Here is a 57,671-nt window from a genome sequence, read left to right as displayed (position 1 = left end):
TGGCAATTGGGTAGCATCCTACGACAATCCTAACTATTACAAATGGGCCATTTGTCTCAAAGATAATCCAGACTATGTCATTGGAGATATTAGTCTGGTCAGTGTGGATGAAGAAAAGTCTAGCTGTGAGATGGGATATATCTTAGGGATGGACTACTGGGGACGAGGACTCATGACAGAAGCCTTGAAGGCAGTTTTATCATACTGTCTAGATGAAATTGGATTTGAAGAGGTTGATGCTTGCTATGCAAGTTTAAATCCTGCCTCTGGTCGTGTGATGGAAAAGGCGGGTATGACTTTTTGGAAGACGATTCCTAATGCAGTTGAACGAAAAGGTTATATAGCTGATAAAATTTATTATCAAACCAAAAAATAAGATGGAAAAGAATAACTTTTCCATCTTATTTCTTATAATTTACTTTTTAATCAAAATAAAGCAAGTCTTTGCTGGTGCTTGTAAACAGATCGAAACCATCTTTGGTAACAACACCGCAGTCCTCGATACGAACACCGACTTTACCAGGGATGTAGATACCAGGCTCAACTGAGAAGCACATGCCTTCTTCGATAACCATGTCGTTTCCTTCCATGATGGATGGGAATTCGTGGACATCCATACCGATCCCATGACCGAGACGGTGGTTGAAGTACTCACCGTAACCAGCTTTTTCAATCACTTCACGAGCTGCGCGGTCTACTTCATGAGCTGTCACACCAGGTTTGATAAAGTCAAGGGCAGCTTGTTGGGCTTCCAGGGTCAAGTTGTAGATATCTTTCTTGAATTGGTCTGGTTTACCAACAGCGACTGTACGAGTCATATCTGATGCATAACCATTCACCATCACACCGAGGTCAAAGAGGAGAAGGGCATTGTTTTCGACCTTGTTGGCTCCAGGAATACCATGTGGATTCGCAGCATTATCACCAGTCAAAACCATGGTGTCGAAGCTCATTTCATAGCCTTCACGTTTCATAGCAAAATCGATTTGCGCAATGATATCAGTTTCCGTATTATCAAGAGAGATATTGTCAAAACCAACTTTAACAGACTTGTCGGCGTAAACACCTGCAACCATCATCTTTTGCACTTCGTCAGCTGATTTGATCAAGCGCATGCGTTGGATCAATGGAGTCAAGTTATCAAACTCAGCACTTTCAAAGACAGTTTTCAAACCGTGGTATTTAGTCAAGATGAGATTGTCAAACTCAACTGCTACACGTTTGAAATCAAGCTGTGACAAGGAGTTTTGGATTTTCTTCCAAGGGTTTTCAGAGTCCACGTAGCCAACTACTGGGAAAGAGACAGTGCTAGTCGCACGTTCAACCTCAAGTGCTGGAACGAAGAGAAGTGGTTCTTGGTTTCCAAGGACAAAAAGGAACATTTGACGTTCGTGTGGATCACTGTAAAAGCCAGTGAGGTAATTAATTGTGACGGGGTCAGATACGACAGCGACGTCTAGCTTTTCTGATTCAAGATAAGTTAAGATTTGTTGTAATTTAGACATATGCTACCTTCTTTCTACCCCTCTATTTTTGCAAAAATTAGTAGAAAATGCAAGGGAGAAGGGGAAAAGAACCTAAAAAAATTCCAACAGCTAATAGCATGTTGGAATCTAAATATTAATTGAAGTCTGCCTTGCTTTTCACATCGCTGTATTCTTCAGCGACTTCTTGGCTAAGGATATCCTCATAAGCTGGAAGGACAATGTCCTGACCATATTTTTTCTTAAGAGCAGTAGTGACCAAGCGATAGGCTAGGTTGGCGTTACGAGATAAGATAGGCCCGTGGAAATAAGAACCGAAAACATTTTTATAGTGAACACCTTCACCGACTTTTTCTTCGTTGTTTCCATTTCCGTAAACAACCTGCCCCAATGGTTTTTGGTCAACTGAGAGGAAGGTACGGCCTTGGTGATTTTCAAAACCATAGTAGGTTTCATCGAATTCTTCGTTATGAATTTTAATGTCACCAATGAATCGGTTATTGGTTTGGTTGAGTGTATAGTGTCCCATGACACCCAAGCCTTCAATGCGTCTTCCAGAAGCTTCAATATAGTATTGGCCTAATAGCTGGAAGCCACCACAGATAGCAAGAACGACACCATCATTTTGGATAAAGTTGTCGATACTATCTTTTTTATCGGGTAGATCACCAGCAATGATACTCTGTTCAAAGTCTTGACCACCGCCGAAAAAGGCGATGTCGTAGTGATTTTCATCGAAATTATCATGAAGCGAAACGATATCAACTGTTACATGAGCACCTAGCTTTTCAGCTACGTACTTGAGCATGAGGATGTTTCCATTATCTCCATAGGTGTTCATGAGATTCCCATAGAGGTGGGCGATATTTAGTTGGTAAGGATAGTTGCCGTCTTTTGAGGAAAGTGAAGTATAAACCATTAGTTCATCTCCTTTCTAACAAGCTGACGATTGGCTAGTAATTCTCGGAATTCTAGCATAGCCGTATAAGTCGCAAGGATATAGGCATGCTTGCAGTCTTGAGCTTCGATTGTTTTGAGAACTTGTTCCAGGCTACTTGTTTCAGTGATCTTGTCAGCTGGATAGCCAGTAACACGTAAACGACGAGCAATTTCAGAATGACGAACTCCACCCGCGTTGATTTCAGGAATGTCCATATCCGTAATTTGCTCAAAGTCAGCATCCCAAATCCAGCTGGTATCAATCCCGTCCGCATAATTTGCATTGAGGAGAACAGAAAGACTAAATGGGTAAGGAGCTAGTTTGATCATTTCGATAGCCTGGGTAGCACCAACAGGATTCTTGATGAGGACCAGTGTACATTCCTTGTCACCGATATGGAAGGTTTCTTGTCGTCCAAAGACAGCACGACTCTTGTCAAATCCTTGTTTAATCAGTTGAGAATCAGCGCCTAGGTAACGGGCGATAGCAACTGCAGCCAGAGCATTGTAGATATTATAAAGCCCACCGATTTGGATACCGTATTCTTGGTCGTCGATAACAAAGCGAGAACGATTGTTGGTCAACTCAACCAATTCTGTCAGACGGTAGTCCAAGTCAGGACGTTTACATCCACAATTTCCACAGATATAAGCTCCCAAGTTAGCATATGTATTTAGCTCATATTTTAAAATACTTTGACATTCAGGGCAGAGAATACCTTCAGTATTGTAGTGAGCAAGTTGCGCTGGACCTTTTTCTAGATCAAAACCAAAATACTGAACAGGATTTGAAATTGCAGGCTTGTAGAAAAGCGGACTATCACCGTTTAGCAGAACAGTAGCAGTAGGAACTTTTCGAATAGCGTCCAAAATCATGTTGTAGGTCGTATAAATTTCACCGTAGCGGTCCATTTGATCGCGAAAAATATTGGTGATAACGAAAAGACTAGGCTGGATGTAGTCACAGATATGTGAGAGACTAGCTTCGTCGATTTCAAGAACTGCAATATTTTTTCCAGTTTTTGAAGATTTTGCAGTCAAGAAAGTAGTCGTAATCCCTGTGATCATGTTGGCACCACTTGGATTGGTTAACACTTGACCGTAAATTTCCTTTAGGATACCGACAGTGAGAGCGGTTGTCAAGGTTTTTCCATTGGTACCAGTTATCACAACAATCTCGTAGTTCTTCGCTAAATTTTGTAGAATATCTTTATCAAATTGAAGGGCAAGTTTTCCAGGCAGCGTACTTCCACGTCCAAGACGACTCAAAATAAAATGAGAAGAACGCCCAGCAAGAAGGCCCAAAGTAGTTTTTAATTTCATGTTTCTATTATATCATAAATGCTGGAAAAGACAGATTTGAGATTTTAGAAAAAGAAAAACAGCCCGCTATCGGACTGCTTTCTATAATTAAATCGCAAACAAGTCATTCAAGTTTTCAGCCAATGTTGGGTGAGTGAAGATTTGTTTTGTGAAGTAAGTGTATGGGATATTGTTGTCCATAGCAACAGTAATAATGTTGATGATTTCTTGTGATCCTTCAGAGAAGATAGTTGCACCGAGAATTTCTTTAGTTTCAGTGTTGACAACAGCTTTGAAGGCTCCACGAAGGTCACCATTTACATGACCACGAGGCATAGCAGCAACAGGGATTTCCTTAACAGCGTGTGGAATTTTCAAATCAGCTGCTTGACTTTCAGTCAAACCAACTTGTGAAAGTGCTGGTGTGATGAACATGGTGTTTGGAACATTGAGACGGTCTTCAAGTGTGTAGCTGCCATCACCAGCAAGGTAGCTGTAAACAACACGGAAGTCATCTAGTGAAATGTAGGTAAATTGAAGTCCACCGTTGACATCTCCAACTGCAAAGACACCAGGAACGTTTGTTTGACAATGTTTGTCTACCTTAATCGCACCACGTTCAGTTAGTTCAATATCTGTATTTTCAAGTTGAAGTGGTTCTACATTTGGTTTACGTCCAGTTGCGTAGAGAAGGGCATCAAAACGGTAGGTTTCATTCTCTGTCACGACAAGAACTTGGTCACCATCGTTTTTGATTTCAGTAGTATGGATATTTTGAAGGAGTTCAATGCCGTCTTCTTCCATGTATTGTTTAGCAAGAGCAGCAATAGAAGGTTCTGCGCGAGGTAGGAAAGTATCTAGAGCATCTAGGACTGTTACCTTGCTTCCGAGTTTATTGTAGAGACCAGCAAACTCAAGACCGATATTTCCACCACCAAGGATTCCGAGTTTTTCTGGTAATTGTTCCAAGTTTTGGATACCAGTTGAATCAAAGACATTCTTGCTAGTAGATAGTCCTGGAATAGGCAAAACGTTTGAAACAGCACCAGTGTTGATAACGATTGTTTCAGCAGTTAGTTCTTGTTTTTCATCACCAGCTTGAATTTCGATGACTTTATTAGAAACAAAGTGGGCTTCGGCATCAATGATATCAACTCCAGTACCAGCGATAGTAGCATAGTTTTTACCATTGAGGCGGCTCGTAATTGTATTTTTTGTTGCCATAACCTCGTCAAATGACAAGTCCTTTTCTGCAGCAACTAACAAGGTTTTAGTTGGAATACAACCGATGTTGATACAAGTTCCACCGTACATTGCTTTGTTGCGTTCGATAAGGGCAACTTTTTTACCAGCTGAAGCTAGTTTGGCAGCAAGAGTTTTACCTGCCTTACCAAATCCAATAACAATTAAATCGTATGTTAACATTTTTAAATCCTCCTGTTTGATTTCATTCTAGCATAAGAAAAAATTTTTTTCACAATTCTGCTACGGAAAAAAATATTGGACTAAATTAGTCTCACGAAAGCTTTTGAGAATCAAGTTCAAAAAATAGAAAAATCGTTTACATGATTTAATCAAGTGGTTAGACTATCTTTTGACCCTCTCTTGTGTTATACTAGATAAGTTGCAAAGAAAGCAGTACTTTTCTTTAGTGGAAAAGAAGCAACACGATCTTTCATATAAAGATATGAAAAACCGTCATGAAAAGAAAAGTATAAACTAAGCGCTATAGGATGGCTTCGCACCATCTTTAGAAAGAAGAAAAACGTGAAATTTAATGAATTTAACTTATCTGCCGACCTTTTAGCAGAAGTTGAAAAAGCAGGATTTGTAGAAGCAAGTCCTATCCAAGAGCAAACCATTCCTTTGGCTCTTGAAGGAAAAGATGTTATCGGTCAAGCACAGACTGGTACAGGGAAAACAGCAGCTTTTGGCTTGCCAACCCTTGAAAAAATTCGAACAGAAGAAGCAACTATCCAAGCTTTGGTGATTGCCCCAACTCGTGAACTGGCTGTTCAAAGTCAAGAAGAGCTTTTCCGCTTTGGTCGTAGTAAAGGTGTGAAAGTCCGTTCAGTATACGGTGGTTCAAGTATTGAAAAACAAATCAAGGCTCTGAAATCAGGTGCTCACATCGTTGTAGGAACACCGGGACGTTTACTTGACTTGATTAAACGTAAGGCTCTGAAATTACATGATATTGAAACCTTGATCTTAGACGAAGCAGATGAAATGCTGAACATGGGATTCCTTGAAGATATAGAAGCCATCATCTCTCGTGTCCCAGAAAATCGTCAAACCTTGCTCTTTTCAGCAACTATGCCAGATGCTATCAAACGTATTGGTGTTCAGTTCATGAAAGAACCTGAGCATGTGAAGATTGCTGCTAAAGAATTAACTACAGAACTGGTAGACCAGTATTATATCCGCGTTAAGGAACAAGAAAAATTTGACACCATGACTCGTCTCATGGATGTTGATCAACCTGAGTTGTCTATTGTCTTCGGTCGTACCAAACGTCGTGTGGATGAATTGACTCGTGGGCTTAAAATCCGTGGTTTCCGTGCAGAAGGGATTCATGGAGATTTGGACCAAAATAAACGTCTTCGTGTCCTTCGTGATTTTAAAAATGGCAACCTTGATGTCTTAGTTGCAACAGACGTGGCTGCTCGTGGTTTGGATATTTCAGGTGTGACTCATGTCTACAACTACGATATCCCACAAGATCCTGAGAGTTATGTTCACCGTATTGGTCGTACAGGACGTGCAGGTAAGTCAGGTCAGTCTATTACCTTCGTTTCACCTAATGAAATGGGTTATCTCCAAATCATTGAGAACTTGACTAAGAAACGTATGAAAGGTCTCAAACCTGCAAGTGCAGAAGAAGCCTTCCAAGCTAAGAAGCAAGTAGCTCTTAAGAAAATTGAACGTGATTTTGCGAATGAGGAGATTCGTAGTAACTTTGAGAAGTTTGGCAAGGATGCTCGTCAATTGGCCTCAGAATTCAGCCCAGAAGAATTGGCCATGTATATCCTCAGCTTAACAGTTCAAGACCCAGATAGTCTTCCTGAGGTTGAGATTGCACGTGAAAAACCCTTACCATTTAAACCATCTGGTGGTGGCTTCGGTGGCAAAGGCAAGGGTGGTCGAGGAGGCCGTCGTGGAGATGACCGTCGAGACCGTGATCGCCGTGGCAATGGACGTCGTGATGACTATCGTAAAGGTGGACGTTCAAAGGATCGCTTTGATAAAGAAAAGCGTTACCGCAAGGATACTAAAAAACCACGCAATACTTCAAGCGAGAAGAAAACAGGCTTTGTTATTCGTAACAAAGGAGATAAATAACAAAAAAAGCGGTTCACTGAGGTGGATCGCTTTTATATATAAGGAGACCGAGAGTCATATGAAAAAGTAATACGAGAAGTTTGTATTTATATATTTGTTATCTTGTAATATTATTCTATCAAAAAATCAGGAAGCTGTCAATAAGAAAATTATAAAAAATAGGAAAAATTTTCGAATACACTTGAATTGCAATTCAATAAACAATTTTCAGATAATTGTTGAAAAAGTCAGAATTTTATGATATAATGAAAGCGATTATATGCGAGGTAAAAAATGGCACATTTATTAGAAAAAACAAGAAAAATCACATCAATGTTAAAACGTTCGGAGGAGCAATTACAAGATGAGCTTCCTTATAATGCCATTACACGTCAATTAGCAGATATTATTGACTGTAACGCTTGTATTGTGAATAGCAAGGGTCGTTTGTTGGGCTACTTTATGCGCTACAAAACTAATAATGACCGAGTAGAGCAATTCTTCCAATCAAAGACTTTCCCAGAAGATTATGTGCAAGGTGCGAACATGATCTACGATACGGAGGCCAATCTTCCAGTAGAGCATGATTTGACAATTTTCCCAACTGAGAGTCGTTCTGATTTCCCAGATGGTTTGACAACGATTGCTCCAATCCATGTCTCTGGTATTCGCTTGGGTTCATTGATTATTTGGCGCAATGATAAGAAGTTTGAAGAAGATGATTTGATTCTGGTTGAGATTGCCAGTACAGTAGTAGGAATTCAACTCTTGAACTTCCAACGTGAAGAAGATGAGAAAAATATTCGTCGTCGTACGGCTGTAACTATGGCGGTTAATACTCTTTCATACTCTGAGCTTAGAGCAGTATCGGCTATTCTAGCTGAATTAAATGGTAATGAAGGTCAATTAACAGCTTCAGTCATTGCTGACCGTATCGGTATCACTCGTTCTGTAATTGTTAATGCCCTTCGTAAACTTGAATCCGCAGGGATTATTGAGAGTCGTTCTCTTGGTATGAAAGGAACTTATCTCAAAGTTCTCATTCCAGATATTTTTGAAGAAGTGAAAAAGAGGGACTATTAATGGCTAAGGCTTTAATTTCTATTGACTATACAGAAGATTTTGTAGCGGATCATGGGAAACTGACTGCGGGAGCTCCAGCTCAAGCAATATCTGATGATATATATGGGGTGACTCAAAAGGCTTTTGAACGTGGAGATTATATCTTTTTTACCATCGATGCTCATGAAGAAAATGATGTTTTTCATCCTGAAAGTAAGCTGTTCCCGCCTCATAATATTATTGGGACTAGTGGACGAAACTTGTATGGCAAGTTAGCAGACTTTTATCATGAGCATGCTGATGATAGTCGTGTTTTCTGGATGGATAAACGTCACTATTCGGCCTTTTCTGGAACAGATTTGGATATCCGTCTCAGAGAGCGTAGGGTAGATACTGTCATTTTGACGGGAGTTCTTACAGATATCTGTGTCTTGCATACGGCCATTGATGCTTATAATCTTGGTTACCAGATAGAAGTTGTCAAACCAGCAGTTGCATCCATTTGGTCTGAAAATCATGCCTTTGCACTTGGACATTTCAAGAATACACTTGGTGCGAAATTGCTTGATGAAAATTTGCTTGAAATTACAGAATAATACATTTCAAGATGAAAAAATCTGAAAAAAGTCTTGACAATTTTTTTCAAAGTTGATATACTAGTAAAGTAATCGACGCGGGGATGGCGGAATTGGCAGACGCGCAGGACTAAGGATCCTGTGACCGCTTTAGGTCGTGAGGGTTCAAGTCCCTCTCTCCGCATAGTAGTGAGCTAGCTTTGGCTAGCTTTTTATTTTTCATCAAAAAGAGCAAAAATATTTTTGCTCTTTTTTTGGTATTTCATAAACATTTCATATTTGAATATTATAATGGTTTTACAAATATGGAGGTGCTATATGAATCCCACTCAAAGAGCTTGGGCTTACGTCAGTAGAAAACGACTGAGAAGTCTCATATTATTCCTGATTCTATTTGTCTTATTGGCTGGAATATCGGCTTGTTTGACGCTCATGAAGTCCAACAAAACAGTAGAAAATAATCTCTATCGCTCATTGAACACGTCTTTTTCGATTAAAAGAATAGAAGCAGATCAGACCTTTCAACTGTCTCAACTAGATGACCTAAAAAAAATAAAAGGTCTTGAGGAGATTTCACCAGAGCTTGAGACAATAGCTAAATTGACTGATAAAGAAGTCGTTACTGGAGAACAAAGTATTCAAAGGGATGATTTGACAGAGGCTGAAAAAAATCTCATCAGTTTAATTGCTTTAGAAGACTCTTCCAAGGATGTTTCTTTTACAAGTTCCGCCTTTAGTCTTAAAGAAGGAAGACATCTACAAAAAGGAGATAACCAGAAAATATTAGTCCACGAAGATTTAGCCAAGAAAAACAATCTAAAGCTAGGAGATAAGATTAACTTAAATTCTGGACCAGTAGAAGATAGTAGTGGACAAAGGCTAGACTATGAAATCGTAGGTATTTTCTCAGGTAAGAAGCAAGAGAAATTCACTGGTCTTTCGTCAGATTTTAGTGAAAATACGGTCTATACAGACTTCGAAAGTAGCCAAACTCTTCTTGGAAATAAGGAAGCTCAAGTTAGCGCCGCTCGTTTTTATTTAGAAAATCCAAAAGATATGGATAGGATCATTCAAGAGGTTGAAAAGTTATCTCTGGAAACTAAAGGATATCAAGTCGAAAAGGAAAATAAGGCTTTTGAACAAATCAAGGATTCAGTTTCGACCTTCCAAACCTTCCTACAGATTTTCCTCTATGGCATTATGATCGCTGGTGTAGGAGCACTGGTTTTGGTCTTGTCCCTTTGGTTACGAGAACGAGTCTACGAGGTTGGTATTTTATTGGCACTAGGTAAGGGAAAAGGAGCAATCTTTAGTCAATTCTGCCTGGAAGTCATCCTAGTTTCATTGGCAGCTATTCTGCCGGCATTTGTGGCTGGGAATGCCATTACTTCCTATCTCTTGAAGACTGTACTAGCAAGCGGCGACCAAGCTGCCCTACAAGATACGCTAGCAAAAGCAACGAGTCTTTCAACAAGTCTTCTATCATTTGGAGAATCTTATATCTTCCTACTTATCATCAGCTGCTTGTCAGTTGCACTTTGTTTCCTATTTTTATTTAGAAAATCACCGAAAGAAATTTTATCATCCATCAGTTAATAAAGGAGAAATTATGACTTTACTACAATTACAAGATCTTACTTATCGTTACAAGAACACTGCAGAAGCTGTATTATATAAAATCAATTACGATTTTGAACCTGGTAAGTTTTATAGTATTATCGGAGAATCAGGAGCTGGGAAGTCAACACTCTTATCTCTATTAGCAGGACTTGATAGCCCAGTCGAAGGAGCTATCTTATTCGAAGGCAAGGATATTCGTGAACAAGGTTATTCTTATCATCGCATGCACCATATCTCGCTAGTTTTCCAAAACTATAACTTGATTGATTATCTTTCTCCATTGGAAAATATCCGCTTGGTTAATAAAAAAGCTAGTAAGGATACCCTTCTTGAACTTGGTTTAGATGAAAGTCAAATCAAGCGGAATGTTCTCCAATTATCAGGTGGACAGCAACAACGGGTTGCCATTGCTCGTAGTTTGGTATCTGAGGCACCAGTGATTTTAGCAGATGAACCAACAGGAAACTTGGATCCTAAGACTGCTGGAGATATTATCGATTTGCTCAAATCTCTTGCTGAGAAAACAGGCAAGTGTGTGATCGTTGTGACCCACAGTAAGGAAGTAGCACAAGCATCAGATATTACACTGGAATTGAAGAATAAGAAACTGACTGAAATAAGAACAAACAGTAACTAAAACTTTTAAACATATTAAAAACTGAAGTAAATCTAGAAAGGAATCTTATGTTACACAACGCATTTGCCTATGTCACAAGAAAATTTTTCAAGTCTATTGTGATCTTTCTTATCATTCTCTTGATGGCCAGTTTGAGTTTGGTCGGCTTGTCTATCAAGGGAGCGACAGCCAAGGCTTCTCAAGAAACCTTTAAAAATATCACCAATAGTTTCTCCATGCAAATCAACCGTAGGGTCAATCAAGGAACTCCACGTGGTGCAGGGAATATCAAGGGTGAAGATATCAAAAAGATTACCGAGAATAAAGCTATTGAATCCTACATCAAACGGATTAATGCTATCGGTGATTTGACAGGCTATGAACTGATTGAAACGCCTGAAACCAAGAAAAATCTAACTGGAGATCGAGCTCAACGTTTTGGAAGTAGCTTGATGATAACAGGTGTCAATGACTCTTCTAAAGAAGACAAGTTTGTGTCAGGCTCTTACAAACTAGTCGAAGGAGAACATTTAACAAACGATGACAAATACCAGATTCTCATGCACAAAGACTTGGCTGCTAAACATGGCTGGAAGGTAGGGGACAAGGTCAAACTGAACTCCAATATCTACGATGCAGATAATGAAAAAGGAGCCAAGGAAACAGTAGAAGTAACGATCAAAGGACTTTTTGATGGGCACAACAAATCTGCTGTAACCTATTCACAAGAACTCTATGAGAATACAGCTATCACAGATATTCACACAGCAGCCCAACTCTATGGTTATACAGAAGATACAGCTATTTATGGAGATGCTACCTTCTTTGTGGCTGGAGATAAGAACCTAGATACTGTCATGCAAGAATTAGGGTCTATCAACGGCATCAACTGGAAGATGTATAGCTTGATTAAGAGTTCATCTAACTATCCTGCCCTCGAACAATCTATCTCAGGCATGTACAAGATGGCTAATCTTCTCTTCTGGGGTAGCTTGAGCTTCTCAGTTCTTCTACTCGCTCTCTTACTCACCCTATGGATTAACGCTCGTCGTAAAGAGGTTGGAATTCTCCTTTCAATTGGTCTAAAACAAGCAAGTATTCTAGGACAATTTATCACAGAAGCAGTTATGATTGCAATTCCAGCACTAATTTCAGCTTACTTCTTGGCTAACTATACTGCTCGTGCCATTGGAAATACAGTTCTTGCAAATGTCACATCAGATGTGGCTAAGCAAGCTAGTAAGGCAGCCCAGGCCTCTAATCTTGGTGGTGGTGCAGAAGTTGATGGCTTTAGCAAGACTCTTTCAAGTTTGGATATTTCCATTCAACCTTCTGACTTTGCTATCATCTTTGTACTTGGCTTGGTTCTAGTAGTACTAGTTATGGCACTTGCTTCAAGTAATCTCCTCTTTAAACAACCAAAAGAACTTTTGATAGATAGTGAATAAAAAACATGCTACCTATTCTCATTCAAATGAGATATAATATAGGTAGCATTTTTGATAGAAAAGGATTTATATGAAAATTCTAATTGTAGAAGATGAAGACATGATCCGTGAGGGAATTAGTGATTATTTGACGGATTGTGGCTATGAAACCATTCAGGCAGCAGATGGCCTTGAGGCTTTAAAACAATTTTCCAATCACCAAGTTGCCTTGGTTCTCTTAGATATTCAAATGCCGAAACTCAATGGTTTAGAGGTTTTGTCAGAAATCCGTAAAAGCAGTCAAGTTCCGGTCTTGATGTTGACAGCCTTTCAGGACGAAGAATATAAGATGAGTGCCTTTGCTGCATTAGCAGATGGATATTTGGAAAAGCCTTTTTCCCTATCTTTATTAAAGGTACGAGTGGATGCCATCTTTAAGCGTTATTATGATACTGGTCGTATTTTTACCTATAGGGACACCCAGGTAGACTTTGACAGTTATAGCGCTAAAGTAGCAGGTCAAGAAGTTGCAGTGAATGCAAAAGAACTAGAAATTTTAGACTATCTGGTTAAAAATGAAGGTCGAGCCTTAACACGGTCGCAGATTATCGATGCTGTATGGAAGATGACAGATGAGGTTCCTTTTGACAGAGTGATCGATGTCTATATCAAGGAACTACGGAAAAAATTGGATTTAGACTGTATTCTTACCGTGCGCAATGTTGGTTATAAATTGGAGAGAAAATGAGACGTTCAGGTTTATTTAAAAAAATTTTTATCTATACCTTCTCGGTATTTTCTACCTTGGTCATTTGTTTGCATTTGGCCATCTATTTCCTCTTTCCTCCGACCTATCTCAGTCACCGTCAGGAGAGCATAGGGCAAAAGGCTACAGAAATTGCCCAGTCTCTCCAAGGCAAAGATAGTCAAGCTATTCAGGAAGTCCTTGAACTTTATTCTAAAAGCAGTGATATTAAGGGAGCTGTTAAGGGAGAGATGACTCAGGATAAGTTGGAAGTCAATGATAATCTTCCCATTGATAAACAACGACAGACGGCCTCCTTAGTTATTGAGGAAAGAGAAGTTCAAACTAAGGATGGTCAGACGATGACCTTGCAGTTTTTAGCTTCTATGGATTTGCAGAAAGAAGCAGAAGACATCAGTCTTCAATTTCTACCTTATACTTTATTAGCGTCTTTCATCATTTCGCTCCTCATCGCCTTTATCTATGCTAGAACCATTGTTGCTCCTATTTTGGAAATCAAACGAGTGACTCGACGGATGATGGATTTGGATGCAGAAGTGAGGTTGCGCGTGGATTCTAAGGATGAAATTGGAGATCTTAAAGAACAAATCAACAGCCTTTATCAGCATCTCTTGACTGTGATTGCAGATTTGCATGAGAAAAACGAGGCCATTCTCCAGCTGGAAAAGATGAAGGTTGAGTTTTTACGAGGAGCTTCCCACGAACTGAAAACGCCTCTAGCTAGTCTAAAGATTCTTCTGGAGAATATGAAAGCCAATATTGGACGCTATAAAGATCGGGACCATTATCTGGGAGTTTCTTTGGGGATTGTGGATGATTTGAGTCACCATGTCCAGCAAATCTTATCCCTTTCTTCAGTGCAAGAATTGCGAGATAAGAAAGAAGAAATCAACCTTTTTGAAATGACAGATTTTCTCTTAAAGGATTATGATTTATTAGCTAAAGAGAGGGAAATATCAGTTGTGAATCAACTGACTGACCAACAAACTTATCTAAATCCTTCGGTACTCAAGCTGATTCTTTCCAATCTTATCAGTAATGCTGTGAAACACTCTGTTCAAGGTGGTTATTTAAAAATTGGGACAGAAGATGGCTGGGTTTTCATTGAGAACGCCTGTACACCTGAGGAGCAAGATAAGTTTGAACAATCCTTTACAGTATCTAGTCGACAAAGTAAGGGAGCTGGTTTGGGACTATTTGTAGTTAAAAGTTTATTGGAAAACGAAGAAATTGACTATCGATTTGAACGCTATGAAGACCACTTAGCCTTTTATATGAACCTACCCAAAGACCTGTAAGATTAGGACTTTGAGGAGAGTTCCATATTTTTAGATAGAAGAAATTCAATCTAAACTACAGGAAAAACTAGATTTTTTTGTCAAAAAGTGATAAAATGAACAATGTAAATGGGATATCCCATAAAAATATACAGGAGGCCTGATAAAATGGCAATCGTTTCAGCAGAAAAATTTGTCCAAGCAGCTCGTGACAACGGTTATGCAGTTGGTGGATTTAACACAAACAACCTTGAGTGGACTCAAGCTATCTTGCGCGCAGCAGAAGCTAAAAAAGCTCCAGTTTTGATCCAAACTTCAATGGGTGCTGCTAAATACATGGGTGGTTACAAAGTTGCTCGCAACTTGATCGCTAACCTTGTAGAATCAATGGGTATCACTGTACCAGTAGCTATCCACCTTGACCACGGTCACTACGAAGATGCACTTGAGTGTATCGAAGTTGGTTACACTTCAATCATGTTTGACGGTTCACACCTTCCAGTTGAAGAAAACCTTAAATTGGCTAAAGACGTAGTTGAAAAAGCACACGCTAAAGGTATCTCAGTAGAAGCTGAAGTTGGTACTATCGGTGGTGAAGAAGACGGAATCATCGGTAAAGGTGAATTGGCTCCAATCGAAGACGCTAAAGCAATGGTTGCAACTGGTATTGACTTCTTAGCAGCTGGTATCGGTAACATCCACGGTCCTTACCCTTCAAACTGGGAAGGTCTTGACCTTGACCACTTGCAAAAATTGACAGAAGCTCTTCCAGGCTTCCCAATCGTATTGCACGGTGGATCAGGTATTCCTGATGACCAAATCCAAGCAGCTATCAAACTTGGTGTTGCTAAAGTTAACGTTAACACTGAATGCCAAATCGCATTCGCTAACGCAACTCGTAAATTTGCTCGTGACTACGAAGCAAACGAAGCAGAATACGACAAGAAGAAACTCTTCGACCCACGTAAATTCTTGGCTGACGGTGTAAAAGCTATCCAAGCATCAGTTGAAGAACGTATCGACGTATTCGGTTCAGAAGGTAAAGCTTAATCTAGCTGAACTATACAAAATGAAACTCGCCTGTGAAGGTGGGTTTTTTGTGTTTACAGAAAACTTCTTTTATCGCACATAAAAAAGCAAAAACAACTAGAAGTTTTTTGCTTTTTGTTTTAAGAACTAAATATTATTTCTTGTCATTTGAGTTCATTAAGGCTGCAACAACTGTTGCCCCAATAATTGGTGCAAGAGAACCAATTATTCTAGAAGCATTTTTAACAGTAGAAGTGGTTGCAATTAATGAAGATGCTTCACTAATTTGTTCAAAATCTACTGATTTATTCTCAGACACCGCATATTTTTCTGATTCATCAAAAAAATTTAGCAACAACTCTGCTCTATCAGCTCTGTCTTGATCAGTAGTTTTTAAATTTTCAATTTCAAAATCTATTACGGTACGTAATGCAATATAGTGGAGTTTTGTTAATCTACTTTTTTGAGTTTCAAGATTACTGATGGTTTGTTTAGTAACTCCTATAAGATTGCTGAGATCTGAACTTGTCCAATTCAAAATTTCTCGAATAGCTTTTAAGTTATTTTGTAGAATTGCTCTTGTATCTTCTGTTGATGGATATTTTTCTTTTAACATATCTTTTACCTATAATTTTCTACTTCTATTATAACAAAAATAAAATAAAATTTAAATAGTTGACTACTCAAAAATATTTTATTTGATAAAAAATAAAATATTTGTTAAAAATACTTGACAAGTATAATATTCTATATTATACTGTATCTAATAAAAGTAGAAGGGATTTAAATTATAAGATTGGTTATTACAAAGTATAAAATAAAGAGGAATTTATAATATTGTCTTCTTTATGATTAACAGTAAAACTATTTATAAAAAATAAAGAGGAGTTTTTTTATGGATATTCAATTGGCGTTTATCTTATTGTTAATTTCTTTGTGTTTCTTTCTATTGGTTAGAAAGAACATAATTACTAAAAAGTTTACGGAATTTTTGATAAAAAATAGATGTCCAGAACTGGACTTCTTAGAGTCTAGTGAATTCAGTGTTTTAGAATGTGCAAAAATATTGAACAAAAAATATAAAATTGGTTTGATTAATTCATATATTGTGGTTAATTCAATAAAAGTAGGTTAATATAAAATAAATGGGTAGTTATAATGGATGAACTTGTAAAAAAAATAGCAGCTTTTGGTTTACCTGGCGTAGTATTAATGATAGCAATGAGTGCGACAGGATTAGCAGGTGGGGCAGCATTGACAACAGCCTTAGCTGCACTTGGACCTTTTGGAATGATAGGAGGAATAGTTCTTTTAGCAACTATTGGTTTATTAGCCGATAAAATAGCGGAGTTAGGTTATGAAGAAGTTACAAAGCTTGTTCTTAAAGAACATCTTAAAACATCTTCTAAGGAAGAAGCTATTGAATTGGTTAAAAAATATCCTATTACAAAATCTATGAAATTAAAAATAATTGACTACATTGAAAATTTTAATGAAAATTAAAAAGAGGTAATATTATGGCAAAACTATACGAATGTAGAGAGTGCTTACAACAGTTTACAAAAAAGGAAATTGATTGGGAAGCTAGTGATGAAAGATATGAAGATTACTACTGTCATGACTGTTCAAGGTTTCTAGAACAATGTGGTATTGATGCGATGGATCCTGATGGATTTGGATACGATGATTATGGTAATTGGGATCAAGAACGTTTAGGTTTTTAGATTTTTTACTTACTACAATAGATATGTTTTTATCTTATTTAACAAACTAACCCGCCTGTGAAGGTGGGTTTTTTGGTTGCTTTTATAGAGAATATACTTAAGACTACTATATACTAAGTTGCTAAAAGAGTCTAATTTGTGTACAATAATGCTATGAAAATACTGAAAAAATGGTTTCTTGGCTTCCTTAGTCTTATGCTTTTGTTTTTAGGCGCTACATTTTTCTATCACAGAATCAGTTTACAAAAGGAAAATAAATTTTTAACACCTATGGGGCAAACAGTTCTTGTTAATGGGCACAAAATCAATGTTTACGTTGAGGGGGATGGTCCAGAGACAATAGTAGTTCTATCAGGTGCTGGTATTGCTTCACCTATATTAGACTTTAAGAATCTAACAGATTCCCTATCAAAAAAATATAAGGTAGTCATCGTGGAGCGGGCTGGCTATGGTTATAGCGAGGATAGCAATTATTCCAGAGATGTGATGGAAGTTTTGTCTGAGACACGTCAAGCTCTATCACAAGCAAATATATCAGGTCCTTTTATTATTCTGTCTCATTCAATGGCTAGTCTTGAAAGTCTGGCTTGGCAGGAGAAGTATCCTAATGAAGTGAAAGCCTTGGTTGGTCTGGATTGGGCCTTACCAGCTAGTTATGAGGATTTAAAGGATAATCAAGCCTTGCTTACTGTGGCTTATTGGAGCAGTAAGATTGGCTTATTACGCTATTTCCCTGAGTCCTTTTATATAAAAAATCCAACTCTGACTGAAACTGAACGACAACAATATAAATTACTAGCATATAAGCAATTGATGTCACAAGCCATGCTTCATGAATCCCGTTTGGTAAAGGAAAATGCCAAAAAAGTTCCCTCTAGCATCAATCCGAAAATTCCAGCCATACTCCTTGTTTCTAACGGTGAAGGCACGACCTTTAGCCAATCCGAATGGCAGCATTATGCAGAGAAATTTTCTAGTGACCAGTCTAATGTTCAAGTCATCTATATGGATGCGCCTCACGAACTTTATCATTATCAAAGTCATGAAATAGTTTCTCGAATTGAAGAATTTTTAGAGAATAATTGAGGGCTTAAAAATCCATTGAGACTGATGATAATAATTGAAAGGAATGACTTATGAATAATTCTTATATTTTACTTAGACATGCTCATTCAAGATTTTCAAGTGATGATTTTAATAGAACTTTGTCAGAAAAAGGATTTTCATCTCTTGAACAGTTGGAGTTTTTAAATGCTTGTAAAATAGATTACTTTATTTCAAGCCCTTATAAGCGAGCTTTTGAGACAGTAAATAGTTCTCCCGTTCAATTTGATAAGATAGTACTTGATAATCGTTTACGTGAAAGAAAATTATCCTCAAGATTTATTGAAGATACTGAGTTTGAAAAAACAATTCAATATTTATGGCAAAACCCAGATAAATCTCTCATTGGAGGCGAGTCCAATCGAGAAGCATTAAATAGAATTTTAGATTTATTTGCGGACTTGGAAGAAAGGTATTCAGATAAAACCATTTTACTGAGTTCTCATGGAAATTTGCTAGGAATCTTAATCAATCATTTTGATTCCAGTTTTGATTATGAAAAATGGGAGCAGATGACCTTTCCAGATTGTTTTCTAATTGATAGAAATGGGATTGTGAAAAGAATTATGAAAGATTAGTTCTTTGATTAAATAGTGATTCTTATTGATCAAAATAGTTTGCCTTTTTACAATTCGTAGCCTGCCCCTAATGGCAGGTTTTTTGGTGTTTAAAGGAAACTAATAAACCAGAATTTCTGACTCAAAAGCATTATTTTAAGAGAGAAATATCTAATTTCATAATCTATAAGCAAACGCTTGCATTCCTTTATTTATTGGATTATAATAGGTTGGTATAAATCCTTCTGTAATAATATTGAGAAGGTGTAGAAAGTAAGGGTTTAGAATATTTGTAGTTAAAAATACAATGTTGTTTCTTACTAAAGGGAGATAGATATGGCAATGATAGAAGTGCAACATCTTCAGAAAAATTTTGTGAAGACTGTTAAGGAACCGGGGTTAAAGGGAGCTTTGCGCTCCTTTATTCATCCTGAAAAGCAGACCTTTGAAGCGGTCAAGGATTTAACTTTTGAAGTTCCAAAAGGGCAGATTTTAGGATTTATCGGGGCAAATGGTGCTGGGAAGTCAACCACCATCAAAATGCTGACAGGGATTTTAAAACCGACATCTGGTTTTTGTCGGATTAACGGCAAGATTCCCCAGGATAATCGACAAGATTATGTCAAGGATATTGGAGTCGTTTTCGGACAACGTACCCAGCTATGGTGGGATTTGGCACTGCAAGAGACCTACACGGTCTTGAAAGAGATTTACGATGTGCCAGACTCGCTTTTCCATAAGCGAATGGACTTTTTGAATGAAGTCTTGGATTTGAAGGAATTTATCAAGGATCCTGTGCGAACTCTTTCACTAGGTCAACGGATGCGGGCGGATATTGCAGCTTCCTTGCTTCACAATCCCAAGGTTCTCTTTTTAGATGAGCCGACCATTGGTTTGGATGTATCGGTCAAGGATAACATTCGCCGGGCTATTACTCAAATCAATCAAGAGGAAGAAACAACTATTCTCTTGACCACTCACGATCTGAGTGACATTGAGCAACTCTGTGATCGGATTTTTATGATTGACAAGGGGCAAGAGATTTTTGATGGAACGGTTAGCCAGCTCAAGGAGACCTTTGGCAAGATGAAGACTCTTTCCTTTGAACTGCTACCAGGTCAAAGTCATCTCCTTTCTCGCTATGAAGGCCTGCCAGATATGTCCATTGATAGACAAGGAAATAGCCTTAATATTGAATTTGATAGTTCCCGCTACCAATCAGCTGATATTATCAAACAAACCTTATCTGATTTTGAAGTCCGTGATTTGAAGATGGTGGATACGGATATCGAGGATATTATCCGTCGCTTCTATCGAAAGGAGCTCTAAGATGGTCAAATTGTGGAGACGTTATAAACCCTTTATCAATGCAGGTGTTCAGGAGTTGATTACCTATCGAGTCAACTTTATTCTTTATCGGATCGGTGATGTCATGGGTGCTTTTGTGGCCTTTTATCTCTGGAAGGCAGTCTTTGACTCCTCCCAGGAGTCTTTGATTCAGGGCTTCAGTATGGCAGATATCACCCTCTACATCATTATGAGTTTTGTGACCAATCTTTTGACCAGGTCTGATAGCTCCTTTATGATTGGGGAGGAGGTCAAGGATGGCTCCATTATCATGCGCTTGCTGAGACCAGTGCATTTTGCGGCCTCTTACCTTTTCACCGAACTTGGCTCCAAGTGGTTGATTTTTATCTCTGTTGGACTGCCATTTTTAAGTGTCATTGTTTTGATGAAAATCTTATCTGGGCAAGGTATTGTAGAAGTGTTGGGATTAACTGTCCTTTATCTCTTTAGCTTAACTCTGGCTTATCTGATTAACTTTTTCTTTAATATCTGCTTTGGATTTTCAGCCTTTGTGTTTAAAAATCTATGGGGTTCCAATCTACTCAAAACTTCAATAGTGGCCTTTATGTCTGGAAGTTTAATTCCCTTGGCTTTCTTTCCAAAAGTGGTTTCAGATATTCTGTCCTTCTTGCCTTTCTCATCCTTAATTTACACTCCTGTCATGATTATCGTTGGGAAATACGATACCAGTCAGATTCTTCAAGCACTTTTGCTTCAGTTTTTCTGGCTTATAGTGATGGTGGGCTTGTCTCAGTTGATTTGGAAACGAGTCCAGTCATTTATCACCATTCAGGGAGGTTAGGATGAAAAAATATCAACGCATGCATCTGATTTTTATCAGACAATACATCAAGCAAATCATGGAATACAAGGTGGATTTTGTGGTTGGTGTCTTGGGAGTCTTTCTGACTCAAGGTCTAAACCTCTTGTTTCTTAATGTACTTTTTCAACACATCCCCTCGCTAGAAGGTTGGACCTTTCAAGAGATTGCCTTTATCTATGGATTTTCCTTAATTCCAAAGGGATTAGATCATCTCTTTTTTGACAATCTCTGGGCTTTAGGTCAACGACTAGTTCGAAAAGGGGAGTTTGACAAGTATCTGACTCGTCCTATCAATCCTCTCTTTCACATCCTCGTTGAGACCTTTCAGATTGATGCCTTGGGTGAACTTTTGGTCGGTGGAATCTTGCTAGCGACAACGGCAACTAGCATTGCTTGGACTCTTCCAAAATTCCTGATTTTTCTAGTTTGTATTCCTTTTGCGACCTTGATTTATACTTCCTTGAAAATTGCAACAGCCAGCATCGCTTTTTGGACCAAGCAGTCAGGTGCTATGATTTACATTTTCTATATGTTTAATGATTTTGCCAAGTATCCGATTTCCATTTACAATTCGCTCCTTCGTTGGTTAATTAGCTTTATTGTGCCTTTCGCTTTTACCGCCTACTATCCTGCCAGCTATTTCTTGCAGGATAAGGATGTCTTATTTAATATTGGTGGTTTGATTCTGATTTCCCTTGTTTTCTTTGTTATTTCCCTCAAACTTTGGGACAGGGGATTGGATGCCTACGAAAGTGCTGGTTCTTAAAAATAAATAAAGCCTTGTCTCAGGACAGGCTTCTTTTTTCCTTTTTATAAAATTCTGACCACATAGTCTGCGATGTCTACCAGATAGGCAAAACCTATTGTTTGCGATTTTTATTTTTGTTATAGTAGTAATTGTCAAGGGGAGATAAAGCTTCCTAACAAAATAGAAAATGAGGTTATATCATGAAAAAAGTAGTAGGTATCGGATTTTTAGTCGTTGCTGCAGCAGTTTTGTATTTTGGTTTAGTTGGATGGCCAAGTTTGGATGTTAACATCTGGGCACTCTTTCCAGTAGGCTTATTTCTATTCTTTACTCTTGAAAATCTAGTCAAAAAAAATTATAAGGCCAGTTTCATGAGCTTGATTATTGCCTTTATCATCGCAAATGCTATTTTTGATATCTTGCCACTTTCAAGTGGTTTAGTTATCGGTGCAGGAGTGCTAGCTTGCGTGGGAATTGGTTTCCTCTTTCCAGAAACTAACAAGAAAGAAGTATAATACAAAAAAGTCTCGAGCTTTCTCGAGACTTTTACTTTATTTACCTGCGTAATATTTTTGAATACCTTTGACAATCCCTGCTACCAATCTATTTTGGTAAGAATCACTACGAACTTGTTGGTTTTCATTGAAATTGTCAATATATCCCAATTCCAATAGAACGGCTGGTTTATCAGTTTCTCGAAGGACCGCAAAACTACTTTGTAGGAGTCCTGCATCTTTAGCACCAGTTTCAGCTAATAGGGAAGAGTGGATATCTGCAGCTAGGCGATTGCTTTCACTGATACGGTCGGGATGGTTATGCCAGTATGGATTAATCTTAGAAGGATAACCAGCAGCTTCTTCGTAAGAATAGGTCTGAATACCAGAACGGTTAGAAGCAGGGCTGCCACTAGCATTGAAGTGAATACTAATAAAGATATCTGAATCAGTCTTATTAACCATTCTTGAACGTTCGGTGACAAAGTCTACAAAGACATCACTGTCTCTTGAAGAAAGAACAGTATAGCCAAGTCCTTCAAGTTCCTTGCGTAGCTTTTGGTAAACTTGCATATTCAGTTCTTTTTCAGTGATGTTATAATAAGATGCACCAGGATCTTTACCACCATGGCCAGGATCTAGGAAGATAATATTGTTATATTTCCCTTTTTCAAAACCACGACTCACAGAAGTTTCACCAATCCACTTCCCATTGCTTTGGAATTGATGAGTTTGCCCATCGATTTTATGGGTCCCTGTAACATAGACTCCATTTTCATCTACATAGTAGCGGGCTTTATAGTAGCTGTCGTCAATCCATTCGCTCTTAGCCATGTAGCCACCTGCCTTGAGGTAGTAGGAGCCAATCCATTCACGTGCTGCGTAAGCACCACCAGATTTTAAGTAGAACCAGCTATCATAATTTTTATCGAAAATCCATTCTTTTTCAGCCATGGCCCCGCTAGCTTTTAGGTAGTAGCTACCTTGCCATTGGTTACTTGCCATAGTAGCATCTTTGTTAAAGTAGTACCAGGTACCACTAATTTTATCCCACTTGTTTTTGATTACTTTACCAGAAGAAAGGGCATAGTACCATTGTCCATCTTGTTTTACCCAAGAATTCTCAGCCATGGCGCCACTATTGGTAAAGAGATAACCGTCAAAAATGGTGTTGCTGAGCATGACTCCGTCTTGATCAAAATAGTACCAGACACCACCGATTTTATCCCATTTTTGTTGAGAAATTTTTCCATAAGCGTTAGCGTAATACCATTTATCTTGGAGTTTACTCCAACCAGAATCGACCATAGCCCCGCTACTAGTCAGGATATATCCGTCAAAAATAGTATCGCTCAGCATGATGCCATCTTTGTTGAAGTAGTACCATTTTCCTTGAATTTTTTTCCAGTTAAGAACAGGGGCATTGTTTTCATAGAAACTCCAGTGGTTTTCCTCTAATACCCAACCTTCTTTTTTGACTTCTGGAGCCTTGTCTTCCTCTTTCTTAGCTGGAGTTTCACTTGGATTTGTTGTAGAAGTTGTTGGTACGCTTGAACTTGTTTCAGTAGAAGGAGCAGTTTCCTTGGTTGAAGGGATGCTCTTTTTTTCTTTTTCTGTAGTTGTAGTTTCTTGTGTCGTTTCTGCTGTAGTTTTTACGTTATTTTCTTCAGCCAAAGCAGGGTGTGTTGCGAATCCTAGGTAAGTAAGCGTGATGGCACTTGCCAAGAGCATTTTTTTCACTTATTTGATCTCCTATTTTTTTAATAATCTCTTTTTAAAATGTCATTAGAAAAGCACCTCATGTGGAAGAACTAGTCGCCAACTGTTGAGGTGCTGGCATGATTTATTTTTATTTCATCATGAAGATTTGAACAATCATAACGATGTAGATGAGCAATGTGAGTAGAAATCCAGCTCTCCAAAAGAATTTAAGGAATTTTGGATAATAAAAGCTGCGTTTTTTGCTCAGGAAGAAAAAAGCTAAAATAATAGCTAGCAAAGATAGGGCTGCCCCTAAAATGGGAAGTTGATTATGGGTAAAAACCTTTGCACTGATTAAATAGTATTCAAAAATCAGAAAAGGAAAAGCCAAATCTGCAAAGTTAATCCCCTTTTTCTTTAACTTAAAAAATCTACTAAAGATAATAGCCAAAGCCAAGGTTAGTACCAAAAGCAAGACGGAAGCGAGTTTCATTAAAATCATAACAATATTGTATCATAAAATTTGAATAAAAGAAAAGCATATTCCCTGATTTAACAGTGTTTTTCTAAAAATTTTTGTTTAGAAACTGATTTTTTATACTATATCAAACATCAATGTGATTTACTTTGTAAAGTTGGAGTAGTTTGAACCTTCATTATAAATCTTTTTTATGGTGACAATAAAAAATATATATTAGTCAGGAGAGAAGAATCGTAGTAGAATGAGTAGCAAATAAAACAAAGGAGTTTCTTATGAAATTAGTTACTTTATGGTCAAAACTCTCACTAGGCATTCAATTATTGGTGGCTTTGGTCTTGGGTGTTATCGCTGCCCTTATCTGGCCACAATTTGCAGGCTTTTATCAATTTTTAGGTCAAGCCTTTATTAAATTGATCAATATGGTTATCATTCCGCTAATCTTCCCAACCATCGTTGTTGCAGTAGCTGGAGTTATCGGAAAAAAATCTTTCGGAAAAATCTTGACCAAGAGTTTGGTTTACTTTTTCGTCGTAACAACTGCCATTACTCTTTTGTTTGTATTTGCTAGTTACTATTTAGGATTTGGTCAAGGAGTGAATATCGGTCAAACTGGTGGAAACCTTGATGGGATTGCTAACAATGTCAAGTTCAGCGAATTTTTGCTTGGTTTCATTCCATCAAATATCGTTAAATCTCTTTCAGATGGCGCTCTATTGCCAATTATCGTTTTTGCAATCTTTCTTGGTTACGGAATTGGGAATCTTAAGTCTGATAAATCTCAGAAGATTATCGAAGGTTTCCAAATCTGGATTGAAGCCATTTACAAGATTGTTGCAGTAATTATCAAACTATCACCGATTGGTATTTTTGGATTTATCGCTAAAGATGTTGCAACTACGGGTGTCGACAAGTTGATTGGGCTTGGTCAGTTTGTAATTGGAACTTATCTGGCTTATGCTGCTTTGGTTCTCCTTATTTTCCCTTTGATTGCTTTCTTCTTTAAAGTACCGTATTTATCAGCCTTTCGTGAAAATTGGAGTCTCTTAACTCTGGCCTTTGTTACTGGAAGTTCTAGTGTGGTCTTGCCATCACTTCTTAAAGATTTGAAAAAACAGGGGCATGACGAGCATACAATTGATTTAGTTGTTCCTTTAGGATATACTTTTAACTTAGAAGGAGCAGCGGTTTATTTCTCAGTAGCGACAATTTTTATCGCCCACGCCTATGGTATTCAATTTTCTTTATCAAGTCTCTTATTTACTGTTTTATTGTTGACTTTGATTGGAAAAACTGCAGCAACTGTGCCATCAGGAGCTATCGTAGTTCTATTAGCTGCAGCACCTCAATTGGGCTTGCCAGTTGAAGGAGTGGCCTTGATTTTTGCAGTTGATTTCTTTGTCAATGCAGGTCGTACCATGATCAATGTTTTGGGTCAAATCTTAACAGTCAGCGTTATTGAAAAAACAGAAGGATATATTTTAGATGAAGAAAAGGAAAGCCAATTATCAGTCAGCTTTTCTTAAGGAGATATAAATAATGAGTGAAGCAAAAGTTTATGTGATTCATGAGAATCTAGAATGGACTCAACATTTAGTGAAATGGTTGGAAGAATTAGAAGTCCCTTATGAACTATGGGATTTGTCTAGTGGGATTTTAGATTTGCAAAGCCCACCGCCGCAAGGTATCTTTTACAATCGTATGTCTGCCTCTTCTCACACAAGAGGACATCGCTATGCGCCAGAATTTACAGAGCAGGTGATTACTTGGTTAGAAGCCTACGGACGCAAGGTTGTGAATGGTACCGGTGCTATCAACCTTGAAATTAGTAAAGTCAAACAATATTTGAAGTTAAACGAATCTGGTATAGAGACTCCCGCAACAGTTGCGGTTTTAGGGCAAGAGAACATTATTGAAGCAGCAAGAAAATTAAACATTTATCCTTTGATTACCAAGCACAATCGAGCTGGAAAAGGATTAGGAGTTCAACTCTTCCAAAATGAAGAGGAACTGGCAGCTTATGTCAATAGTCCCCTCTTTGAACCATCAGTGGACGGGATTACCTTGTTACAAGCTTACATCAAACCAAGTGATGGACGTATCCGTCGTTCAGAGTTTATCAATCAGAAGTTTCTCTATACTGTTTCGATCGATTCTTCAGATGGATTCCAACTGTGTCCAGCAGATGGTTGCCAAATCGGCAAGAGACCAGAGCAACTAGAAACGTCTGAAAAATTCCAGATTACAGAATCTCTAACAGATGACCGGAGAGAAGCTTATGAGAATTTCTTGAAAAATGCTCAGATTGAAGTTGCGGCGATTGAATGGGTTCAATCAGAGAGTGGAGACATTTATGTCTATGATGTAAATACCAACACCAACTACAATCCTACCGCAGAAAAAAATGCCACTATTTTTGCTCACCAACATTTGGCTCAGTATCTAAAAACAGAATTGCAAGCCCTAACGAGTGGACAATAAAGTAGAAAATTCAAAAATCCCCCAGTATTAAATGACTGGGGGATTGATTTGATTATACTCTTCGAAAATCTCTTCAAACCACGTCAGCTTCCATCTGCAACCTCAAAATAGTATTTTGAGCTGCCTTCGTCAGTTCTATTCACAACCTCAAAACGGTGTTTTGAGCAACCTGCGGCTCGCTTCTTAGTTTGCTCTTTGATTTTCATTGAGTATTAATCGATAAAAAATTATTGATTTGCTTTAAAGTCGGGGTCTTTTAGGCTTTGAACACTGGCATTGATGACAGCACCGATGATCAATATCTTGGCAATGATAATGAACCAGAACATCATCACAACAACGACGATAGAACTGAAAAATCTGACGTCAACGAGATAATTGACATAATTGTTGAAATAAGCTGCAAAGATGTTTAATAATGCAATAGTGGTAACTAGTACAAAGAGACTTCCAGGTATGACGTATCGAATCCGACTTACTTTAACATTTGGTAGGAAATAGTAGAGCATAATCACGGTAGCAAAAAGAAAGGCATAGATCAGCGGTCCTGTAAAATCCTGTAGATAAGAAAACAGAGCACTCTCGGATTTCCAGTAGTTTTTAAGCAGGTCCAATAACATATGGCCGAACATACTGAGGAATAAGGCAAGGGCAAAGAGAATTTGAAGGCCAAAGCTAACCAAGAGACTCATCAGCTGGTGTGAGATAATTCCTCTATTTTTTGCAACTCCATAGGCTTTATTAAAGGCCTTCTGAAGAAAATCCATGGATTTGGAGAAAGTCCAAAGAGCTGATAAGATAGCAAAACTTAGTAAACCTGTTGATGGTTGAGTCAGAACTTCTCTGACAATTTTTGCAACAACTTCATAGATTGTATCTGGTAAAAATTCCTTGATTGTTAATAGAAAGTTTGAGATGGGAATTTGAAAGTAGGGTAAGATATTGACCACTATCATAAGTAAAGGGAAGATTGAAATCAACCAATAGTATGCAACAGCAACGCTAGTTAACTCACTATCGGAAGCTTGATAGTAGTGCAAAAAAGCTTTTAATAAGGGTCTATCAGTCAGCTGTTTCCACAACTTTTTCATGTTACAATCCTCCAGTTTTTCTCTTGTTTTCTATAGACTTTAATTTCTTCGGACTAATTCCATCATATCATAAGGTAAGGTATTAGCAGATTCTTTTAAGGAATAAGTTTCTAAATTATTGACATTTTGGCGTAGCTTTTTAGCATACTGAGCTGAGATGAGTTTTTGAGCTTCGTATTCAAAGATACACTTACGCTCAAGGTAGTATCCTCTAAGCATTTCATCAATGTTATTGGGTTTGATACGATTGATAACCCGTTCCACAAAGGCACCACTCGTAATATGACTGGTTTCGCGAAGACGAGATTCCTGCATAAAGCTGATCAGAGAACTCTTATAAATCCCTTTGAGGTTTTCCAAACTCTCGATAATAATTTCAGTGTTGGCTAGGTAGAGTTCAGCAATCTGGTCATAATCAATGGCAAGAAGTCTCTGTTTTTCCTTGTCTTTCCACGAACGGAATGTTTTCCCAAATGTGAGCAATTCATGAAGTAGAAAACGAAGAATGCGTATGGAGACAAGGAAGTAGTAGGTTAGTCGAGAAGCAAAGTTTCGCTTAATAATTTTCTCCATGCTTTTCAAATAGCGTTGGTAGACACGATAAGCACGATCTCCAATCTTTCCTTCTTCATAGGCTTGTTCCAAGCCATCGCTTTCAACACTGAGAATCAAGAGTTTAAGAGCTTCCCAGTCTTCCTGAATCTCCTTGTTCTCCTGACTAAGAATAAGATTTTCAATACGTCCATGATAATTGTCAATAGCCGCATAGAGTGGAACCTTGTTTTTTGTGTTCTCTAAATCCTTCTCTAATTCCATGGCAACATCGTTTAAGATAGCGATGTGCATGAGCTGATCCTTAGATGGTTCTTTCTCTTCAGAAAGGTGCGGGAGTACTAGTAATCCCGTCAGGAAACTGACCAGGGTTACACCAGCTACGAGGAAGAGAAGAAGAGGGTATTCTTGTTCCAGATTAGACGGTATCAAAAGGATAGTGGCAATGGATACAGTTCCCTTAACACCAGAAAAGGTAAGGAGGAGCATGTCTTTGACATACTTGTCTAAACTTTTATGAAGCTTCTTAATCCGAAATGCGTAAAATCCATAGATCATGACAAAGCGGATAGCAAAAAGCAGGAAGGTCAAGAGGAAAACGCTGAGTAAGAGAAGTACTTTGTTGTAGAATGCACTCTTAAGAATTGGTTCCGCGATCATTTCCAGTTCCATCCCAAGAATGACAAAGACTGAACCATTGAGCATAAAGGTTACAGTCTGCCAAACAGTCTCAGTAACTGTATCAACTTGCGCTTCCAGGAGATTTATTTTCTTGAAACGACTGGCTTTCAGAATCCCAGCAACAACAACGGCGATGATGCCTGAAACATGAATTTCTTCGGCTATGAAAAAAGTCAAGAGAGGTAAACTAAGTTCCAATAAGAGCTCATTTGCGATATCTGTTGCACGGACACTGAGTAGAAAGGTATGAAGGAAGCGATTGATTAAGGCCGTTATTAAGCCGACTGTAAATCCTCCAACGATGGAAATGGCTAATGAAGTTCCGGCTTGGGTAAGGGAGAATGTTCCTGTTGTCCAAGCGATGAGAGCCATACGAAAGGCTACTAGTCCAGAAGCATCATTCAGAAGACCTTCCCCTTTTAGGATATTAGAGACCCGCTTTGGGAAGGAAAAGCGTTGAGAAAGAGATGCGAAGGCGACTAGGTCTGTTGGCCCTAAGGCGGCACCAACTGCTACACAGGCGGCTAATGGTAGGCTAGCCCAAAGGACATGAGCGACTCCCCCCATGCTCAAGGCTGAGATAAAGATAACTGGAAAAATCAAGTAGAGGACAATCCGCCAGTGTTTTAGGATAGAAGTAATGTCTGCTTCTTGAGCTTCGCGAAAGAGTAGTGGGCCAATGACTAAAGCTAGGAATAACTCAGTATCTAAATGATATTGGTTGTTGGGTAAACAAAGTCCAATTCCAATCCCTAACAAAATTTGAATCAGAGGCATGGGTAAAAAGGGAAGAAGTTTATTGGTCGTACTAGAAACAATAAGAACCAGTAAAAATACCAAGAGATAAAAAAGTAAATTCATTTTCCACCTCCCTATTTTTGGTTACGACAATTTTCAAAAAGTTCCTTTTGTTCTTGGATTTTTTGATCGATCTTTGAGCAGTCCTTATGTTCTATTTTTTTCTGACAACGCTCCATTTCAAGTGAAATCATTTTCTTCTTGATTTTCAGCATTTTTTTACTCATATGTGCTTCATCCAAAATACCAACTGCACGTTCATGTTGGGTTGACTCGACAAAGTTGTGACGAAGAGCTTCGATTTTATCTCGTAGGTATTGTTTATCCATGGCGATACCTTTCTAATTTTTCAATCATAACTAAAAATGGTGGATTGTTAATTTGGTTGAGGGTGCGATAGATAGTGGCAGTATATTCTTGTTGTGGTAACTGACTAACATAATCCATAACTGCATCCCGTTCTATATCTCCGCCTTCATGCCCGTAATAAATCATGATGGCTATTCGTCCGCCTTTAACGAGCATCTGACAGAGTTTTTCAAGTGCCTCAATGGTTGTGTGAGGTTTAGTAATGATAGACTTATCGGCAGAAGGAAGATAACCCAGATTAAAGATGGCTGCTTTCGCCTCAGTTACAAACTGATCTACGGTTTCATGACCTTGTAGAAGTAACTTGACATTGGTCAATCCGGATTCTTGTAGACGTTGACTTGTTTTTTCAAGAGCTTGTTCTTGTATATCAAAAGCGTAGACTTGTTTAGCTAATTTGCCAAGGAAAAGTGTATCATGTCCATTTCCCATTGTTGCATCTACAACAACATCATCTTTTGTGATGACTTCGGCAAGAAAATCATGTGCCATTTCAAGTGGTTTTTTCATTCATAAACTCCTGTTTTACAGCCTTGCATCCTTGGACACTACCTCGACGTCTCATTTCAGCTTCTATGCTATTTAGAACTTCCCATTTATTGAGACTCCACATAGGACCAATCAGCATATCTCTAGGCGCATCACCCGTAATCCTATGGATGACTATATGTTTAGGAATAATTTCTAGTTGGTCACAGATAACTTTCACATAGTCATCTTGACTCATAAGCTGCAGTCTACCCTCGTGATAATCACGTTGCATCCGAGTATTTGTCATAAGGTGAAGTAGGTGAAGTTTAATCCCTTGAATATCATTATCAGTCACACAGCGACGAACATTTTCCACCATCATGTCATGAGTTTCACCTGGCAAGCCGTTAATCAAATGGGCTACAATCTCAATCTTGGGATATTTTCTCAAGCGCTTAACCGTCTCCACGTAAAGTTCATAGGAGTGGGCACGGTTAATCAATTCAGAAGTTTCCTCATAGGTTGTTTGTAAACCTAACTCTACAGTAACATGCATTCGTTCTGACAGTTCTGCCAAGTATTCGATAGTCTCATCAGGCAGGCAATCTGGTCGTGTACCAATATTGATTCCAACCACACCAGGTTCATTAATAGCTTGTTCATAGCGCTCGCGAATGATTTCAAGTTTTTCATGAGTATTAGTAAAGTTTTGGAAATAGACTAGATATTTTTTTACATCTGGCCATTTGCGGTGCATAAAGTCAATTTCTTTATAAAATTGCTCACGAATAGGAGCGTCAGGTGCAACGATAGCATCTCCAGATCCAGAAACCGTACAGAAAGTACAACCTCCATGAGCTACTGTACCATCACGATTTGGACAATCAAATCCGGCATCGATAGGAACTTTGAAAGTTTTTTCTCCGAATAAATTTCGATAATAATCATTCAAGGTATTATAGGATTTCATAGTTAATATTATATCAGAAAACCCCAGTAAACTCAAAGTTAGTAAACAATTGAAGAGAAGTAAGAAATTTTTAAAATCAAAAAATCTTATATAAATCCTTTACAAAAAAAATTAAAGTGGTATAATAGAGGTGTTAACGGTGCAAACGTTTTCGTAAATCGTTTGCACTAAAATAAAATAAGGAGATTTGAATGATGAAAGCTACATTCAAAAATGTTTTGTCTTTCGAGTTTTGGCAAAAATTCGGTAAGGCTCTAATGGTGGTTATCGCTGTTATGCCAGCGGCTGGATTGATGATTTCAATCGGTAAGACACTTGCAATGATTAACCCTAACTTTGCTCCACTTGTTGTTACAGGTGGAATCCTTGAGCAAATTGGTTGGGGAGTTATCGGTAACCTACATATCTTGTTTGCTCTTGCTATCGGTGGTAGCTGGGCTAAAGAACGTGCAGGTGGTGCCTTTGCAGCAGGACTTGCCTTTATCTTGATTAACCGTATCACTGGTGCTATCTTTAGTGTTAGTGGTGATATGTTGAAAGATCCTAATGCTATGGTTTCAACAATCTTTGGTAACTCTATCAAAGTTTCTGATTACTTTATCAGCGTGTTTGAAGCTCCAGCACTTAACATGGGTGTGTTTGTAGGGATTATTTCTGGTTTTGTAGGGGCAACTGCCTTTAACAAATACTACAATTTCCGTAAACTTCCTGATGCACTTTCTTTCTTTAACGGAAAACGATTTGTACCGTTTGTTGTTATCCTTCGTTCAGCAATCGCTGCAATCCTTCTTTCAATTTTCTGGCCACTTGTTCAAACAGGTATTAACAGCTTTGGTATCTGGATTGCCAACTCTCAAGAAACGGCTCCAGTTCTAGCACCATTCTTGTATGGTACTTTGGAACGCTTACTCTTGCCATTTGGACTTCACCACATGTTGACTATCCCAATGAACTATACAGCTCTTGGTGGTACTTATGATGTCATGACTGGTGCAGCAAAAGGTACTCAAGTATTTGGTCAAGATCCACTTTGGCTTGCATGGGTAACTGACCTTGTAAACCTTAAAGGTACTGACGCAGGTCAATACCAACACTTGTTAGATACAGTACATCCAGCTCGTTTCAAAGTTGGACAAATGATTGGTTCGTTTGGTATCTTGATGGGTGTCATTGTGGCTATCTACCGTAACGTTGATCCAGATAAGAAACACCAATACAAAGGTATGATGATCGCAACTGCTCTTGCAACATTCTTGACAGGGGTAACTGAACCAATTGAGTACATGTTCATGTTCATCGCAACACCTCTTTACCTTGTTTACGCTCTTGTTCAAGGTGCTGCCTTTGCAATGGCTGATATTGTGAACCTTCGTGTACACTCATTCGGTTCAATCGAATTCTTGACTCGTACTCCGCTAGCTATCAACGCTGGTATTGGTATGGATATTGTTAACTTTATCTGGGTGACAGTGCTCTTTGGATTTATCATGTACTTTATCGCTAACTTCATGATTAAGAAATTCAACTATGCAACTCCAGGACGTAACGGTAACTACGAAAATGCAGATGGTTCTTCTGAATCTTCAGCTGCCGGTGAAACTAAAGTTGCAGAAGCTTCTCAAGCAGTTAACATCATCAACCTTCTTGGTGGACGTGCGAACATCGTTGATGTCGACGCATGTATGACTCGTCTTCGCGTTACTGTAAAAGATGCAGAAAAAGTTGGAACAGAAGAACAATGGAAATCTGAAGGAGCTATGGGACTTGTCATGAAAGGACAAGGTGTCCAAGCTATTTACGGACCTAAAGCTGACGTTTTAAAATCAGATATCCAAGATATTCTTGATTCTGGAGAAGTGATTCCTGAAACTCTTCCAAGTCAAATGGCAGCAGCTCAAAAAGATACTGTTGTATACAAAGGTGTGACTGAAGAAGTGTACTCAGTTGCTGATGGTCAAGTGATTGAATTGGAACAAGTTAAGGATCCAGTATTCTCACAAAAAATGATGGGTGATGGATTTGCAGTAGAACCATCAAATGGAAATATTGTATCTCCAGTTTCAGGTACTGTATCAAGTATCTTCCCAACTAAACATGCTCTTGGTCTTGTAACTGAAGCAGGTCTTGAAGTTCTTGTCCACATCGGTCTTGATACTGTAAGCCTTGAAGGAAAACCATTCGATGTGAAGGTTTCAGAAGGCCAAGCAGTAGCTGCTGGTGATCTCTTAGTCAAAGCTGACCTTGGTGCTATTCAAGCAGCAGGTCGTGAAACTACAACTGTAGTAGTCTTTACAAATGGAGATGCTATCAAGTCAGTTAAATTAGAACAAACCGGTTCTCTTGCAGCTAAAACAGCAGTTGCAAAAGTAGAATTGTAATACACTAAGGGGTTGGAAGCTGTTTTCCAACCTCTTGTTTATAGGAGAAAAACATGAAGTTTTTAACACTCAATACTCATAGTTGGATGGAAAAAAATCCTGAAGAAAAATTTCAGCTCTTGTTTCAAGATATACTTGAAAACAGTTATGATTTGATTTGTTTTCAAGAAATCAACCAAGAAATTACATCAACTCAAGTAGAGTCTGGACCACTTTACAATCCGTTACCTTCAGCAGAACCCATTCACCAAGACCACTATGTTCGTCTTTTGGTAGAGAAGTTGTCTGAAAAAGGACTGGACTATTATTGGACATGGGCTTATAATCATATCGGATATGACCGTTATCATGAGGGAGTTTCAATTCTATCTAAAACACCGATTGAGGCGCGTGAGATTTTGGTTTCAGATGTAGATGATCCAACTGATTATCACACTCGTCGAGTTGCACTAGTAGAAACAGTAGTAGAAGGTAAAGAGCTTGCAGTTGCGAGTGTGCATCTCTCTTGGTGGGATAAAGGATTCCAAGAGGAATGGGCAAGATTTGAAGCAGTTTTAAAAGAGTTGAATAAACCTCTGTTATTAGCAGGAGATTTTAACAACCCTGCAGGTCAGGAAGGATATCAAGCTATCCTAACTAGTCCGCTAGGCTTACAGGATGCCTATGAAGCTGCTCAAGAAAGAAGCGGTAGCTATACAGTCCCACCTGAAATTGACGGTTGGAAGGGTAATACAGAACCGCTTCGAATTGATTACGTCTTTACGACAAAAGATCTTCAGGTAGAAAAGTTACAGGTAGTTTTTGATGGCCAAGCAAGTCCGCAGGTCAGTGATCACTATGGTCTTCAAGCAGAACTTTCTTGGAAGAACTGACAAAGAATTTTACTAAAATAAAACGAGTCCCCCTTCGGATATGCGAAGGGGATTCCTTATTCAAGGGGTTAATATAGTTAAAGTTTTTAGTTGAATAACTTGTAAAATGAAATAAAATCCTTTAAAATAAAAAGTGTTGGAGGAATTTATGAATGTAAATCAAATTGTGCGTATGATCCCGACGCTAAAGATAAATAATAGAAGATTAAATGAATTGTTTTATATCCAAACCTTGGGTATGAAACCCTTGCTTGAAGAGTCGGCTTTCTTATCGCTAGGAGACCAGTCAGGCATTGAAAAATTGGTTTTAGAAGAATCGCCAAGTATGAGAAGCCGTAAGGTTGAAGGGATCAAAAAATTAGCTAGATTGATTGTAAAAGTAGCGAATCCATCCGAGGTTGAAGCACTGCTAGCTAGAATGGAAAAACTTCCTCAACTCTATAAAGGAAATAAGGGATATGCTTTTGAAATCCTTTCACCAGAAGGGGATCTTGTCCTAATCCATGCGGAAGATGACATCAAAGATTTGAGAAAGTTTGATGAAACTGTTACTTTCACAAAAGATGAGAAACTGCAATATTTAACAGCATTTGATATTTCAGCAGAAATTAACTTGCCTGCTGAAACGACAAGCCTGCTTGAAAAAGAGGAAATCGAAACTAGCATAACTTTTAAACAAGCTCAAGGTAGTGATTTGCTTGTTGAAAATAATGTAACTTGGGATTTGTCTATGTTGAAATTCCAAGTAAAAGAACTTGAATTGGCTAGTCTGCGTCAACGTTTTGAAACTGCAGGTTACTTTGTTCCTAAGTCTGAGAAGTTTTTCCTAACCAAGGATGCCAACAATATCGAATTGTGGTTTGAAGAAGTATGAAACAAGAAATCATTCAAAAAATAGAGCAACAAATTGAGGCAGGGATTTATCCTGGTGCCTCTTTTGCGTATTATCGGGATGGTGAATGGTTTGATTGCTACCTCGGAGAAGCAAATCCAGAAATTGGAGAGCAGACTTGTCAAGGTTTAGTCTATGATTTGGCAAGTGTGAGCAAGGTCGTCGGAGTTGGGACTGTCTTAACTTTTTTGTGGAAGCAAGGCAAGATTGAGCTCGATCAATCCATAAAGACCTATCTTCCAGAGGCGGATTATCCAGATATCACCATTCGTCAACTCCTCACACATTCTACGGACTTGGACCCGTTTATTATCAATAGAGACCAGTTGAATGCAGAAGAATTGAAAGAAGCTATGTTTCATTTGAATCGCCGAGAGAAGAGAGCCTTTCTCTACTCGGATGTGCACTTTCTCTTGCTCGGTTTTCTCCTAGAGAACTACTTTGAAAAAGATTTAGAACAGATTTTACAAGAGCAAGTTTTCGATCCATGGAAGATGAAGGAAACTCAGTTTGGACCAGTTAGCAGTGCTGTTCCAACTGTTCGGGGACAGAAAGCAGGAGTGGTGCATGATCCTAAGGCACGTTTACTAGGTAAACATGCTGGAAGTGCAGGCTTGTTTTCAACTGTGAAGGATTTAAAAATCTTCCTTGAGCATTATTTACAGGATGATTTTGCTGACGGATTAAGCCAGAATTTTTCAGATTTGAGTGATAAGGAACGCTCCTTGGCCTGGAATCTTGAAGGTGATTGGCTAGACCATACAGGCTATACTGGAACCTTTATCATGTGGAATCGTAAGAAGCAGGAAGCTGCGATTTTCTTGTCCAATAGAACCTACGAAAAAGACGAGCGTGCGCAGTGGATCATAGACCGTAATCAGGTCATGGACCTAATTCGTGAAGCAGACTAGGGAGGAAGTATGTCAAAAGCTCTTAAAGGAACTCTTTTTACAGTAATTGCTGGTATTGCTTGGGGCTTGTCTGGGACCAGTGGTCAGTACCTAATGGCTCATGGGGTATCGGCTCTAGTCCTAACCAATATTCGTTTAATTGTTGCAGGTTTGCTCTTAGTTCTCTTGTCCTATACAAAGTCTAAGGAACAATTTTTGGCTTTTCTAAAAGATAAATCAAGTCTCTTTTCTCTCTTACTATTTTCTTTATTTGGCCTCTTTCTGAATCAATTGGCTTATTTATCGGCTATTCAGGAGACAAATGCAGGTACAGCGACGGTGCTTCAGTATGTCTGTCCTGTTGGAATCTTGGCTTACACATGTATAAAGGATAAGGTAGCACCTACTATAGCCGAAATCCTTTCTATGATTTTAGCAATAGGTGGAACCTTTTTAATTGCGACTCATGGTCAGTTGGATCAGCTCTCTATGACACCAGCAGGTCTCTTTTGGGGCTTGTTCTCTGCTTTAACCTATGCTCTTTATATCATTTCACCCATTAAACTCATTCAAAAATGGGGGAGCATTCTGGTTATTGGTGTTGGTATGACCATCTCAGGTTTTGTAGCAGTGCCATTTACTGGGTTTATCGGTGCTAGTCTACCTATGTCTTTTGATATTTTCTTAGCATTTGCTGGAATTATTCTCATCGGGACTGTTTTTGCCTACACGGCCTTTCTTAAGGGAGCAAGTATGGTTGGACCAGTCAAATCTAGTCTCTTGGCCTCTATTGAGCCAATATCTGCGGTATTCTTTGCTTTCATGATTATGGGAGATATCTTTTATCCTGTAGATTTTCTTGGTATGGCAATGATTTTATTGGCTGTGACTATTATTTCTTTAAAGGATTTAATGCTAGAAAAGAGAAAGAAATCAGCGTAGATGTTATGTTACCTTATCAAAAAGTTAGTATTGAATATAAAAAATCCACTCAAGAGAGTGGATTTTATTTTTTTTACATTAGTCTTTATTTTCGTATGGCAAGATCAAGTTCAAAAGGATACCTGTCATTGCTGATAGGGCAGTACCTGAAAGTGTAACTGGACCAAGTTTAAGGATTGCTCCACCAAGTCCAAGCACGAGCATTGCACTTGCGATGATAAGATTACGCATTTGACCAAAGTCTACACGTTCCTTGATCAAAACCTTCAAACCGTTGCTGGCGATAACCCCATAAAGAAGGATAGACATACCACCAAGTACGGCGCTAGGGATTGTAGAAATCAAAGCAGTGAATTTACCAAGGAAGCTAAGGGCAATTGCGATAAAGGCTGCGTTACGGATGACTGAGACAGAAGCGATACGAGTCATACCGATCACCCCTGTATTTTCACCGTAGGTTGTATTAGCAGGACCACCAAGGAAGGCAGATACAGATGTTGCGATACCGTCACCAAGAAGGGTACGGTGAAGACCTGGTTCTTTCAAGAATTGACGGCCACAAATTTGGCTCAATACTGTATGGTCACCAATGTGTTCTGAGATTGTTACGATCGCGATTGGTAAGATTGCGATTGTCTCTGGGCCGAAGTAAAGGTTGTATTCTTTGAAGGCACCACCTGTGCTAAATGGTAGGTAGAAGCCTGGAATTTCGAACCAGTTAGCTTGAAGAACAGGTGTGAAGTCTACTAAACCAAGAAAGACTGCAAAAATATATCCACCGATAATGGCAAACAAGAAAGGAATGATACGAAGGAATCCTTTTCCTTTTGTATTGATAAAGGCAGCGATGAGGAAGGTAACTACAGCTACAAGAGCATTTTTCCAGTTGCCATCAGCAACAAGACCAGCATTTGTTACAGCTGAACCTGCAAGACCAAGACCGATAACGATAATCATTGGTCCGATAACAATTGGTGGTAAAAGTTTATCAATCCATTTTGTACCAGCAAAGCGGATGCTAGTTGAAACAAGAACGTAGATTAAACCAGTTAAGATAACCCCTGTTTGAGCAGCAGAAACATCGCCACCCATTTCCTTCATAGCAAGAGACATTGCAGTGATGAAGGCAAAAGAAGAACCGAGATAGACCGGAACTTTAAAGCCAGTAGATACCATGTAAATCAGTGTTCCGACACCTGATGCAAACAGGGCAACAGATACAGGCATTCCCAAAATCAGTGGCACCAAGATGGTAGCACCAAACATGGCAAACACGTGCTGGAAGCTGAGTAGAATTCCCTTACCAAAAGAAGGACGTTGGTCAACGTCGAGTAACAAATCAACAGTTGATTCTTGTTTCATAAATACCTCACTTTTTGGGCATCAAAAAAGAGCCCATTATTTTACAGCAATAGGCTCTCAGAGTAAGACATCTTTAAAACATGGTTATCCCAATATTTAAAAATTTTCATATATATCTGCGTCTTCGTCACCTCACGGGATGACATTAAAAACCTTTGCTTGTGATAGTATAGCAGAAAAAAATGATTTTGTAAATCATTTTTTCCCGAGCCTTGAAACAAGAGAGTGAGGCATGATTTTGTAAATCATTTTTTCCCGAGCAAGGAAATAAAGACGCGAGGTATAATCTTGTGAGTATCTATTTAAAATATCCTAAAGCGGGCGTTTATTTGGCATACCAGCCTTACGTGGATATTTGTTTGGAGTTTCCTTTTTCTTTTCTACAATGGTGATGTAGCGAGGGTCTCCATTAGGAAGTGTGTAGCTAAGGTTGTCCTCAACCTTGCTAAAGAGAAGGTTGAGAGCATTTTTGGCTTCTGTCAATTCCTCAGGGGCATTACTGGCTTTAAGTGCCAAAAGTTTTCCACCAACTTTAAGGTAGGGAATGGTTAACTCTGAGAGAACTTGCATGCGTGCAACTGCACGAGCTGTCACAATGTCGAATTGGGCACGGAAGTTCTTTTCTTGGGCAAAGTCTTCGGCGCGTCCATGGTAGAAATGAATCCCTTCTAAATCAAGCTCCTCAGCCAGAAGCTGAAGGAAGTTAATGCGCTTGTTCAGAGAATCAATGATGGTCACATCTAGCTGCGGGTAGAGAATCTTCATAGGAAGACTTGGGAATCCTGCACCAGCGCCAATATCCAGTAACTTAATTTCTTGGTTTTCTATCAACCCTTGTAGGATAGGAGCGATAGAATCATAAAAGTGCTTAAGATAAACCTCTTCCTTTTCTGTAATTGCAGTCAGGTTGATTTTTTGGTTCCATTCAACTAAGAGTTCGAAATAGCGCTCAAATTGAAATTTTTGCTGATCAGTAAGATTAATATTCTGTTGGTCAAGTAATGAGTAAAAAGTTTCTGGTTTCATAGTTATATCCTTCTTATATATCATCTTATTTTACCACAAAAACATGGAAATTTGATATACTTGTACTAATCTAAAAGCAGAAAGGAATAAGATTATGACTTGGATTATTCTTGGAGTTTTGGCTCTGATTGTTATTTTTGTGATTGTTAGCTATAACGGTTTGGTGAAAAATCGTATGCAGACCAAGGAGGCTTGGAGCCAAATCGATGTTCAGTTGAAGCGTCGAAATGATCTCTTACCAAATTTAATTGAAACAGTTAAAGGTTACGCTAAATACGAAAGTTCTACTCTTGAAAAGGTGACTGAACTCCGTAGACAAGTAGCTACAGCAACAACACCTGCAGAAGCCATGAAGGCCAGTGATGCACTGACACGTCAGATATCTGGTATCTTTGCGGTTGCAGAGAACTATCCTGACTTGAAGGCTAGTGGCAACTTTGCTCACTTACAAGAAGAACTGACTAACACAGAAAACAAAATATCATATTCTCGCCAACTTTATAACAGTGTCGTTAGCAACTACAATGTTAAATTAGAAACTTTTCCAAGTAATCTGGTTGCGGCTATCTTTGGCTTTAAGGCGGCGGATTTCCTTCAGACTCCAGAAGAAGAAAAGGCTGTTCCTAGAGTTGATTTTAGTGGTTTAGGTGACTAAGATGCTGTACAAACAAATCGCTAGTAATAAACGTAAAACTTGGATTCTTTTAATTGTCTTCTTTCTTTTGCTAGCCATAGTTGGTTATGCGGTTGGTTTTCTGTTCATGAACTCAGGTATCTGGGGCGTGACTGTAGCTATGATTATAGGTTTCATCTATGCCTTGACCATGATTTTTCAATCTACAGAGATTGTCATGAGCATGAATGGTGCGCGTGAAGTTGATAGGAATGAAGAACCAGTTCTCTATCATGTTGTTGAGGATATGGCTATGGTGGCGCAGATTCCTATGCCACGAGTTTATGTAATTAATGACCCGGGTTTGAATGCCTTCGCCACCGGTTCGAATCCTCAAAATGCTGCTGTTGCTGCTACGTCAGGACTTTTAGAGATCATGAATCGTGAGGAGTTAGAAGCTGTAATCGGGCATGAAGTTAGTCATATTCGCAACTTAGATATTCGAATCTCTACCATTGCTGTTGCTCTTGCCAGTGCCATCACCCTTTTATCGAGTATGGCAGGTCGTATGATGTGGTGGGGTGGAGCTAGTCGTAGTCGTAGAAGTAATGACCGTGATGGTGGAGGACTTGAAGTGATTATGTTAGTTGTTTCACTCCTAGCCATCGTTCTAGCGCCTCTTGCAGCAACTTTGGTGCAGTTAGCTATCTCTCGCCAACGAGAATTTTTAGCGGATGCTTCAAGTGTGGAATTAACACGCAATCCGCAAGGGATGATCAATGCTTTACAAAAATTAGAAAATAGTCAACCCATGAGTCATCATGTGGATGATGCTAGTAGTGCACTTTATATTAACGATCCTCAAAAACCAGGTTTCTTGAAAAAACTATTTTATACGCATCCACCTATTTCAGAACGAATTGAGCGTTTGAAACATATGTAAAAAACATCCAGGGGTTTTCCTCTGGATGTTTTATTTTAAAAAGTTAAAGATCTTGTAAATCAACTACTTCTAAACCATTTTTTGTCAAACGATAGATACTCCTACAGACTTCTTTTAAAAAACGCCTGTCATGCGAAACAGTGATGAGGCCACAAAGATAATTGGCAAAGAGTTTTCTGATTTCTGGTTGAGAAGTTGGAGAAAAATTTCGTGTGGGTTCATCCAGAAGGAGAAAGTTTGGTTTTCGCAGAACTAAATTCAAAAGAAGGAGTTTACCTTGTTGACCTCCAGATAAGGAGTGGATTTGGTGGTGCATCTCTGGATAGCTGAAATTAAGACTAGCTAAGTGAGATTGGATTTTCTGTAGTTCCTCTTTTTCCCCAGTTTGGCTGAGATAGGCTACTGGAGATAAATCCAATTGCAGTTTTTTATGGTAATCTTGTGGCATAAAGCCAAGCGAAATCTCTCTTCTGGCGCTGAGCAGTTGTTGAAACTTGACTAAAAGTGTGGATTTTCCAACACCATTTGGCCCGATGATACCGATTTTATCTTGACCACGGACTGTTAGTCGTAACTCCTGAGCTAAAATGCGCTTGCCAATGAATAAATTTTCCTTTTCCAGTTGGATTAAGACTTTAGAAGCTGCCAACGGCTCTATATCTGAGAAGAAGAGTTGGATTTGTTCCTCTTCAAGTGGCTTTTGGATCATGGACTGAGCTTCCTTTTCAAAGCGTTTTTCTTGAGAGATAACAGTTTTCATCTTTTTAGCCAATAGGCGACCAGCAGTACTGTCTTTGGTAGCTCGAAGTGCAGTTTCTACATTTTGCTTAACTCGGCGATGTTTTTCCATGGTTTTATCATAGGCTCTCTGGTCGTTAGCAGCTTGCTGACTTTGTCTGGCAAAATTAGCCTTTCTCTGCTCACTATAGCGATCATAGTCTAAATGCTCGACTAGCGTTTCCGCTTCTTTCCGATGCTTGACCAGTCGCAAGTGGACGATAGTATCAGCCGTTTGAGAAAGAAAGTCTTCATCATGGGAAATGAAAATAACTGTTTGCTTCATCTTCTGTATCTTCCTTTTTAGCCAATCAACCGTCTCAAGGTCTAGGTCATTTGAAGGTTCATCTAAAAATAGAACCTCAAAAGGTTTGGCTAACTCGTGGATGAGCTGAATTTTCAAAGCTTCACCACCCGAGAGACTACCAATTTCTTGATCACTTGCAAAACGACTGCTGTCAAAGTGTAATTCATCAGACAAGCGATAGAGAATGCTGTAGTCCAAATCTGTAGACTCTAAAAAGAAGTAGTCCTGTAAAGATTTTTTCTTCAGTTCTTCAGCTAGCTGTTGAGGAATGTAGGCCAGGGACCTAAGATCAGACTTGATTTCTCCCCTGATAGTGAAATCAGCTAATCTTTCGCCCATTAAAGTTTTAAGTAAGGTTGATTTTCCATTGCCTTCTTCGCCGATAATAGCGACCTTTTCTCCGTCTTGGATGGTGATATTTAAATCGGAAACAAGGTCTCGTAAATCTTTGTTTTGTGTGATAGTTAGATGATTGATGTTTATCATATTATTGCACTTTCTAAAATGTCTATATTGCATAACAAAAAGCTCTACTTTATCTAGTAGAGCCAATCGTCTATGTCAAAAAATCCTCTTTTAAAAAGGCTGAAAATCCACCACAAAAAAGAGTACACAAAAAGAGACAGAAACAAGATCTACTAAATAAAGGTTCTTTATTTGATAGACTTAGTTGTTCATGTCTCCCTTACCTCCGAGTATTGCTGCAATCATCATACTCTTTTTGAGAAAATTTGTCAAGATTAAGCCAGAAAATCCTCTTTTTATTAAAGACCAAAAACAGGTCCGTAAAGTGTCAATGTATGTTTAACGTGATCGTAGTGGAACTTGTCATAGTTTCTCCAAGCAGTGCGAGCTTGATCGTTTAGTTTTAGTGAGCCAAGTCCAATCAAAAGACTAGTCCGTTGGTAAAAAGTTTCCAGTTCAATTAAGATAGCGTTGTCTACTTTCTCAGCTTTTTTAAGCGCTCTGAGAATTTCGTCTATATTTTGCTGTAAGCGTAGATCATCAGGTAATCCTTGTTTACAGTTTTGTATAGTTTGATTTAATTCTGAAACGAGTTGATAGGCTTCAGCTAAAAGAACTTTGTCTTCCATATGAGCGTCCTCCTTTGCTCATGTATTGATGCCTATAGTATAGCACAAAAAATAAATTTGTCATAATAAATATATCAAAAAATAATAATTCTCTAGATAGCATAATTAAAGTCTAGAAATATTTTGAAGCAGAGGTAAAAAATTCTTAAAAATATTTGACATTTATCCGTTGACAGAGGATAATGAGTTGAAAAAAAATATTGTTATTTCTTATGATTCAACTAATTATTAGCGCCTTTTAATGGAGAAATTTTTGTTAGCCTTCTAGATAGTAGTATATAATGATAGGATGTTTACGATTAAGTTTACGAAAGTGAGTAAAGATGATTAAGATATCAATTAGTTTGTTGCTAGACGCAATTGAAGATAATGTCGATTATGAAATCATTCAATCTATTGAACTTGAAACAGATATTAGAAAAATCACTAGACAATTTCAAGGAGAAAACGGGGAATTCTTAGTTAAAGAGGAAGTATTTCAAGAGTTACCTTTTGATATCAAAACAAGGAATGAAATTATTAAACAAATAAAACAAAACAGTCAGAAAGTGGATAGAGATGACTTTGATACATTGTTACAGTTATATTATTGAGAACCTAGGGCAATGTAATTACTTTTTGAGGTCGTAACCCTATAAAGCTTACGCGTTCTATGGTACAATATATCTATACTACATAGTATAATCAAGGAAGTAAATTTTTATGGAGGAAGTATGAAATTAAATATTCAAGAAGTTCGTAAGCAGCCTGAAGGTTTGTATTTTGAGCAAACTCTAGACATGTCAGCTGACTTACGTGAGCGTAACCAAGAAATTTTAGACGTAAAAGATATTGTCGCAGTTGGGAAGGTTCAGTATGAAGACCGTATGTTTTTCCTAGATTATCAACTGTCTTATACCATCGTACTTGCTTCTAGTCGTAGTATGGAACCTGTTGAGTTAGCAGAGTCTTATCCGGTGACAGAAGTCTTCATGGAGGGAGCAACCAATCAACTAGACCAAGAAGTTCTAGATGATGACTTGGTTTTACCTATCGAAAATGGGGAAATCGACCTTGCTGAAAGTGTTTCGGACAATATCTTGCTAAATATTCCAATCAAGGTCTTAACGGCAGAAGAAGAAGCAGGTCAGGGATTTGTGTCTGGAAATGACTGGCAAATCATGACTGAGGAAGAATATCAAGCTCAACAAGCAGTCAAAAAAGAAGAAAATAGTCCTTTTGCAGGTTTACAAGGGCTGTTTGATGGAGACGAATAGATGGTTTTATCCAAGAAACGTGCCCGTCATGTCATTGAGGAAATCATAGCTCTTTTTCCAGATGCAAAACCTAGTCTAGATTTTCGCAATCATTTTGAACTCTTAGTTGCAGTTATGTTGTCTGCTCAGACGACAGATGCGGCAGTAAACAAGGCGACTCCAGCTCTTTTTGAAGCCTTCCCTACACCACAAGCCATGGCAGACGCTAGTGAGAAGGACATTGCAAAACATATTTCTCGTTTAGGTCTGTATCGAAATAAAGCAAAATTTCTTAAAAAATGTGCGCAACAGTTATTAGAAGATTTTGATGGTCAAGTTCCTCAGACTAGAGAAGAATTAGAAAGTTTGGCGGGAGTTGGGCGTAAAACAGCTAATGTAGTCATGAGTGTGGGCTTTGGAATTCCAGCTTTTGCGGTAGATACTCATGTGGAGCGCATTTGCAAACACCATGATATTGTTAAAAAATCAGCTACACCATTAGAAGTTGAAAAACGTGTCATGGATGTCTTGCCACCAGAAAAGTGGTTGGCGGCGCATCAGGCCATGATTTATTTTGGTCGTGCTATCTGTCATCCGAAAAATCCAGAATGCGAACACTATCCACAATTGTATGATTTTAGTTCATTATAAGGTCAAACATTGAATGTTTTTACTTGCTTTGAACTGGGCTTTGTGATATAGTAAGAACAATAAAATATTCCTTTAAACCTGTCCCGTGAGGCAGGCAAGGAGCTCGATAAAGTAGAAGAGTAAGTCTATGCTGTTTCCAGTATGGCTCGCTTAATGATACATTCTCAAGTCTCCTTGTTTAAGGAGACTTTTCTTTTTGGAGGTTTGTCATGAAGACAAAAGAAGTTGTAGACGAATTAACCGTCAAGCGAGCAATTACGCGTATCACTTATGAAATTATCGAACGCAACAAAGATTTGAACAAAATCATTTTAGCGGGAATTAAAACACGTGGTGTCTTTATCGCCCACCGCATCCAAGAGCGCTTGGAACAATTGGAAAACATCTCTGTTCCCGTTGTAGAATTAGATACCAAACCTTACCGTGACGATGTCAAAAGTGGTGAAGATACTTCCTTGATTTCTGTTGATGTGACAGACCGCGAAGTTATCTTGGTGGATGATGTTCTTTACACAGGTCGTACAATTCGTGCCGCTATCGATAACATTGTCGGACATGGTCGCCCTGCCCGTGTGAGTCTAGCAGTATTAGTGGACCGTGGGCACAGAGAATTGCCAATTCGTCCAGATTACGTTGGGAAAAATATTCCAACTAGTCGTTCTGAAGAAATCATCGTTGAGATGACGGAACTTGATGGCCAAGATAGAGTTTTGATTACTGAAGAAGCTTAAAAGCTAAAGGAGTAGCCATGTCAGAAAATCAACAAGCACTCAAACATGTGGTGTCCATGGAAGATCTTACTGTAGATCAGGTTATAAAATTGATTAAACGAGGGATCGAGTTTAAAAATGGAGCCCAGTTGCCCTACGAAGACCATCCCATTGTTTCCAACCTTTTCTTTGAAAATTCGACAAGAACGCATAAATCCTTCGAAGTTGCAGAGATTAAACTGGGATTGGAACGACTTGACTTTGATGTGAATACAAGCTCTGTAAACAAGGGTGAGACACTCTATGATACAATCTTGACCCTGTCTGCACTTGGTGTAGATATCTGTGTTATTCGGCACCCAGAGGTTGATTATTACAGGGAATTGATTGCGAGCCCAACCATTATGACATCGATTATCAATGGTGGTGATGGCTCAGGGCAACATCCTAGTCAGAGTCTGCTTGATTTGATGACAATTTACGAAGAATTTGGCCGTTTTGAAGGGCTCAAGGTTGCCATTGCTGGTGACTTGGACCATTCACGTGTTGCCAAGTCCAATATGCAGATTTTGAAACGTTTAGGTGCTGAACTTTACTTTGCAGGACCTGAGGAATGGAGAAGTCAAGAATTTGCAGATTATGGTCAGTTTGTAACTATTGACGAGATTGTTGACCAGGTGGATGTTCTGATGTTGCTTCGAGTTCAACATGAACGCCACGAAAGTGGAGCAGTCTTCTCAAAAGAAGAGTATCATGCTCAACATGGCTTGAACCAAGAACGCTATAATCGCTTAAAAGAAGAAGCAGTCATTATGCATCCGGCTCCTGTGAATCGGGATGTGGAAATTGCCGATCATCTTGTTGAAGCACCAAAATCACGTATTGTTCAGCAGATGACCAACGGTGTATTTGTAAGAATGGCTATTTTAGAATCCGTATTGGCAAGTAGAAAAGCCAAATAAGACACAAAACGTTAAAAGACGCCAGTGAGCGTCCACGAGAGGTGAAAATATGACAAAAAGACTTCTAGTTTTAGAAGATGGCACAGTTTTTGAAGGAAAGGCCTTCGGTGCAGATATTGATGTAACAGGGGAAATCGTCTTTAACACAGGGATGACAGGATATCAAGAATCCATTACAGACCAATCTTATAATGGACAAATCTTGACCTTCACGTATCCACTAGTAGGGAATTATGGAGTTAACCGTGATGACTACGAGTCTATCAGTCCTACTTGTAAGGGAGTTGTGGTTTTCGAAGAGGCTCGTAGAGCCAGCAACTGGCGCAACCAAATGACCTTGGATGAATTCCTGAAAGCTAAGAAGATTCCTGGAATTTCAGGCATTGACACTCGAGCTCTTACAAAGATTATTCGTAAACATGGTACCATGAGAGCGACTCTAACACATGCTGGCGATAGTATGGATCACATTGCAGATCAACTTCAAGCAACTGTCTTACCGACTGATAATATCAGACAAGTTTCTACAAAGACTGCTTATCCGGCTCCAGGAGTTGGCTTGAGCGTTGTTTTAGTAGACTTCGGTCTTAAACACTCTATTTTACGAGAGCTATCTAAACGTGATTGTAACGTGACTGTAGTTCCATACACAACTACGGCTGAGGAAATCTTGCATTTAAACCCTGACGGAGTTATGTTGTCAAATGGTCCTGGAAATCCAGAAGATGTACCAGAAGCTCTTGAGATGATCCGTGGTATTCTCGGGAAAATTCCAATCTTTGGTATCTGTATGGGGCACCAGCTCTTTGCAATGGCAAATGGTGCTAAGACCTATAAAATGAAGTTTGGTCACCGTGGTTTTAACCATGCTGTTCGTGAAATTGCAACTGGGCGCGTGGACTTCACAAGTCAAAATCATGGTTATGCAGTTAACCGTGAGGATTTACCAGAGCACTTAATCATCACGCACGAAGAAATCAATGACAAGTCAGTTGAAGGCGTACGTCACAGATATCTACCAGGTTTCTCTGTGCAATTCCACCCAGACGCAGCTCCTGGGCCACATGATGCAAGTTATCTATTTGATGAGTTCATCGAGATGATGGAAGCTTTCAAACAAGCAAACTAAAGACGAGTGAAAAATCGTCGGAGAATTTATGTAACTGAACACGATCGGAAAGCTCAGAATTTAGAGAACCCAACTCGGATTGTCAATCCTTCCTTGGTTTCCTAAAATTCAATCGCTTTCTATTCGTCCTTTGTATCTTATTTAATGTCGCCCTGTGAGGCGACGAATAGAAAGGCAGGTCGTTTCTTTTAGTCGCTATCAGGCGAACTAAAAACTCCCTGCACTAGATTTTTTATCGAAAGATATCGTTTCTCTAAAAAATCGTCGGAGAATTTATTTAATGTCGCTCTGTGAGGCGACGAATAGAAAGGAGAAGATACATTGTTCGCGGAAGTGAACACGCCCTAAGAACTGTGTGAAAAAGATAAACATTGATTTGACGCTGAAGGCGTCTGCACCAAGTTTCCTATTTTCACTGTGTTCTTGACGGGCTTTGTATCATAAACTATGCCTAAACGTACTGATATTCAAAAAATTATGGTGATTGGTTCTGGTCCGATTATTATTGGTCAGGCTGCTGAGTTTGACTATGCTGGGACTCAGGCTTGCTTGTCTTTGAAAGAGGAAGGGTATGAGGTTGTCTTAGTAAACTCAAACCCTGCAACTATCATGACTGATAAGGAAATTGCAGACAAGGTTTATATCGAACCGATTACACTTGAGTTTGTGACTCGTATTCTCCGTAAAGAACGTCCAGATGCCTTGCTTCCAACACTTGGTGGGCAAACAGGGCTTAACATGGCCATGGAATTGTCTAAAAATGGTATCTTGGATGAGCTTGGAGTAGAACTTCTCGGGACTAAACTGTCTGCCATCGACCAAGCGGAGGACCGAGATCTCTTTAAACAATTGATGGAAGAATTGAATCAACCTATTCCAGAATCTGAAATTGTCAACACAGTTGAGGGAGCAGTTGCCTTTGCAGCAACTATTGGCTACCCAGTTATCGTCCGTCCAGCCTTTACTCTAGGTGGTACTGGTGGTGGTATGTGTGCCAATGAGGAAGAATTGCGTGAAATTGCTGAAAATGGTTTGAAGTTGTCACCTGTTACCCAGTGTTTGATTGAACGTTCCATTGCCGGTTTCAAGGAAATTGAGTATGAAGTCATGCGTGACTCAGCTGATAATGCCCTTGTTGTTTGTAACATGGAAAACTTTGACCCTGTCGGGATTCACACAGGGGACTCTATCGTATTTGCCCCTGCGCAAACCATGTCCGACTATGAAAACCAAATGCTTCGTGATGCTAGCTTAAGCATTATCCGCGCTCTCAAGATTGAAGGCGGATGTAATGTTCAGCTTGCTCTTGATCCACACAGCTTTAAGTACTATGTCATCGAAGTAAATCCTCGTGTATCTCGTTCTTCAGCTCTTGCTTCTAAGGCAACAGGTTATCCAATTGCTAAATTGGCTGCTAAGATTGCGGTAGGGTTGACCTTGGATGAAGTTATTAACCCAGTTACAGGTTCAACCTATGCTATGTTTGAACCAGCCCTTGACTATGTGGTGGCTAAGATTCCACGTTTCCCATTTGATAAGTTTGAAAAAGGGGAACGTCGTCTTGGTACCCAGATGAAAGCAACTGGAGAAGTTATGGCCATCGGTCGGAACATCGAGGAATCTCTCCTTAAAGCTTGTCGCTCTCTAGAAATTGGGGTTCATCATAATGAAATGCCTGAGCTTGCAGATGTTTCAGATGATGCCTTGATTGAAAAAGTTGTCAAGGCTCAAGATGACCGTCTCTTCTACGTATCAGAAGCTATTCGTCGTGGTTATACACCTGAGGAAATTGCTGAGCTTACAAAAATCGATATCTTCTATCTGGATAAACTTTTGCATATCTTTGAAATTGAGCAAGAATTAGGTTCTCATCCACAAGATCTAGTAGCTCTAAAAACAGCAAAACTCAATGGTTTCTCAGATTGTAAAATCGCTGAACTCTGGAACACTACATCTGATCAAGTTCGCCAACTTCGTTTAGAAAACAAGATTGTCCCGGTTTACAAGATGGTAGATACTTGTGCCGCAGAATTTGAATCAGAAACTCCGTACTTCTACTCAACGTATGGTTGGGAAAATGAATCAATCAAGTCTGATAAGGAATCTGTACTTGTCCTAGGTTCTGGTCCAATCCGTATCGGTCAAGGGGTAGAGTTTGACTACGCAACTGTTCACTCTGTTAAGGCAATCCAAGCTGCTGGCTACGAAGCCATCATTATGAACTCAAACCCAGAGACAGTGTCAACAGACTTCTCTGTATCTGATAAACTCTACTTTGAACCATTAACGTTCGAAGATGTTATGAATGTTATCGACTTAGAGCAACCAAAAGGTGTTATTGTTCAGTTCGGTGGTCAAACAGCTATCAACCTAGCTGAGCCATTAGCAAAAGCTGGTGTGACTATCCTTGGTACTCAAGTTGCGGACTTGGATCGTGCGGAAGACCGTGACCTCTTCGAACAAGCCCTCAAAGAATTGGATATTCCACAACCTCCTGGACAAACAGCAACCAATGAAGAAGAAGCAGTACTTGCTGCACGTAAAATTGGTTTCCCAGTTCTCGTTCGCCCTTCATATGTCTTGGGTGGACGTGCTATGGAAATCGTTGAGAATGAAGATGATCTTCGATCTTACATGCGAACTGCTGTTAAGGCTAGTCCAGACCACCCAGTTCTTGTCGACTCTTATATCGTTGGGCAAGAGTGCGAAGTTGATGCTATTTCAGACGGACAAAATGTCCTCATTCCTGGTATCATGGAGCATATCGAACGCGCTGGTGTCCATTCAGGTGACTCCATGGCGGTTTATCCTCCTCAAACCTTGTCGCAAAAAGTGCAAGAAACGATTGCAGACTACACCAAACGCCTAGCAATCGGCCTCAACTGTCTTGGTATGATGAACATTCAGTTTGTTATCAAGGATGAGAAAGTCTACGTTATCGAAGTAAACCCTCGTGCCAGCCGTACTGTTCCATTCCTTTCAAAAGTAACCAACATCCCTATGGCACAGGTAGCGACTAAGTTGATTCTTGGTCAAAGTCTTGAAGAGCTTGGTTACCAAGATGGACTTTACCCAGAAAGCAGTCGTGTTCATATCAAGGCGCCAGTCTTCTCCTTTACTAAGCTCGCGAAAGTAGATAGCTTGCTCGGACCTGAAATGAAGTCAACAGGGGAAGTCATGGGTTCTGATACCACTCTTGAAAAAGCTCTCTACAAGGCCTTTGAAGCTTCTTATCTTCACTTACCAACCTTCGGTAATGTTGTCTTCACTATCGCAGATGATGCAAAAGAAGAAGCACTAGATTTGGCTCGTCGTTTCCAAAATATTGGCTACGGAATCCTTGCTACTGAAGGAACTGCAGAGTTCTTTGCAAGTCATGGATTGCAGGCACAAGTCGTTGGAAAGATTGGTGATGATGAACACGATATTCCAAGCTACGTCCGCAAAGGAAAAATTCAAGCAATCATCAATACAGTTGGTACCAAACGGACAGCTGATGAAGATGGTGAGCAAATCAGACGTTCAGCAATTGAACATGGAGTTCCTCTCTTTACAGCTTTGGATACAGCAGATGCAATGTTAAAAGTACTAGAAAGCAGAAGTTTTGTTACAGAAGCGATTTAATAAAAAAAGATTCTCATTTGAGAATCTTTTTTTATTATGAAAGCGTTGCTATCATTTTTCACAAATAATTAAATGCAAAACCTGGACCTAATTAAATATATAAAAATAGTATAATTTTAAATTAATTAATTTTAAAAGATAGACATAATATAGGATAGTGCACATTTACATATAATTATATATAACAAATCACAGGGTGTTAAAATGGCCTAAAATATAATAAAGTAAACGATTTCAGAAGCACATAATTATTTGAAGTTAGGTCAGACTTATGGTATGATATAAGGGCTAAAGTTAGAGAAAAATATTGTATTCTAGATTCAAATATAGTATAATTCTTCTGCTGATAGTAAAATAATTTAAAAGGAGAACTTATCAAAATGATAAGAAAGGAACAACAACGTTTTTCTTTGAGGAAATATAAGGTAGGTGTTGCATCCGTATTTTTGGGAACAACTCTTAGTTTTATGTTAGCAAATGGAGGTGCGGTAAAAGCTTCTGAACTTCCTACACAACCAAGTTCTGAAGAAAAAACAGAGTTGGTGAAAAAGGAAAGTAGCGAGGATTCCTCTAAAAAGGAACAGAATATTGTAGAAAATGTTGCAACAACTGAGCTTGTTGAGACAAATAAGCTTGAAGAAGTAAAAGCAGCTTCTGAAGTTAAAACAGAAGAAGCTAAATCTGAACCAGTGTCTTCAGAAAAAGCAGAAGAAGTAAAACCTGCTTCAACTGAGACTGAGGTTGCTAATAAGGAAACTGCTAAGCCGGTTGAAAAAGCAGAAGAAGCAAAACCAGCAGCAACTGAAGTAAAACCAGCTACAGACGAATCAAACAAACCAAGAGTACGTAATCGTCGTGCTACAACGGAAGATGCAGTTACTGGAGATCACAACACTAAACCAGTAAGTGTTAGTACATATCTAAAAGATGGTGAAACAGTTGATCCAACTATACAAAATCCAAATGGAGCTACGGTTGGGTCTCAAACTGTACCAGCTGGATATGCAAGAAAAGAAGGTGATTACTATACATATAGTATCGTAGACCTTACTCGCTTCAACGAACGTTACAACACAAAATATTACTCTCGTGCTTATAAGAGATTTGATGATTCTACAGATACAGTTGTTGAATTGATTGATAAAACGACTGGTAATGTAGTAGAAACTAGAACGATTACTGCATCAAGTGGTATTCAAAAATTTACAACTACTGCGACTGCATCGAGGGGAGAGTTAACTTATCAAGTAGATTATGATAAAGGGACACCTGCTAGTAAAGCTGAACCAGCTCAACCATTCCTGCAATACGGTTATGAAGTTGGCGCAAGTATCCAAGCTTTAGTCGCTTCTGGTCACAACCTTACTCCAGATGAGCAAAAATTATACGATGCTGTATATGCTGCTCGTACATCAACAGACATTATTAACGTTGTAGAACCAGCTTATAATGGTCGTACAATTACGGATACTAATAGTAAGATCCCACGTTTTGTTAATAAAACAACTTACTATCGAGTAGTTGACAAAAACAATGCGACATTTAACGCCAATAAAACAGATAAAACTGTTCAAGACTACGTTCCAAATGGCAATGAAGAAGATTTGGCTAGATATACCACTAAAGCCATGGAAGGACAAAACTTCACAGCATCTGGTGAGCGTCAATTTGACGGCTACAAATTGTATCAAACGGCAGATCCAGATTCAACATCTGGTTATGTAAGCCGCCCTTATACTGTTGGTACCAAATTCATGGACGCTGAGCGTGCAGGAATTAAACGGATTAAAGAAATTGTAGACGAAGACGGATCAGTAGTCGTTCGTGTTTATCTTCTAGATCCAAAACAACAAAGCAAACGTTCTGACGGTAGCTTGAGCACTGATGGCTACATGTTGCTAGCAGAAACGAAACCGATTAAACCTGGTGATTATAACAAACAAGAATTGAATGTTAAGAAATCACCTCTTAACACCATTCCTTTCACAGATAGTAAAGGTGTAAACTATGCAAATGGTAAGGAAATTCCATTTGACTTCCAAAAAGCTGCAGGATATACACCGTATAAGACTGTCTTTGTTCCATTCTTGGGAGATAACATTGGTCACCTTTCTCCTAATGAACAATTGGTTCGTGGAGTAAATGGTATCGGTACAAACGTTGACTTGCTCAACTCATTGACACCGTACAAACAACCTATTTACTATTACGTGAAACAAGAACCAGCTGAAGTAATTCCTGAAGTTGAAAAACAATTGGACGGACGTGTCTTGACAGACGGCGAGTTTACTTTCAAATTAACAGAAGAGAAAAGTACTCCTGATAAGCACGAAGAGACTGTTACCAACAAGGATGGAAAAGCTACATTCAGCAAACTTACCTTTAACAAAGCTGGTACTTATAAATACAAGATCACTGAACAAAAGGGTTCTGATACAGACGTTGATTACGACGCAATGACTGTTACCATGACCGTTACTGTAACTGAGAATTCTAAAGGTGACCTAGGAGCTACAGTTAAATACAGTGCTGAAGGTGGATTCAAATCAAGTGATGATGATAAAATCTTCAACAACTATGTTGTAGCACCAGTAAAAGTTAAATTTGACTTCACGAAAAAATTGGCTGGACGCGATCTTAAAGATGGAGAATTCAACTTCGTTCTTAAAAATTCTGATGGTCAAGAAGTTGAGACTGTAGCCAACAAAAAGGATGGAACTGTAACATTCACAGAAATAGCGTTTGACAACTCTAAAGTTGGCACACATACCTATACTGTAGAAGAAGTTGTACCTGCAGCTAAAGAAGCTGGAATGGTTTACGATTCTATGAAGGCTACGATTACTGTAGAAGTTTCTAAAAAAGGTCACACATTAACAACAGTAACTAACGTAGTTTCTGCTGGCGGTGTGGACGATAATGGAGCATCAACTGATGGTAGTGAAGATAAAGTATTCAACAACAAGATTACTCCTCCAGAAACGCCTGTATTCCAACCAGAAAAATTTGTACTTAACAAAGAAAAGTATGACATCACTGGTACTAAATTAGTCGATGATGACAACGAATTGACTAATGAGTATACAGAAACCAATGCTGATCCGTACGCTGATAAAACTACTAATAACGAAGCAGAAAACATCAATACTAAGACAGTTGAACGTGGCGATAAATTAGTTTACCAAGTATGGTTAGATACTAGAAACTTCTCAGATAAGAACAATATCCAATCTGTTGGTATTTCTGATACATATGATGCTGAAAAAGTAACAGTTAACGCTGCTGACATCAAAGCTTATGACAGTGTAACTGGCCAAGATGTAACTGATAAGTTTGACATTAAGGTTGAAAATGCTGTAATCACAGCAACTTCCAAGTCTTCTATGAACAAGTCTTTAGGTGATGCGGATAATACTCAAGTTATCGACACAACTAAATTCGAGTTTGGTCGCTACTATAAATTCGATATCCCAGCCACTGTTAAAGACACAGTTAAGGCAGGAGCTGATATTGAAAATAAAGCCAACCAAATCGTTCATGTTTACAACCCAGTAAGTAAATCTGTAGAAACACCTGAAAAACCAACTCAAAAACGTGTGAATAGTGTACCAATTACTGCAGAATTCAACTTCACAAAACGTTTGGAAGGTCGTGAGCTTAAAACTGGCGAATTTACATTTGAGTTGAAAGACAGCGACGATGTTGTGATTGCGACTGCAACCAACGATGCAGATGGTAAGATTAAATTCTCTCCAGTAGAGTACACAAATAAAGCTGGTGAAAAAGTCACTGCCCTTAAATACAAGAAGGGTCAAGAAGGTACTTATACTTACTCTGTAACAGAGGTGAAAGGTACAGACGCAACTGTCACTTACGATACTATGAAGGCAGAAGTAACTGTAACAGTATCACACGATGGAACAGCAAAAGCATTGATTGCTAACGTAACTGAACCAACTGACAAAGAGTTCAACAATACAGTAACTCCTCCAACAGAACCTAAGTTCCAACCAGAGAAGTATGTATTGAATGAAGCAAAATACTCAATCACTGATAACAAACTTCTTGATGATGATTCTGAGTTGACTGATAAATATGGTGAAACAAATACTGATCCATATGTTGATGGAACTTCAAACAACGAAGCAGCAAACATCAATACCAAGACTGTTAACCGCGGAGATAAGATCTACTATCAAGTATGGTTGGATACAACTAAATTCTCAGCAACTAACAAAGAAAACGTTCAATCAGTAGGAATCACTGATGACTTCGATGAAACGAAGGTTGATGTCGTTGCTTCTAAAATTAAAGCTTACGATTCAGTAACTGGTGACGATGTAACAAACAAATTCGACATCAAGGTTGAAAATGGTGTGATGACTGCAACTCTTAAATCTGGCTTCACGAAGTCATTGGGTGATGCAGAAAAAACTCAAATCATTGACACAACAAAATTTGCATTTGAACGTTACTACAAATTTGATATCCCAGCAACTGTTAAAGCAGACGTTGCAGGTGGAGTAGACATCGAAAATACTGCGGCTCAAGTAGTGAACTACTACAACCCATCTACGAAGAAAGTTGAAAAACCAAGCAAACCAACTGAAAAACGTGTAAACTCAGTACCAATCTCTATTGAATTCAACTTCACTAAACGTCTAGAAGGACGTGAATTGAAAGAGAACGAATTCAGCTTTGTATTGAAAGATTCAAATGGTAAAGAAGTTGAAACTGTAACCAACGACAAAGATGGTAATGTGAAATTCTCAGCTCTTACATTCAAGAAGGGTCAAGAAGGCGTACACAACTACACTGTTGAAGAGGTTGCAGGTACAGATGCTACTGTGACATACGACACAATGAAAGCAACTGTAACCATCACAGTTAAACATGACGGAACAGCTAAAGCTTTAGTAGCTAAACTTGGCGATATCGCTGATAAAGAGTTTAACAACGTGGTAACACCACCAACTGAACCTAAGTTCCAACCAGAGAAATACGTTGTAACTGAAGAGAAATACTCAATTACTGACAACAAGCTTCTCGATGATGATTCTGAGTTGGCAGACAAGTACGGAGATACCAATAAAGATCCATACGCAGATAAGACTGACAACAACGAAGCAGAAAACTTGAATACTAAGACTGTGAAACCTGGTGCGAAATTGGTTTACCAAGTATGGCTTGATACAACTAAATTCGACGCTAACAACAAGGATAACATCCAATCAGTAAGTATTTCTGATGACTTCGATGAAACGAAGGTTAATGTAGACTCTTCAGCTATCAAGGCTTACGATTCAGTAACTGGTTCGGATGTGACTGACAAGTTCGACATCACAGTTGAAGCTGGTGTTATGACCGCAACGCTTAAAGCTGGTTTCACGAAGTCACTTGGAGACGCAGACAATACACAAATCATCGACACAACTAAATTCGAGTTTGGTCGCTACT

Annotated in this window: 52 protein-coding genes and 1 tRNA gene (1 of these 53 running past the window's edge); 37 read left to right on the top strand and 16 right to left on the bottom strand. The window is 38.8% G+C overall.

What is annotated here, in order from left to right:
- Positions 1-376, top strand: partial view of a GNAT family N-acetyltransferase gene (locus HMPREF2957_RS05245; RefSeq protein WP_070677932.1) — the 3' portion only. It extends 167 nt beyond the left edge of the window; 376 of the gene's 543 nt are visible here — the last part of the coding sequence; its start codon lies off the left edge, out of view; it ends in the stop codon at positions 374-376.
- A 46-nt stretch (positions 377-422) separates the two neighbouring features.
- Here HMPREF2957_RS05245 and HMPREF2957_RS05240 read toward each other — a convergent pair whose 3' ends face one another.
- The 4 genes from HMPREF2957_RS05240 to HMPREF2957_RS05225 all read right to left on the bottom strand — a co-directional run bounded on the left by HMPREF2957_RS05240 (position 423) and on the right by HMPREF2957_RS05225 (position 5,150).
- Entirely contained in the window at positions 423-1,505 is a 1,083-nt protein-coding gene (locus HMPREF2957_RS05240; RefSeq protein ID WP_070677929.1) for a M24 family metallopeptidase, read from the bottom strand.
- 115 nt (positions 1,506-1,620) lie between these two features.
- Positions 1,621-2,403 carry a lipid II isoglutaminyl synthase subunit GatD gene (gene gatD, locus HMPREF2957_RS05235; protein WP_070677927.1) on the bottom strand — a complete coding sequence of 261 codons (783 nt, stop codon included), beginning with the start codon at positions 2,401-2,403 and terminating at the stop codon, positions 1,621-1,623.
- Positions 2,403-3,746: a lipid II isoglutaminyl synthase subunit MurT gene (gene murT / locus HMPREF2957_RS05230; RefSeq protein WP_070677925.1), complete on the bottom strand. Its 1,344-nt coding sequence runs from the start codon at positions 3,744-3,746 to the stop codon at positions 2,403-2,405. The genes gatD and murT overlap by 1 nt, the downstream gene beginning before the upstream one ends.
- A gap of 87 nt (positions 3,747-3,833) precedes the next feature.
- On the bottom strand, positions 3,834-5,150 hold the full coding sequence (locus tag HMPREF2957_RS05225; RefSeq protein WP_070677923.1) for an FAD-containing oxidoreductase: 1,317 nt from the start codon (positions 5,148-5,150) through the stop codon (positions 3,834-3,836).
- Positions 5,151-5,492: 342 nt separating this feature from the next.
- Between HMPREF2957_RS05225 and HMPREF2957_RS05220 the strand changes: the two genes are divergently transcribed.
- The 10 genes from HMPREF2957_RS05220 to HMPREF2957_RS05175 all read left to right on the top strand — a co-directional run bounded on the left by HMPREF2957_RS05220 (position 5,493) and on the right by HMPREF2957_RS05175 (position 15,439).
- Positions 5,493-7,067: a degradosome RNA helicase CshA gene (locus HMPREF2957_RS05220; protein WP_004252431.1), complete on the top strand. Its 1,575-nt coding sequence runs from the start codon at positions 5,493-5,495 to the stop codon at positions 7,065-7,067.
- Between the two features lie 273 nt (positions 7,068-7,340).
- Positions 7,341-8,129 (top strand): GTP-sensing pleiotropic transcriptional regulator CodY, encoded by a 789-nt coding sequence (gene codY, locus HMPREF2957_RS05215; RefSeq protein WP_004252433.1) that lies wholly within the window; start codon positions 7,341-7,343, stop codon positions 8,127-8,129.
- Positions 8,129-8,704, top strand: a complete 576-nt coding sequence (locus tag HMPREF2957_RS05210) for a cysteine hydrolase family protein (protein ID WP_070677921.1) — start codon at positions 8,129-8,131, stop codon at positions 8,702-8,704. The genes codY and HMPREF2957_RS05210 overlap by 1 nt, the downstream gene beginning before the upstream one ends.
- Positions 8,705-8,781: 77 nt before the next feature.
- Positions 8,782-8,867: transfer RNA gene (locus HMPREF2957_RS05205), tRNA-Leu, on the top strand.
- 134 nt (positions 8,868-9,001) lie between these two features.
- Positions 9,002-10,279: an ABC transporter permease gene (locus HMPREF2957_RS05200; protein ID WP_070677918.1), complete on the top strand. Its 1,278-nt coding sequence runs from the start codon at positions 9,002-9,004 to the stop codon at positions 10,277-10,279.
- A gap of 13 nt (positions 10,280-10,292) precedes the next feature.
- Complete coding sequence (gene vex2, locus HMPREF2957_RS05195; RefSeq protein WP_070677916.1) at positions 10,293-10,940, top strand: ABC transporter ATP-binding subunit Vex2; 648 nt, start codon at positions 10,293-10,295, stop codon at positions 10,938-10,940.
- Between the two features lie 47 nt (positions 10,941-10,987).
- The gene (gene vex3, locus HMPREF2957_RS05190) at positions 10,988-12,367 is read left to right on the top strand and encodes an ABC transporter permease subunit Vex3 (protein WP_070677914.1); all 1,380 of its coding nucleotides are present in this window, start codon (positions 10,988-10,990) and stop codon (positions 12,365-12,367) included.
- A 70-nt stretch (positions 12,368-12,437) separates the two neighbouring features.
- Positions 12,438-13,094, top strand: coding sequence for a response regulator transcription factor VncR (vncR, locus tag HMPREF2957_RS05185; RefSeq protein ID WP_006148163.1), 657 nt, complete (start codon positions 12,438-12,440; stop codon positions 13,092-13,094).
- Positions 13,091-14,410, top strand: coding sequence for a sensor histidine kinase VncS (vncS, locus tag HMPREF2957_RS05180; RefSeq protein WP_004252445.1), 1,320 nt, complete (start codon positions 13,091-13,093; stop codon positions 14,408-14,410). Before vncR ends, vncS begins: the two co-directional genes overlap by 4 nt.
- A gap of 147 nt (positions 14,411-14,557) precedes the next feature.
- The gene (locus HMPREF2957_RS05175; RefSeq protein WP_004252450.1) at positions 14,558-15,439 is read left to right on the top strand and encodes a class II fructose-bisphosphate aldolase; all 882 of its coding nucleotides are present in this window, start codon (positions 14,558-14,560) and stop codon (positions 15,437-15,439) included.
- 133 nt (positions 15,440-15,572) lie between these two features.
- On the opposite strand, the gene HMPREF2957_RS05170 is transcribed toward HMPREF2957_RS05175, so the two are convergent.
- Entirely contained in the window at positions 15,573-16,034 is a 462-nt protein-coding gene (locus HMPREF2957_RS05170) for a helix-turn-helix transcriptional regulator (protein WP_006148165.1), read from the bottom strand.
- A gap of 279 nt (positions 16,035-16,313) precedes the next feature.
- Here HMPREF2957_RS05170 and HMPREF2957_RS05165 point away from each other — a divergent pair, with 279 nt between their 5' ends.
- The 9 genes from HMPREF2957_RS05165 to HMPREF2957_RS05125 all read left to right on the top strand — a co-directional run bounded on the left by HMPREF2957_RS05165 (position 16,314) and on the right by HMPREF2957_RS05125 (position 22,236).
- Positions 16,314-16,553 carry a hypothetical protein gene (locus HMPREF2957_RS05165; protein WP_006148166.1) on the top strand — a complete coding sequence of 80 codons (240 nt, stop codon included), beginning with the start codon at positions 16,314-16,316 and terminating at the stop codon, positions 16,551-16,553.
- Between the two features lie 23 nt (positions 16,554-16,576).
- Positions 16,577-16,921: a hypothetical protein gene (locus HMPREF2957_RS05160; protein WP_004252453.1), complete on the top strand. Its 345-nt coding sequence runs from the start codon at positions 16,577-16,579 to the stop codon at positions 16,919-16,921.
- Positions 16,922-16,935: 14 nt separating this feature from the next.
- The gene (locus HMPREF2957_RS05155; protein WP_004252454.1) at positions 16,936-17,142 is read left to right on the top strand and encodes a hypothetical protein; all 207 of its coding nucleotides are present in this window, start codon (positions 16,936-16,938) and stop codon (positions 17,140-17,142) included.
- Positions 17,143-17,295: 153 nt separating this feature from the next.
- On the top strand, positions 17,296-18,228 hold the full coding sequence (locus tag HMPREF2957_RS05150) for an alpha/beta fold hydrolase (protein WP_070678035.1): 933 nt from the start codon (positions 17,296-17,298) through the stop codon (positions 18,226-18,228).
- A 50-nt stretch (positions 18,229-18,278) separates the two neighbouring features.
- The gene (locus HMPREF2957_RS05145) at positions 18,279-18,824 is read left to right on the top strand and encodes a histidine phosphatase family protein (RefSeq protein WP_006148169.1); all 546 of its coding nucleotides are present in this window, start codon (positions 18,279-18,281) and stop codon (positions 18,822-18,824) included.
- A gap of 315 nt (positions 18,825-19,139) precedes the next feature.
- A complete protein-coding gene (locus HMPREF2957_RS05140; protein ID WP_070677912.1) occupies positions 19,140-20,132 on the top strand; it encodes an ABC transporter ATP-binding protein in 993 nt (330 codons plus the stop codon).
- 1 nt (position 20,133) lies between these two features.
- Entirely contained in the window at positions 20,134-20,952 is an 819-nt protein-coding gene (locus tag HMPREF2957_RS05135; RefSeq protein ID WP_070677911.1) for an ABC transporter permease, read from the top strand.
- 1 nt (position 20,953) lies between these two features.
- Positions 20,954-21,739, top strand: coding sequence for an ABC transporter permease (locus HMPREF2957_RS05130; protein ID WP_070677909.1), 786 nt, complete (start codon positions 20,954-20,956; stop codon positions 21,737-21,739).
- Positions 21,740-21,921: 182 nt separating this feature from the next.
- A complete protein-coding gene (locus HMPREF2957_RS05125) occupies positions 21,922-22,236 on the top strand; it encodes a hypothetical protein (RefSeq protein WP_070677906.1) in 315 nt (104 codons plus the stop codon).
- Positions 22,237-22,272: 36 nt separating this feature from the next.
- On the opposite strand, the gene HMPREF2957_RS05120 is transcribed toward HMPREF2957_RS05125, so the two are convergent.
- Both HMPREF2957_RS05120 and HMPREF2957_RS05115 read right to left on the bottom strand, forming a co-directional pair.
- Positions 22,273-23,955, bottom strand: coding sequence for an N-acetylmuramoyl-L-alanine amidase (locus tag HMPREF2957_RS05120; RefSeq protein WP_070677904.1), 1,683 nt, complete (start codon positions 23,953-23,955; stop codon positions 22,273-22,275).
- Between the two features lie 109 nt (positions 23,956-24,064).
- Positions 24,065-24,424 carry a DUF3397 domain-containing protein gene (locus HMPREF2957_RS05115; RefSeq protein ID WP_025170162.1) on the bottom strand — a complete coding sequence of 120 codons (360 nt, stop codon included), beginning with the start codon at positions 24,422-24,424 and terminating at the stop codon, positions 24,065-24,067.
- Between the two features lie 245 nt (positions 24,425-24,669).
- Between HMPREF2957_RS05115 and HMPREF2957_RS05110 the strand changes: the two genes are divergently transcribed.
- Together HMPREF2957_RS05110 and HMPREF2957_RS05105 are read left to right on the top strand one after the other, a co-directional pair.
- On the top strand, positions 24,670-25,920 hold the full coding sequence (locus tag HMPREF2957_RS05110) for a dicarboxylate/amino acid:cation symporter (RefSeq protein WP_070677902.1): 1,251 nt from the start codon (positions 24,670-24,672) through the stop codon (positions 25,918-25,920).
- 13 nt (positions 25,921-25,933) lie between these two features.
- The gene (locus HMPREF2957_RS05105; RefSeq protein WP_070677900.1) at positions 25,934-26,875 is read left to right on the top strand and encodes an ATP-grasp domain-containing protein; all 942 of its coding nucleotides are present in this window, start codon (positions 25,934-25,936) and stop codon (positions 26,873-26,875) included.
- Positions 26,876-27,102: 227 nt separating this feature from the next.
- Here the strand turns inward: HMPREF2957_RS05105 and HMPREF2957_RS05100 are convergent, their stop codons facing one another.
- From HMPREF2957_RS05100 to HMPREF2957_RS05080, 5 genes are read right to left on the bottom strand one after another with little or no spacing between them, the layout of a single operon-like run.
- The gene (locus tag HMPREF2957_RS05100; RefSeq protein WP_070677899.1) at positions 27,103-27,966 is read right to left on the bottom strand and encodes a YihY/virulence factor BrkB family protein; all 864 of its coding nucleotides are present in this window, start codon (positions 27,964-27,966) and stop codon (positions 27,103-27,105) included.
- A gap of 39 nt (positions 27,967-28,005) precedes the next feature.
- A complete protein-coding gene (locus tag HMPREF2957_RS05095; RefSeq protein WP_070677897.1) occupies positions 28,006-30,060 on the bottom strand; it encodes a cation:proton antiporter in 2,055 nt (684 codons plus the stop codon).
- Between the two features lie 11 nt (positions 30,061-30,071).
- Complete coding sequence (locus HMPREF2957_RS05090) at positions 30,072-30,326, bottom strand: hypothetical protein (protein WP_004252478.1); 255 nt, start codon at positions 30,324-30,326, stop codon at positions 30,072-30,074.
- Positions 30,319-30,876, bottom strand: coding sequence for a tRNA 5-(aminomethyl)-2-thiouridylate-methyltransferase MnmM (locus tag HMPREF2957_RS05085; RefSeq protein WP_004252480.1), 558 nt, complete (start codon positions 30,874-30,876; stop codon positions 30,319-30,321). Before HMPREF2957_RS05085 ends, HMPREF2957_RS05090 begins: the two co-directional genes overlap by 8 nt.
- Positions 30,860-31,807 carry a tRNA modification radical SAM protein MnmL/YtqA gene (locus HMPREF2957_RS05080; protein ID WP_070677896.1) on the bottom strand — a complete coding sequence of 316 codons (948 nt, stop codon included), beginning with the start codon at positions 31,805-31,807 and terminating at the stop codon, positions 30,860-30,862. Before HMPREF2957_RS05080 ends, HMPREF2957_RS05085 begins: the two co-directional genes overlap by 17 nt.
- Positions 31,808-31,998: 191 nt before the next feature.
- Between HMPREF2957_RS05080 and HMPREF2957_RS05075 the strand changes: the two genes are divergently transcribed.
- The 5 genes from HMPREF2957_RS05075 to HMPREF2957_RS05055 all read left to right on the top strand — a co-directional run bounded on the left by HMPREF2957_RS05075 (position 31,999) and on the right by HMPREF2957_RS05055 (position 37,781).
- Complete coding sequence (locus tag HMPREF2957_RS05075; protein WP_148131981.1) at positions 31,999-34,185, top strand: PTS transporter subunit IIBC; 2,187 nt, start codon at positions 31,999-32,001, stop codon at positions 34,183-34,185.
- 53 nt (positions 34,186-34,238) lie between these two features.
- Positions 34,239-35,057: an endonuclease/exonuclease/phosphatase family protein gene (locus tag HMPREF2957_RS05070; RefSeq protein ID WP_070677894.1), complete on the top strand. Its 819-nt coding sequence runs from the start codon at positions 34,239-34,241 to the stop codon at positions 35,055-35,057.
- A gap of 148 nt (positions 35,058-35,205) precedes the next feature.
- The gene (locus tag HMPREF2957_RS05065; protein WP_004252486.1) at positions 35,206-35,931 is read left to right on the top strand and encodes a CppA N-terminal domain-containing protein; all 726 of its coding nucleotides are present in this window, start codon (positions 35,206-35,208) and stop codon (positions 35,929-35,931) included.
- The gene (locus HMPREF2957_RS05060; protein ID WP_004252488.1) at positions 35,928-36,860 is read left to right on the top strand and encodes a serine hydrolase domain-containing protein; all 933 of its coding nucleotides are present in this window, start codon (positions 35,928-35,930) and stop codon (positions 36,858-36,860) included. The genes HMPREF2957_RS05065 and HMPREF2957_RS05060 overlap by 4 nt, the downstream gene beginning before the upstream one ends.
- Before the next feature lie 9 nt (positions 36,861-36,869).
- On the top strand, positions 36,870-37,781 hold the full coding sequence (locus tag HMPREF2957_RS05055; RefSeq protein WP_004252490.1) for a DMT family transporter: 912 nt from the start codon (positions 36,870-36,872) through the stop codon (positions 37,779-37,781).
- A 78-nt stretch (positions 37,782-37,859) separates the two neighbouring features.
- On the opposite strand, the gene HMPREF2957_RS05050 is transcribed toward HMPREF2957_RS05055, so the two are convergent.
- Together HMPREF2957_RS05050 and rsmG are read right to left on the bottom strand one after the other, a co-directional pair.
- Positions 37,860-39,143 carry a uracil-xanthine permease family protein gene (locus HMPREF2957_RS05050; RefSeq protein WP_004252492.1) on the bottom strand — a complete coding sequence of 428 codons (1,284 nt, stop codon included), beginning with the start codon at positions 39,141-39,143 and terminating at the stop codon, positions 37,860-37,862.
- A 312-nt stretch (positions 39,144-39,455) separates the two neighbouring features.
- Complete coding sequence (gene rsmG, locus HMPREF2957_RS05045) at positions 39,456-40,169, bottom strand: 16S rRNA (guanine(527)-N(7))-methyltransferase RsmG (RefSeq protein WP_004252494.1); 714 nt, start codon at positions 40,167-40,169, stop codon at positions 39,456-39,458.
- Between the two features lie 94 nt (positions 40,170-40,263).
- On the opposite strand from rsmG, the gene HMPREF2957_RS05040 reads away from it, so the two are divergent.
- A complete protein-coding gene (locus tag HMPREF2957_RS05040) occupies positions 40,264-40,824 on the top strand; it encodes a LemA family protein (protein WP_004252496.1) in 561 nt (186 codons plus the stop codon).
- Position 40,825: 1 nt separating this feature from the next.
- On the top strand, positions 40,826-41,725 hold the full coding sequence (gene htpX / locus HMPREF2957_RS05035) for a zinc metalloprotease HtpX (protein WP_070677892.1): 900 nt from the start codon (positions 40,826-40,828) through the stop codon (positions 41,723-41,725).
- 43 nt (positions 41,726-41,768) lie between these two features.
- Here the strand turns inward: htpX and HMPREF2957_RS05030 are convergent, their stop codons facing one another.
- On the bottom strand, positions 41,769-43,328 hold the full coding sequence (locus HMPREF2957_RS05030; RefSeq protein ID WP_083312340.1) for an ATP-binding cassette domain-containing protein: 1,560 nt from the start codon (positions 43,326-43,328) through the stop codon (positions 41,769-41,771).
- A gap of 245 nt (positions 43,329-43,573) precedes the next feature.
- The gene (locus tag HMPREF2957_RS05025; RefSeq protein WP_070677888.1) at positions 43,574-43,903 is read right to left on the bottom strand and encodes a helicase BlpT; all 330 of its coding nucleotides are present in this window, start codon (positions 43,901-43,903) and stop codon (positions 43,574-43,576) included.
- Positions 43,904-44,226: 323 nt separating this feature from the next.
- On the opposite strand from HMPREF2957_RS05025, the gene HMPREF2957_RS05020 reads away from it, so the two are divergent.
- From HMPREF2957_RS05020 to HMPREF2957_RS04985, 8 genes are all read left to right on the top strand, one after another.
- Positions 44,227-44,496: a hypothetical protein gene (locus HMPREF2957_RS05020; protein ID WP_004252503.1), complete on the top strand. Its 270-nt coding sequence runs from the start codon at positions 44,227-44,229 to the stop codon at positions 44,494-44,496.
- Positions 44,497-44,616: 120 nt separating this feature from the next.
- Complete coding sequence (locus HMPREF2957_RS05015; RefSeq protein ID WP_070677886.1) at positions 44,617-45,159, top strand: YceD family protein; 543 nt, start codon at positions 44,617-44,619, stop codon at positions 45,157-45,159.
- A complete protein-coding gene (gene nth / locus HMPREF2957_RS05010) occupies positions 45,160-45,789 on the top strand; it encodes an endonuclease III (RefSeq protein WP_004252508.1) in 630 nt (209 codons plus the stop codon). It begins immediately after the preceding gene.
- 209 nt (positions 45,790-45,998) lie between these two features.
- Positions 45,999-46,520 carry a bifunctional pyr operon transcriptional regulator/uracil phosphoribosyltransferase PyrR gene (gene pyrR, locus HMPREF2957_RS05005; RefSeq protein ID WP_004252509.1) on the top strand — a complete coding sequence of 174 codons (522 nt, stop codon included), beginning with the start codon at positions 45,999-46,001 and terminating at the stop codon, positions 46,518-46,520.
- A gap of 17 nt (positions 46,521-46,537) precedes the next feature.
- A complete protein-coding gene (locus HMPREF2957_RS05000) occupies positions 46,538-47,461 on the top strand; it encodes an aspartate carbamoyltransferase catalytic subunit (protein ID WP_070677884.1) in 924 nt (307 codons plus the stop codon).
- 49 nt (positions 47,462-47,510) lie between these two features.
- Complete coding sequence (locus HMPREF2957_RS04995; RefSeq protein ID WP_070677882.1) at positions 47,511-48,590, top strand: carbamoyl phosphate synthase small subunit; 1,080 nt, start codon at positions 47,511-47,513, stop codon at positions 48,588-48,590.
- Positions 48,591-49,037: 447 nt separating this feature from the next.
- Positions 49,038-52,214 carry a carbamoyl-phosphate synthase large subunit gene (gene carB, locus HMPREF2957_RS04990; RefSeq protein ID WP_070677879.1) on the top strand — a complete coding sequence of 1,059 codons (3,177 nt, stop codon included), beginning with the start codon at positions 49,038-49,040 and terminating at the stop codon, positions 52,212-52,214.
- 380 nt (positions 52,215-52,594) lie between these two features.
- On the top strand, positions 52,595-57,671 hold a 5,077-nt coding region (locus tag HMPREF2957_RS04985), incomplete at its 3' end, for an SspB-related isopeptide-forming adhesin (protein WP_261674146.1).

The sequence above is a fragment of the Streptococcus sp. HMSC062D07 genome (assembly GCF_001814215.1).
GTDB lineage: Bacteria > Bacillota > Bacilli > Lactobacillales > Streptococcaceae > Streptococcus > Streptococcus infantis_I.
This window is presented reverse-complemented; position numbering and strand designations above follow the sequence as displayed.

What these genes read in the sequence shown, in the direction of transcription:
- HMPREF2957_RS05240 (WP_070677929.1), bottom strand. Translation starts at nt 1,505, where the DNA reads ATGTCTAAATTACAACAAATCTTAACTTATCTTGAATCAGAAAAGCTA.
- gatD (WP_070677927.1), bottom strand. Translation starts at nt 2,403, where the DNA reads ATGGTTTATACTTCACTTTCCTCAAAAGACGGCAACTATCCTTACCAA.
- murT (WP_070677925.1), bottom strand. Translation starts at nt 3,746, where the DNA reads ATGAAATTAAAAACTACTTTGGGCCTTCTTGCTGGGCGTTCTTCTCAT.
- HMPREF2957_RS05225 (WP_070677923.1), bottom strand. Translation starts at nt 5,150, where the DNA reads ATGTTAACATACGATTTAATTGTTATTGGATTTGGTAAGGCAGGTAAA.
- codY (WP_004252433.1), top strand. Translation starts at nt 7,341, where the DNA reads ATGGCACATTTATTAGAAAAAACAAGAAAAATCACATCAATGTTAAAA.
- HMPREF2957_RS05210 (WP_070677921.1), top strand. Translation starts at nt 8,129, where the DNA reads ATGGCTAAGGCTTTAATTTCTATTGACTATACAGAAGATTTTGTAGCG.
- HMPREF2957_RS05200 (WP_070677918.1), top strand. Translation starts at nt 9,002, where the DNA reads ATGAATCCCACTCAAAGAGCTTGGGCTTACGTCAGTAGAAAACGACTG.
- vex2 (WP_070677916.1), top strand. Translation starts at nt 10,293, where the DNA reads ATGACTTTACTACAATTACAAGATCTTACTTATCGTTACAAGAACACT.
- vex3 (WP_070677914.1), top strand. Translation starts at nt 10,988, where the DNA reads ATGTTACACAACGCATTTGCCTATGTCACAAGAAAATTTTTCAAGTCT.
- vncR (WP_006148163.1), top strand. Translation starts at nt 12,438, where the DNA reads ATGAAAATTCTAATTGTAGAAGATGAAGACATGATCCGTGAGGGAATT.
- vncS (WP_004252445.1), top strand. Translation starts at nt 13,091, where the DNA reads ATGAGACGTTCAGGTTTATTTAAAAAAATTTTTATCTATACCTTCTCG.
- HMPREF2957_RS05175 (WP_004252450.1), top strand. Translation starts at nt 14,558, where the DNA reads ATGGCAATCGTTTCAGCAGAAAAATTTGTCCAAGCAGCTCGTGACAAC.
- HMPREF2957_RS05170 (WP_006148165.1), bottom strand. Translation starts at nt 16,034, where the DNA reads ATGTTAAAAGAAAAATATCCATCAACAGAAGATACAAGAGCAATTCTA.
- HMPREF2957_RS05165 (WP_006148166.1), top strand. Translation starts at nt 16,314, where the DNA reads ATGGATATTCAATTGGCGTTTATCTTATTGTTAATTTCTTTGTGTTTC.
- HMPREF2957_RS05160 (WP_004252453.1), top strand. Translation starts at nt 16,577, where the DNA reads ATGGATGAACTTGTAAAAAAAATAGCAGCTTTTGGTTTACCTGGCGTA.
- HMPREF2957_RS05155 (WP_004252454.1), top strand. Translation starts at nt 16,936, where the DNA reads ATGGCAAAACTATACGAATGTAGAGAGTGCTTACAACAGTTTACAAAA.
- HMPREF2957_RS05150 (WP_070678035.1), top strand. Translation starts at nt 17,296, where the DNA reads ATGAAAATACTGAAAAAATGGTTTCTTGGCTTCCTTAGTCTTATGCTT.
- HMPREF2957_RS05145 (WP_006148169.1), top strand. Translation starts at nt 18,279, where the DNA reads ATGAATAATTCTTATATTTTACTTAGACATGCTCATTCAAGATTTTCA.
- HMPREF2957_RS05140 (WP_070677912.1), top strand. Translation starts at nt 19,140, where the DNA reads ATGGCAATGATAGAAGTGCAACATCTTCAGAAAAATTTTGTGAAGACT.
- HMPREF2957_RS05135 (WP_070677911.1), top strand. Translation starts at nt 20,134, where the DNA reads ATGGTCAAATTGTGGAGACGTTATAAACCCTTTATCAATGCAGGTGTT.
- HMPREF2957_RS05130 (WP_070677909.1), top strand. Translation starts at nt 20,954, where the DNA reads ATGAAAAAATATCAACGCATGCATCTGATTTTTATCAGACAATACATC.
- HMPREF2957_RS05125 (WP_070677906.1), top strand. Translation starts at nt 21,922, where the DNA reads ATGAAAAAAGTAGTAGGTATCGGATTTTTAGTCGTTGCTGCAGCAGTT.
- HMPREF2957_RS05110 (WP_070677902.1), top strand. Translation starts at nt 24,670, where the DNA reads ATGAAATTAGTTACTTTATGGTCAAAACTCTCACTAGGCATTCAATTA.
- HMPREF2957_RS05105 (WP_070677900.1), top strand. Translation starts at nt 25,934, where the DNA reads ATGAGTGAAGCAAAAGTTTATGTGATTCATGAGAATCTAGAATGGACT.
- HMPREF2957_RS05100 (WP_070677899.1), bottom strand. Translation starts at nt 27,966, where the DNA reads ATGAAAAAGTTGTGGAAACAGCTGACTGATAGACCCTTATTAAAAGCT.
- HMPREF2957_RS05095 (WP_070677897.1), bottom strand. Translation starts at nt 30,060, where the DNA reads ATGAATTTACTTTTTTATCTCTTGGTATTTTTACTGGTTCTTATTGTT.
- HMPREF2957_RS05090 (WP_004252478.1), bottom strand. Translation starts at nt 30,326, where the DNA reads ATGGATAAACAATACCTACGAGATAAAATCGAAGCTCTTCGTCACAAC.
- HMPREF2957_RS05085 (WP_004252480.1), bottom strand. Translation starts at nt 30,876, where the DNA reads ATGAAAAAACCACTTGAAATGGCACATGATTTTCTTGCCGAAGTCATC.
- HMPREF2957_RS05080 (WP_070677896.1), bottom strand. Translation starts at nt 31,807, where the DNA reads ATGAAATCCTATAATACCTTGAATGATTATTATCGAAATTTATTCGGA.
- HMPREF2957_RS05075 (WP_148131981.1), top strand. Translation starts at nt 31,999, where the DNA reads ATGATGAAAGCTACATTCAAAAATGTTTTGTCTTTCGAGTTTTGGCAA.
- HMPREF2957_RS05070 (WP_070677894.1), top strand. Translation starts at nt 34,239, where the DNA reads ATGAAGTTTTTAACACTCAATACTCATAGTTGGATGGAAAAAAATCCT.
- HMPREF2957_RS05065 (WP_004252486.1), top strand. Translation starts at nt 35,206, where the DNA reads ATGAATGTAAATCAAATTGTGCGTATGATCCCGACGCTAAAGATAAAT.
- HMPREF2957_RS05060 (WP_004252488.1), top strand. Translation starts at nt 35,928, where the DNA reads ATGAAACAAGAAATCATTCAAAAAATAGAGCAACAAATTGAGGCAGGG.
- HMPREF2957_RS05055 (WP_004252490.1), top strand. Translation starts at nt 36,870, where the DNA reads ATGTCAAAAGCTCTTAAAGGAACTCTTTTTACAGTAATTGCTGGTATT.
- HMPREF2957_RS05050 (WP_004252492.1), bottom strand. Translation starts at nt 39,143, where the DNA reads ATGAAACAAGAATCAACTGTTGATTTGTTACTCGACGTTGACCAACGT.
- rsmG (WP_004252494.1), bottom strand. Translation starts at nt 40,169, where the DNA reads ATGAAACCAGAAACTTTTTACTCATTACTTGACCAACAGAATATTAAT.
- HMPREF2957_RS05040 (WP_004252496.1), top strand. Translation starts at nt 40,264, where the DNA reads ATGACTTGGATTATTCTTGGAGTTTTGGCTCTGATTGTTATTTTTGTG.
- htpX (WP_070677892.1), top strand. Translation starts at nt 40,826, where the DNA reads ATGCTGTACAAACAAATCGCTAGTAATAAACGTAAAACTTGGATTCTT.
- HMPREF2957_RS05030 (WP_083312340.1), bottom strand. Translation starts at nt 43,328, where the DNA reads ATGCAATATAGACATTTTAGAAAGTGCAATAATATGATAAACATCAAT.
- HMPREF2957_RS05025 (WP_070677888.1), bottom strand. Translation starts at nt 43,903, where the DNA reads ATGGAAGACAAAGTTCTTTTAGCTGAAGCCTATCAACTCGTTTCAGAA.
- HMPREF2957_RS05020 (WP_004252503.1), top strand. Translation starts at nt 44,227, where the DNA reads ATGATTAAGATATCAATTAGTTTGTTGCTAGACGCAATTGAAGATAAT.
- HMPREF2957_RS05015 (WP_070677886.1), top strand. Translation starts at nt 44,617, where the DNA reads ATGAAATTAAATATTCAAGAAGTTCGTAAGCAGCCTGAAGGTTTGTAT.
- nth (WP_004252508.1), top strand. Translation starts at nt 45,160, where the DNA reads ATGGTTTTATCCAAGAAACGTGCCCGTCATGTCATTGAGGAAATCATA.
- pyrR (WP_004252509.1), top strand. Translation starts at nt 45,999, where the DNA reads ATGAAGACAAAAGAAGTTGTAGACGAATTAACCGTCAAGCGAGCAATT.
- HMPREF2957_RS05000 (WP_070677884.1), top strand. Translation starts at nt 46,538, where the DNA reads ATGTCAGAAAATCAACAAGCACTCAAACATGTGGTGTCCATGGAAGAT.
- HMPREF2957_RS04995 (WP_070677882.1), top strand. Translation starts at nt 47,511, where the DNA reads ATGACAAAAAGACTTCTAGTTTTAGAAGATGGCACAGTTTTTGAAGGA.
- carB (WP_070677879.1), top strand. Translation starts at nt 49,038, where the DNA reads ATGCCTAAACGTACTGATATTCAAAAAATTATGGTGATTGGTTCTGGT.